The organism is Synechococcus sp. R50.1 (assembly GCF_047462115.1).
In the GTDB taxonomy this organism is placed as follows: Bacteria; Cyanobacteriota; Cyanobacteriia; order Thermostichales; family Thermostichaceae; genus Thermostichus.
In genome coordinates this window covers 1-55,622 of record NZ_JANSIN010000010.1, presented here as the reverse complement: position 1 = coordinate 55,622, position 55,622 = coordinate 1, and the positions used below count along the sequence as shown (strand labels likewise).

Here is a 55,622-nt window from a genome sequence, read left to right as displayed (position 1 = left end):
GTCGCAAGATCAACGAGGCCGGACTGCTGATCTACGCTGGGTTTATTCTAGGCTTTGATGGAGAGCGGCCAGGAGCAGGGGATCGCATCCAGGCTTTTGTCGAGCAAACCGGTATTCCTCAGCCGATGTTAGGCATTTTACAGGCTTTGCCAAACACGCAACTCTGGAATCGCTTGAAGAAGGAGGAACGTTTGCTGGAAGGGATCGGCGTTACTGAGTTCGGCGATCAAAATACGCTGATGAACTTTATTCCCACCCGTTCTCTATCGGAGATTGCCCGAGAGTATCTGGAAAGTTTTTGGAAACTGTATGATCCTGCACGATATTTGTCTCGCTGCCTGCAACAGTGCCTGAATATCGGCATCAAAGATGGCCGACGGCAAATGATGAAGCTGCCCCTCCGCAAAGGGATCCATCTGCTTCTACAACTCATCTGGCGGCAAGGGATCCTTCATCCCGAAATCCGCGCCCAATTTTGGCGGCAGCTATGGACGATTTGGCGACAGAAACCGAGCCTGCTGAACCTATATTTGGGCCTCTGCGCTGCAGGAGAACACTTTTGGGAATATCGGGAATTGGCCCGCGCCCGGCTTACCCAGCAACTGGGATACGATCCTTTGCTGGCCAGCTCATCTTGACAGTATTTCTGGGGGAATGGTCTATCGATAGAGGATGCCCGGATGGGGCCTATGCGGCGACGACAGTTGGGGGCGATGGTGCTGGGATCCCTGTGGGCTGTTTGGGGAGGCTCTCGGCAGGCCCAAACGTCCGGGCGCGGAGATTGGCTGGCCGTGGAGCTGTTCAGCCGCTGGAGTGCGGATCCCTTGGCCGAGTTGGAGCTGGTTGGCCCTTTTGTTTTGAATCAGCAGCCTTTTCCAACAGGTGCCTGGAAGTTACAGGTGCGCCGCCAAGAGCTCCTGCTGACCGGGCCGGGACAGCCTCGTCGCTACCAGGGATCCCTTTGGCTACAGGGGGGAGCCCTGCGCCCCTTCGCAGGGGAGGAGCGTCGCTATCGGGGTTGGGTACAGATTCGTCCCAAGGGTTTAGGTCGCCTGCATCTGGTGAATTGGGTGAAGTTGGAAGACTATCTGCTGGCTTTGGTGCCCAGCGAAATGCCCGCCGACTGGCCAGCTGCCGCCTTGCAGGCGCAAGCCATCTTGGCCCGTACCTTGGCCGTTCCCCATCTGTGCCCCGGCCCCAGAAGAGAATGGCCCTCTGCCCCGATAAGGCCATTGCAAGACTCCACCGCCCACCAGTTCTATGGTGGCCTGGCCTATGAAACGGCGGCGACCACTGCTGCGGTGCGGGCAACCCGAGGGCAGATCCTAACCCATGCCGGCCAGCCGATAGAGGTTCTGTTTCACTCCACCTGTGGGGGCCACACCAGCGCCAATCAGGATATTTTTGCCCCACCCGCCCGCCCCTACCTACAAGGGGTGATCTGTGACGGGTGTCGCGCCTCTCCCTTCTATGGCCCTCACAGCGTCCGACTCAGCCGACGGGAGTTGGAGCAAGCCTTGGGCAACGGCGATCTGGAGATTGTGCAGTCGGATCCCTGGGGTCGCCCCCTGCGCATCCGCGTTGGATCCCAACTGTTGACCGGCCAAGAGTTTGTGCTGCGCCTTGGCCAAACCCTGGGTTGGGGGATCCTCCCCAGCAACCGCTTCACGTGGGAACGTCTCCAGCCAAAGGCCGGCCAGCAGGAAGTGTACCTTTTTACCTATCGCGGAGCCGGGCATGGGGTGGGACTGTGTCAGTGGGGATCCCGTGGCTTGGCCGAGAAGGGCTACACGGCGCCGCAAATCCTCAATCACTACTTCCCCGGCACCCAGGTGATAACGTTGAGCTGAAGGCTGTTGGCCCCGACTCCAACTCTCATTTACTCCCGTGTCCCTTGCACACCCCCATCGTCGCCATCCTGCCTACTGCTACTGCAGTGAGCTGGAACACGCCCAGATTCCCAAGCGCCAGCAGCAGGATCCCTTGCCGTTTGCAGAAGCGATGCGGGTGCATTGCCAATCAGGAAGCCGCCGTGGCCGCTGCTTGCGGCCCTTGAAGCAGTTGTTTCGTCAGCAAAACTGTTACATGGCTAACCCCTAAGCTACCCTGAGCAGGCGACCTTGGGCCATCGCACCCCAAGAAGCTGACCTCAGGCGGGGGCTTTGGGGGTGATCTTCACAATGGTGGGACGGGATCCCACCTGGGCTGACCCATTCGCTTGGGCTTGCGGCTCTTTGGCCATCCCGCTGCCAGTGGAAGTGGTTTGCGCTTTACGCCGCTTCTGCGGCACAGCATTTCCGGCCTGCTGGGCTGTAGGGCTGCTGGAGGCAGCTTTGGCTTGGGCTTTACCTGCAGAAGCGGTCGAGCGGCTTTTCCCCTTGACCTCTGCAGAAGAGACTTCTTTTTCAGCCAGCACCTGCAGGGCCATTTCCAGGGTAACCGCTTCGGCAGGGATCCCTTTGGGCAAAGAGGCATTGACCTTGCCATGTTTGACATACAGCCCGTAGGGGCCGTCGTGCAGATTGACCGGCTCACCATCCTCAGGATGGGATCCCAGCTCCCGCAAGGGCTTGGCAGAGCCGCGCCCACGGCCTTTCTTGGGCTGGGCCAACAACTCCAGCGCCCGCTCCAGGCTGATGGTCAGCACATCCTCATCGGCGGGCAGAGAGCGGAAATCGCCATCACAGACTACGTAGGGGCCGAAGCGGCCAATACCGGCCTGCACTTTTTTCCCCGATTCCGGGTGTTCCCCCAAGGTGCGAGGCAAGCTCAGCAACCCCAAGGCAATCTCTGGCGTGACCTGATCCGGTTTCAACCCTTTGGGCAGGGAGGTGCGCTTGGGTTTTTTGTTGTCCTCAGAAACTTCTCCCAACTGCACATAGGGGCCATAGGGGCCCTGCGGGATCACATAGATTGGCTCCTGGGTTTCCGGGTGAAAGGCAATGGGCTTGGGGCCTTCTTGCTTCCGCTGGATCAGCTCCGCAATGTGTTCTGGGCTCAGATCGGCGGGGGGAATATCCTCCGGCAGGTTGGCGCGCACCTCTCCAGACTCAGTTTCAACTGCTACATAGGGGCCATAGGGGCCAATGCCGATCTTGACAGGCAGGTTCTCCAGATGGATGGAGCGGGCCAGGCCGGAATCAATTTCCAGCTCGCGCGCCTTCACCTGTCCCTCGAGACCCTGCTCGCCCAAGAAGAAATGGCGCAGATAGGGCAGCCACTCCGCCTGTCCAGAAGCAATGTCGTCCAGCGTTTGCTCCATCTCGGCAGTGAAGCGGGTATTCACCAGGTTGGGAAAGTATTTTTCCAGTAGCTCGGTGACTGCAAAAGCCGTGTAGGTGGGCACGAGGGCACTTCCCATCGGCCTGACGTAGCCACGGCTCATGATCGTATTCAAGATGGTGGCGTAGGTGCTGGGGCGGCCAATGCCCTCACTTTCCAACACCTTGACCAAGGAGGCTTCCGTATATCGGGCTGGAGGCTGGGTTTCGTGGGCAACGGGTTCCAGCTTCTGGCAGCGGAGGGGATCCCCCTGCCGCAACAGAGGCAGATGCACCTCCCGATCTTCCAAAGCCGCCTCTGGGTCGTCGGATCCCTCCACATAGGCGCGGAAAAAGCCGGGAAAATCGATGCGCTTGCCGCTGGCCCGGAACACCGCATCGTCTACGGCGATGAGTACGATGGTGTGGGTCTGCCGCGCCTCAGCCATTTGGCTGGCGACGGTGCGCTTCCAGATCAGGTCGTAGAGGGCCAGCTCCTGGCCGGAGAGGGGGGTTTGGCTGGGCAGGCGAAACTCTGATCCAGCAGGACGAATGGCCTCGTGGGCTTCTTGCGCCCCTTTGGTTTTGGTGGTGTACTGACGGGGCTCGGGGCTGAGATATTCTCTGCCGTACATCGACTCCACGCAGGCGCGGGCAGCGCGGATGGCCTGCTCCGACAGGTGGACCGAATCGGTGCGCATGTAGGTGATGTAGCCCTCTTCGTAGAGCTTTTGGGCAATGCGCATCGTCTGCTGGGCCGACAGGTGCAGCTTGCGGTTGGCCTCCTGCTGCAGGGTGGAGGTGGTAAAGGGAGGGGCAGGTTTGCGGGTGGAGGGGCGCTCTTCCACAGAGCTGACGATCCAGGCTTTTCCCAGCAAGCGATCCCGCAGGGCCTCGGCCTGGGCCTGATCCAACAACACCACATCCCGCCCGGCAATGAGCTGGCCGGTGCTGGGATCGAAGTCTTGCCCATTGGCCAGGCGTTTGCCACCCAAGCTCACCAGCTCTGCTGGAAAGACAGCCTGCTGGCCGGCGACGGTCGTTTTGGGCTGCAGCTCCGCTTTGAGATCCCAGTAGGAGGCTTTTCTGAAGGCGCGCCGCTCCCGCTCTCGATCCACCAAAAGCTTGACCGCCACCGACTGCACCCGCCCTGCCGAGAGTTTGGGGGCAATTTTTTTCCACAGCAGCGGCGACAGGGTATAGCCCACCAGGCGATCCAAGATGCGGCGGGTCTCCTGGGCACGCACCAGTTGTTCATCCACCTCACGGCAGTTTTGCAGCGCCTCCTGAATGGCCTCGCGGGTAATCTCGTGGAACACCATGCGGCGGGTGGGCACTTTGGGTTGCAGCACCTGCTGCAAGTGCCAGCTAATGCTTTCCCCTTCGCGGTCTTCGTCGGTGGCCAGGATCAGCTCGTCCGCCTTCTTGAGCGCTTCCTTCAGCTCCTTGACCACCTTTCTTTTGTCCTTGGGGATGACGTAGAGGGGCTCGAAGTCGGCGTGGACATTGACCCCCAGGCGGCTCCACTCTTCTCCTTTCAATTCTTCTGGAATTTCAGATGCCGAATCGGGAAGATCCCGCACATGTCCCATCGAGGCCTGAACCTCATACCCCGCAGGCAAGAACCCACGGATGGTACGGGCTTTGGTGGGAGATTCGACAATGACCAGCTTAGGCATAATTGAGGTTGGCAGCAATCGGCTTAGGTTGTCGCATTTCCCGCCCCAAGGATTGGGCGGGCCAGCATACACTGCAAGAGGTGCTTAAGATAGACAGCCTACTTTTCTGGAGCGTAGCAAGTCTGTCTGCGCTTGACCAGCCGTCATCGGCGATGATCCGAGCGGTCTGGCCCCATCTGGCTGCTTTACAGGACGATGAAACTACACCATTTTTCCATTCGCACCGCCGATATCTTCCGCTCCATCGCTTTTTACGAGGGGCTGGGCTTTGCGGTGGAAGAACGCTTTACTGCCGGGATCACGCTGGCCTGCTGGATGCGCGGCCCCTGGGGGCGTTTGGAGCTGATGCAAGTGCCGCAGCCCCATCCTGCCCCGGATCCCTTTGGGGATCCCCACTATGTGGGCTACTATCACCCCGCTTTTGAGGTGGGCCCCGAATGGGGATCCCTGGCCAACTACCTAGAACATTTGCGAGCGCAAGTGCCCCTTACCCTGCTGCTGCCGCCCCAGCTCCAGCAAATTGGGGGCCAGGTCTATGAAGTGGCGTTCATCGCCGATCCCGATGGCCTGCCGATCGAGCTCATTCGTCCCCAGGGATCCTCAGGAGAGAGTCTGCCCCAACGCCCAGAGGACATTAATTAATTTAATAAATAAAAAATAGTTGGATAACTAGTTGATGGGTTAGAGGATCTAATTTGGGTGGGAGCGGTCGTTCCCCCTTGTCCAGATCCTGGAGAGCCAACCCTAAAGCTAAGCTAGTAGAGCTTCTGGGGAACTTGAGAGAAGGGTTTGTTGGCCGCTTGTCAGTTCAGCCTCACCTGATATGAAAGCTCAGCTTCCGGTGACGATTTTGACAGGTTTTTTGGGCAGTGGCAAAACCACGCTGCTCAAGCGCATCTTGGAAGAGGAGCATGGGTTGCGCATTGGGGTTATCCTCAACGAGTTTGGCGAGATTTCCATCGATGGCGAGTTGGTCAACATGCCCGAGGGGGGGCTGATGCAGCTCAACAATGGTTGCCTCTGCTGCACGGTGCGAGAAGATTTTGAACAGGCAGCCCGAGAGCTGCTGCAGCGTGCCCAGGCGTTGGATTACCTGGTGGTGGAAACCAGTGGGGTAGCGGATCCCAGGCAGGTGACGGAGCTATTTGTGCAGAGGACTTTTCATGAGGAGTTGCGCCTGGATGGCGTGGTGACGTTGGTGGATGGGGCCGAATACTGGCAGAATTTCCGGCGCTCGCAAACTGCTGCCCACCAGATCAGCAGTGCCGACATTGTGTTGCTCAACAAGGTGGACTTAATCGGCGAAGCCGAACGAGAGCGGATCCTTCTGGATCTGCGCCGCTACAACCCCGATGCCCCTTGCCTGCTCACCACCCATGCCCAGGTGCCCTTGGCCCGCATCTTGGATGTGCATGCCTTTCGTCCGGAATTGTGGGATCCCAGGCTCCTCGATTCGGGGACTGAGGCCCACCCCAGCCATCACCTGGAGGAGGACGGGATCCAATCGGTGAGCTTTCAACTGCAGCAGCCGCTGGATTTGGGGGCCTTTCGCGATTGGCTACAAGACTTGTCCGAGACCGTTTTTCGCGCCAAGGGGGTGCTGTCGGTTCTGGATGAGCCGCAGCGGGTTATCTTCCATCAAGTGGGCCAGCGGCAAACCCTTTTTCTGGAACGGGACTGGGATCCCGATGAGCCCCGCCTGTCCAAAATTGTGTTGATCGGCAAGGGGCTGGAGCGGGAGCAGCTAGCTGCCGGCCTCAGCCGGGTGTGTGGGGCAACCGCCGCTGGCTAGAGATCCTCTTCACCACTGCCTATTTCTTTCAATTTCTAGATTGGGTGACCTGGGATGGCTCGCAGCAAACTTTCAGAGCAAGAACAACAGCAAATTGTTAGCGCCTACCGCGGCTCAGCAGCGACCGCCGTCGAATTGGCGGAGCAATTTCAGGTGAGCATCACCACCATCACCCGCGTGTTGAAGGAAAATATCGCCGCCGATGAGTACCAGCGGTTGATCCATCTCAAACGCTCGGCTGCCCGCCGCAAAGACATGGGGGAAAAAGTTGCTGTTGGCAGGATCCCAGCCTTGGAGCAGCAGATCTTGCCGCTGGAGCCGGAGCTGCCTTTTTCATCTCCCTCGCTGCAGCCGAACGCAAACGACGAAGGCGAGGATAACACCGCTGGAACAGAGTCTCTGCCAAAACTGCCCCCAGAAGAACTGCAGTTGGCGGCTGAGCTTCAGGAAGATGTGGAGGATGTCGGGGAAGAGGATGAGGAAGAGACCGAAGAAGACCGTGACCTCGAAGACGAGGATGAGGACGACCCTGACTATCTCCTAGAAGATGAAGATGGGCCAGAAGAGGATCCCCTCACCGATCCCAGCTATCAAATTCAGGTATTACCCCTGGAAGAGCTCACCCTACCGGAAACCTGCTATGTCGTTGTTGACCGCTACCAAGAACTGACCACCCGCCCTCTCAAAGAATTCTTTGGCTCCGGATCCCTGCCCATCGAAGGGATCGACAACGCCAATACGCTGCCGATTTTCGACAGCCACAAGGTGGCCCGCCGCTTTTCCGAAATGAGCCGTCGGGGCAGCAACACCTACCCACCCTACCGGGTAATCCAGTTTCCCGGCTACATTCTGGAGATTGTGCGCACCCAACTGCAAAAGAAAGGCATCACCCATCTGCTCATGGATGGGCAGATCTACAGTCTTTGACCGGCTCCTCAAGCTCAGGAGCGGGGGATTCCCGTTACTGGCGCAGGTTTGCAGCCCTGCGTGAGCGCCGTCGGCCTACTTCGCCACAGCAGCAGTACCCGTCTCCCTAGGAGCCTGGGCTGCCCCGCTCCCACGAGCCACCCACGCCAACGGAGCTGAAGGCTCCTAACCTCAGTCTCATCGCAGGCAGAGATGGCGCCAAGCTTGCCCTCATTCCACAGCCGTCGCCGCGTATTCCAGCTCCTCTTCCACCACTTCCGGTGGGGCCTCTGCCGCTTGTCCTTGCTTAGCGGCCAGCAGTTGCTCACGGTACTTGGCTGCCATTTCCTCAGCCTTCTCGTAAACCAGCTTGGGATCCCGAATCATGTCGCCGGGATTGGGCTCCAGTTGCTTGGTGGACAGCGAGATCCGCCCCCGCTCCGCATCTAGATCGATGATCATCACCTTCACTTCGTCGTTGACGTTGAAGACGCTGTGGGGCGTGTCAACATGATCGTGGGAGATCTCGGAAATGTGCAGCAGGCCGGAGACGCCACCAATATCGATGAAGGCACCATAGGGCTTGATGCCCCGCACCGTGCCAACCACCACCTCGCCCACTTCCAGCTTGTTCATCTTCCGCTCCACCAAGGCGCGGCGATGGCTCAACACCAAGCGGTTGCGGTCTTCGTCCACCTCCAGAAACTTCAGGGGCAGCTCTTCGCCCACCAGCTCTTCTTTTGGCTTGCGGGTGCTGATGTGGGATCCGGGGATAAAGCCCCGCAGCCCCTCAATCCGCACCAGGGCTCCACCTCGGTTGGTGGCAAAAATGGTTGAGCGAACGGTGGCATCTTCTTTCTGGAGCTGCCGTACCCGTTCCCAGGCCCGCATGTACTCGATGCGACGGATGGAAAGAGTGAGTTGTCCCTCTTCGTTTTCTTCGGTGAGGATAAAAAACTCGCGGGTTTCTCCCGGCTGCAGCATCTCGTGCGGGTCTTCCAGGCGGCTAATCGACATCTCCTGGAGCGGCAGAAAGGCAGCCGTTTTGGCCCCAATATCGATCAAAGCACCGCGTGGCTCCACCGAGAATACTGTACCCGCCACAATTTCGCCAGGGCTGAAGTGATAGTCGTACTTATCCAGAAGGGCGGCAAAGTCTTCAGTGGTAAAACCTACATCGGCAGCAGTGAATCGACTCATAGGGGTGCAGTAACAGATCAGTTGCGCGGGATAAAGGGTAGAAGGCCAATCGAGTTTGGCAGGATCCCACTTCCACTTTCCCACCTGGGGAGGATGTGGCTGGGAAATACCATCGTAGCTTAGAGGAGCGTCTTTTGTGGCAAGTTTCCCGGCATCTTGCCAAGCTGGAAGATAGAAGATTTGGGAGAAGAACGATTGCACTTTATCGACCAAGCCGAAATTGAAGTGCAAGGGGGGAATGGCGGGGATGGCATCGTTGCCTTCCGCCGTGAAAAGTATGTGCCGGCTGGGGGGCCATCCGGCGGCAATGGCGGGCGGGGCGGCTCGGTGATCTTGGTGGCCGATCCCGGCCTGCAAACTCTGTTGGATTTTCGCTTTCAACCGGTGATCAAGGCGGAACACGGGGCCAAAGGGGGGCCCAACCATCGCAGCGGGGCCAGTGGTGCGGATCGGCTGGTGCGGGTGCCCTGCGGTACTGTGGTGTTCAATGCGGAGACGGGGGAATTGTTGGGCGATCTGGTGGGCAAGGGGGATCAATTGCTGGTAGCCCGTGGGGGCAAAGGCGGCTTAGGCAATGCCCATTTTTTGAGCAACCACAATCGCGCCCCCCGCCAATTCACCAAGGGCGAAGCGGGAGAACGGGTGCGCCTGCGCCTGGAGCTGAAGTTGATTGCCGAGGTGGGCATTGTCGGCCTGCCCAATGCGGGCAAGTCCACTCTGATTTCGGTGGTCTCCTCTGCCCGCCCCAAGATTGCTGACTACCCCTTCACCACGTTGCAGCCCAATTTGGGGGTGGTGCCCCATCCATCGGGAGATGGGGTGGTGTTTGCCGATATTCCGGGGCTGATCGAGGGGGCGCACTTGGGGGTGGGGCTGGGCCATGAGTTTTTGCGCCATGTGGAGCGTACCAGGGTACTGATTCATTTGGTGGATGGCACGGCGGCGGATCCCGTCAAGGATTACCAGGTTATTCAGCAGGAGCTGCGCGCCTACGGCCACGGGTTAATCGATAAGCCACAAATCCTGGTTTTGAACAAGATCGATGTTCTGGATCCCCAGCAGGTTGCCGAGCGCGCCCAGAGGCTGTCTGCTGCTGCCGGCACTTCGGTGGTGACCATTTCTGCGATTGCCAAGCAGGGGCTGGATGCCCTCTTGCAGCGGGTGTGGCAGTGCCTGGGTCGGGGATCCCAACAGCCTGCGCAGTTGGATCTTGTGGGGGCAAAATCCATCCAGTCCTAGGGCAGAAGAATCTTAGAATGGGAAAGCCCCTGCCTTCCCAGAACCCAGAGACGAGTGGCCATGTATATCTCGGCGGAGGATCTGCCACCGGATTTGCGTCAGATTATGTTGGCCGTTGAACAGGCGGCTCAGGCGAGGGCGGGAGCGTGTGTGGAGCTGCTGATGCTCCTGCGGCTGCTGGAGGAGTTGCACCGCGCGATCCTGGAAGGTGCCTTTCGGGAGTCTTTGCCCAACACCCGTCAAGCTCTGTATCGGGTGCTTCAGGATTTGGAAGAAGCCGGCGACTGGCCCTATCTGCCCCGTCTGCACATCCAAGCCCTGATGCAACAACTGAAGGACTGGCCCGAATCTCAGGGATCCCTGCCGGTGTCGGTGCCACCGACCCCCCGCCCTCTTGTGGAAAACCCTTTGGGGGGGAGCTGCTCCGAGTCTTGACCTCTTTCCACCTGCCCGATGGCCGAGTATTTTAAGCTGCATCCTCAACAGCCCCAGGCCCGTTCCATCCGGCGGATCGCGGCGGCTTTGCGGGAGGGGGCGGTGATGCTTTACCCCACCGATACAGTCTATGCCATTGGCTGCGATGTGACCCACAAACAAGCAGTGGAGCGGGTACGCCGTATCAAGCAGCTCTCCAACGACAAGCCTCTTACCTTTTTGTGCCCTTCTCTCTCACGCATTGCCCACTATGCCCAGGTAACCGATTCGGCCTATCGGCTGATGCGGCGGCTGATCCCGGGCCCGTTTACGTTTCTGTTGCCGGCCACCAAGCTGGTGCCCAAGTTGGTGATGGAGCCCAAACGGAAAACCACCGGCATCCGCGTGCCCGACTCGGCCATTTGTCAGGCTTTGCTGGAAGAGTTGGGCAATCCAATTGTCTCCACCTCTGCCAAGCTGGGGGGGGATCCCGTCGGATCCCTGGGCTTAAGTTTTGGGCAAACCTGGGAATGGGAGAGCGATCCCTGGGATGAGGGTGGGATCTTTGCGGCTGAGGAAATGCGGCAGTTGGAAAAACAGGTGGATCTGGTGCTGGATGACGATGCCCCCCGCCGGGCCAAGGTCTCTACGGTAATCGATTTGACCGGATCCGAGCCGCTGGTGGTGCGGGCCGGGCTAGGGTATGAGCAGGTGGCAGATCTGAACCTGAAACTGGTGGGAGAAGACGGTTAAGGGCAGAGGGATCCCGCGTTCTCTAAAATAGGGTCAGTGCCTTCGGAGTGTGCCCATGTCTGAGGCCCTGGCTCAGCAAAAATCGGCTCTGCTGCACCTACTGGAGGCGACCGACCGGGGCCGGAAAGTTTCCCCTGACCAAAAAGCCCAGATTTTGTCTCAAATTGCCGTCCTAGAAGCGCTCAACCCCACCCCCAAGCCAACATCGGCTCCTGAAGGGTTGGAGGGGAACTGGCTCACCCTATTTACCACGAGCACAGCTCTGCTGCGGCTGGCACAGTTGCCTTTTTTGACCACCGGCGAGATCTACCAGTGTATTCGGGCCAAGGCTGGACGGGTCTTCAACGTGGCGGAGATCCAGGGATCCGGCTGGCTGGGGGCTTGGGTGCCACGGGGAATCTTGGCGGTATCGGCACGCTTTTACCCCGAATCGGAGCGTCGGGTGAGGGTGATTTTCGAGCGATTGGTGTTCGGATCCCAAGCTTTGATGAGCTACGAGATCGAGAGTTTTCTCTATTTGCTCGAGCGGGCTCCGGAGCGGATCCCGGCTATTCAAATCGATATTCGCCGCCGCGAGCCAACGGGCTGGCTGGATATCACCTATTTGGATGAAGATTTGCGGATGGGCCGGGGCAGCGAGGGGAGTGTATTTGTCCTGAAACGGGTGAGTTGAGACTTCGGCTAGCCGGAGGGCTTAGAGGGTTCCGTTTCGGCTATTTTGTGAGATAGGTTTTGGGTTAGGGTGAAGCCTATTTCCTGGAGAACTTGCAAGGCGCGGTAGGACTCCCGCAAAGCTTGCAGCTCTTGCTGAGTTTGCTCCAGTTGCCGGGCTTTTTGCTCCTGTAAGAAGCGCAGCCTTTGATTTTCGGACGCCGTGCGACGCAGAACGTGCTTGAGTTTCTGCTTCTGCTGCTGAAGCCGAGTCCGCCTCACCTCCAACTGCTGCAGTTGGATTTCTTGGAGTTCCAGTTCTATTTTCAGAGTGGCGACCTGCATCTGGAGTTGGCGAAGTTTTTGGTTGAGCTCTGGCTCTGGTGTGGGTTTTGCCGACTCAGGGCTTGGGGAAGAAGGTGATGACAATTCTTGTAGGGGCTGCAACTGTTGGGCCTTGGCCTGCGAAGCTTGATCCTGGTGCTGCTCGCCCTGCAGTCTTACTTGAGTGTGTTCGCTTACTTCGGTTTCAGTTTCCGTCTGCTGCTCAGCTTGATCAAGAATTTGTCGATCGCGGATCTGGGTTTGAGGATCCTCGTCAACCGACTGCAAAGGGAGAGAATCCTCCTCGGGTTGCCGAGGGTTGCCGCCATAATCGGCGGGATCAAAGGGAGACAGAGCCGCTACCAGCGAGGCCCGAAAATCAGTCCAGGAGCCCGACTGCAGACCCATCTGAACCACCCGCCAGGCCCCATAGGAGGCCCCAGCGGCAGCCAGGATCCCAGGGATCCCGGCCAAGGATAAGGAAACCCTGGGCAGGGTTGGCAGGATCTGATCCAACAGCCCCACCACCAGAGCGAAGACGAAAATCCCGCTCCCCGCAGCAGCGGCACCCGAGACCCAAGAGGAGCGGGAAAACATCGTCATTGGCTTTTCGTTATCACAATCGCTAGAGCGGGAAAACCAGGTTCAAAAATGGCCTGTCTGCACTCAGTTTATCCCGCCAGCAGCCTCTGTTTCCCTCTCAGGGCACCTGCCAAGCCCGTTGGTGGTAGCCCTCTAATTGGGCCCAGGGATCCCCAGCCGCTGCGTGGGTATGGCCGTGGTCGTGGTGAGGGTGGGAATGAGGATGGTGATGGGATCCGTGCCCGTGATGGTGGTGATGATGCTCGTGAGGATGGTGATGGGTATGCCCAGCTCTGACCTCTGCGCTCACGGCCAGGCGAAACTTGCACAGGTGGCAGTTCATTTGGGTTTGGCCCTGTAGGGCTTCCTGCTCCAGTTGCTGCAGGCTGTGCAGCACCGTGTCCACAAGGCCCAATTCCGGCAGCATGAGCCAGTCGATTTCCGACTGTCGTTGTCGTTGTTGTTCCACTGCCGCCTCAATTTTTTTCACCAGCACTCCGGTAAACAGGAAGTAGGGCAGCACGATCACCCGGCGCGGATGCCAGGACAAGGCCCGCTCCAATCCCACGGGCAGGCGGGGATGGGTAATGCCGATAAAGCAAGTTTCCACAGCGGCAAACCCAGATCCTTCCCAAAGCAACCGGGCCAGTTTACAGGCTTCGGCATTGGCCTCGGGATCGCTGGAGCCGCGACCCACAAACAGGAGCACGGTTTCTGCTTCTGGGATCCGCTGCGGTTGGGCGGCCATCAAAGCGGCCAATCGGTCTCGCAGCAGTTGCAGGATCTCGATGCGGATCCCCAGCGGCCCACCGTAACGAATGCGCAACTGGGGATAGAGGGCCTGCAGGCGATCCAGTTCCATCGTCACATCGAACTTGTTGTGGCGGGCCCCAAACAGCAACAGCGGCAGGGCCACGATCTCCTGCCACCCTTGGGCCAAGCACTGCTCTACCCCCTGGGCAATGGTTGGCTGGGTCAGCTCCAGAAAGCAGGGGATCACCGGTCGATGGGGGGTGAGAGCTTGGTAAGCCTGGGCTAGCTCCAGAAAGGCTTGCTGCCCTTGGGGGTCGCGGGATCCGTGGCCGATGAGCAACAGGGGCAGGGGGACAACAGGAGACTGCCCAACCGCAAGCGGAGGGGAAACACTGAGGGTATTCAACACAAAAAACTCCGTTCCTTGTGAATCGCAAGGGGTACAGGACAACGGCAGGTGGGTGTTCTGGCTGAGGGAGGGATCCCATCACAGTTGCGTCACAGTGGCGGACTTGCACCGCGCTTTCCCCAGTCTGCCTGAGCCTTTTAGGTTAGCTTGCCGCTTGTCGTTCACCAAGCCCCCTGGGGGGATGTCCTTGTCTGCCAGAAGATAGCCCTGAGGCATGAGCGGTACGGCAGACTCATGCTCAAAGGGCAGCAAAACTGTTGCCGCGCTAATCCCCCTTGCCCCTGGGAGAGGGCCTAACGCCGGCCCGCTGGTCTGGGGGGCTGAAAGTGTCGCAGGCGCAGGGCATTGGCGACCACCGAAACGGAACTCAGGGCCATGGCTGCCCCCGCCAGCATAGGGTTGAGCAACCAGCCTGTAAAGGGATAGAGCGCCCCAGCGGCAATCGGGATCCCCAGCGTATTGTAGATAAAGGCGAAGAAGAGGTTCTGGCGGATGTTGTTGAGGGTGGCCCGGCTGAGTTGAATGGCAGTGGCGACTCCGCGCAGATCTCCCGACATGAGGGTTATATCGCTGGCGGCCATCGCCACATCCGTACCCGTACCGATGGCGATCCCCACATCGGCTTCTGCCAGAGCCGGAGCATCGTTAATGCCATCTCCCACCATCGCCACCCGCCGTCGCGGTTGTCTTAGGCTGCGTATGTAAGCTGCCTTCTGATCCGGACGGACTTGGGCAATTACCCGCTGAATGCCTGCTTGCCGAGCAACCGCTTGGGCCGTGGTGGGGTTATCCCCGGTTAGCAGGATCACCTCTAGACCCATCTGTTGCAGCTGTTGCACTGCCTCAGGAGAGGTGGGTTTGAGCGGATCGGCAATGGCCAACAGCCCCACCAGGCTCTGGGATTGGGCTACGCCGATCACCGTTTTGCCCTGGCTTTCCCAATTCTGAACCCGCTCTGACCAAGAGGGATCCCAGGGGATCCCCATCTCCTGTAGCCAGCTCAGCCGACCGATGCGAATCCACTGATCTTCCACCCAAGCTTCTGCCCCACTGCCTACCCTTGCCTGAAAGTGCCAGGCAGGGGGGATCACAATTTTTTCGGCTTCGGCTTTCTGCACCACCGCCTGGGCCAAAGGATGTTCCGAGTGCCGCTCCACCGCCGCTGCCAGGCGCAACACCGCCAGGGGAGAGGAGCCGTGGGCCCAAATATCGGTGACGGTAGGGCGACCTTCGGTCAGGGTGCCAGTTTTGTCCAAGACCACCGTGCGCAAGTGGTGGGCCAATTCCAGGCTGTCGGCACTTTTCACCAGGATCCCCAATTCTGCCCCTCGTCCCGTGGCCACCAGGATCGAGGTGGGGGTTGCCAACCCCAGCGCACAAGGGCAGGCGATGATCAGCACCCCAATCGTGTTCACCAAGGCCAGCGTCAGGTTGTCCGCCAACACCCACCAGAGCACGAAAGTTAGAACTGCCACCCCGATCACTGCCGGCACAAACCAGGCAGTCACCCGATCCGCCACCTGTTGAATTGGGGCTTTGGATCCCTGAGCTTCCTGCACCAGGCGCACGATCTGGGCCAGAACCGTGTCTTTGCCCACCCGCCGCGCCTCCATCACAAAGCTGCCCGTCTGATTCAGCGTTGCCCCAATCACCTCATCCCCCGCCGACTTGAGTACAGGCAGGCTCTCGCCGGTCACCATGGACTCGTCGAGGCTGGAGGATCCCTCTAGAATGACCCCATCCACCGGCACCTTCTCTCCGGGGCGCACCCGGATCCAATCCCCCACCTGCACTTCCCGAATCGGAATATCCTGCTCCACCCCATGGCGAATTACCCTTGCCGTTTTCGGTTGCAGCCCGATCAGCTTGCGAATGGCTTCGGAGGTTTGCCCCTTAGCCCGTTGCTCCATCCACTTGCCCACCAGAATCAGGGTGGTGACCACCGCCGACACCTCATAATAGACATCCGGGTGCAGTCCCTGCCGATGGAAAGAGTCGGGGAAAACCGTTGGGAAAATGGAATAGAAGAAAGCCGCGCTCGTCCCTAAGGCCACCAGCGTGTTCATATCCGCTGAACGCCGTTGCCAAGCAGCCCAGGCTCCCCGGTAAAAATGCCTGCCCACCCAAAACTGCACCGGAGCCGTCAGCAGCAACTGCAACCCAGGATTGTGCAGCCACATGGGAAAGCCCGGGATTTCCATTCCCAGCATCATCGGCAGGGATCCGATCACCAGCACCGTGCTGATGCCCACCCCTATCGCCACCTTGAGCTTCAGTTCCCGTTCTGCGGCCCGTTGGGCGATCCGCTCTGGATCCGACAGATCGTCCAGTTGCCAATCCTCCTGGATAAGGCGCGCCCGATACCCCGCCCGCTCCACCGCCCGAATCAGCGCCTGCGGATCCACCAGCCGGGGATCCCCTTTGACGGTGGCCTGCTCACTGGCAAAATTCACGGATCCGGAGGATACTCCCTGCACCTGAGTGAGGGCCTGTTCGATGCTGCGGGTGCAGGAGGCACAGCTCATCCCTTGCAGGGCCAACTGCCAAGTGCCCTCAGGAGAAGGCGCAGAGGCCGATAGTGCACCCGATGACCCTTTATGGGCAGACATGGCAACACCTTGTTGATGAAACGACAGCTACTCTCCACCCTGGGCAGGGCGAAGGCAGCCATCTGTACAGAAATTCAAAACAGACGCCCGACCGTTCCCGGCCCAAAATTGACTAGGCCGGGGGATATCCCACCTGGGTGAGGGCCTGCCGCAAATCGCTCACAGACCGCCCAGAAGTAATCCGCACCTGTTTGGTTTTGGGATCCCCTTCCACCTGGGCCTGGGGATCCAGTTGCCGCACCGCTTGCGCAATGGTGTCCACGCAAGCCGCACAGGCCAGCTTGGGCACTGTCAAAACAACCTGCATCTTGGGAAACCTCCCCAACCCAATGCCACTGAAAGGATGCTAAACCTTACAGTGGACTGGAAGGTCAAGGGGGAGTCTGAGGCTCGTCCATATTCCAGCGGTAGTCCACCTGATAGCCCCGCTGTCGCCAGTCTTCTTCCAGTTGCACCTGTTGGGTGAGGGCTTTGCGCAGAGAGTTGATCAGCTCTTGTGTGCGGGCTCGGTTGCCGAAATCCTGTTCTTCCACTGCCGGAAAGGTTTGCCGCTCCAATACCCGCAGCAGAAATTCGTAGTGGATGTGAGCCGGCACAGGAATACGTTTCATCGGTCTGAGCAATCCTTAGAGATCCATTGTTCTTAACAGAGATCCATATGATGGAGGGTTCTCATTCACTGAGATGACAACAGGTGGCGCACAGCTTGGCCGGGATCCGGCTGTCTCACCAGAGCTTCCCCCACGAGCACAGAGCGCACCCCCCAGGCCCGCAACTGCTGCAAATCGGCAGGGGTATGGATGCCGGACTCGCTGACAATGGGCAGCTCGCCGAGGAGATCCGAGTGGGCGGCCAACAGGTCGCGCGTTGTGTTTAAGTCCACCGCAAAGGTTCTCAGATCGCGATTGTTGATGCCAATGAGCACCTGCCCTCTGGACTCTTGCAGTTGGGGCAAACGCAGCACCCGCTGCAACTCTTGGGAGGTGTGCACCTCCAGCAGAGCCGCCATGCCCAATTGCCGAATCAGCTTGAGAAAGTAGCCCAAATCCGCATCGGAGAGAATGGCGGCAATCAAGAGCACTGCATCCGCCCCCAAGGCGCGGGCCCAGAGGATTTGGTAGGGGTAGAGAATGAACTCCTTGCACAGGATGGGGATCCCTGCCGCTTGACGGATCTGCCGCAGATACTCGCCACTGCCCTGAAAGAACCGCTCATCCGTCAGCACCGAGAGACAACTGGCCCCACCGGCCTCATAGCTCTGGGCAATGGCCACCGGGTCAAAGGGATCCCGGAGAACGCCGCGGCTGGGGGAGGCTTTTTTGACCTCGGCAATCAAGGAAACAGGGTGAGGAGACTGGGTAAGAGCCGCCACAAAATCCCGCACCGGCGGGGCTTGATCCAGTTGCCGTTGCAATTGCTTCAGGGGAAGCTGCTCCCGTTGGCGCTCCACCTCCTGTTCTTTGTGCCAGACGATCTCTTCCAAAATGTGGCGCGGCTTGGCTTCCGGCGCTGTTGTCTGGTACACCTGAGAGGCTACGACCACCGGCGGGGCAGGAGAACGCCGACGAATAGAAAGCGGCTCACCTTGCAGCTCCATACAAACCCTGAGCAGAACCCTACACCACACCCTAGACTACCTTAGTGCTCCGCCACCGGTTTGAATAGCTACCCCGGACATCCCCAAAACTCATCTGGCGAAGGTGCTTTTTTTAGCCTATGGTTGAGTCTAGAGCGGTAAGGTATAGAGTCTGATGCCATCTTTTGCGCCTTGGGGAGCCCTACTCCGGCAGCCGTTCATTGTTCCCCAGCCAGGGGCGAGGGCTCGGTGGGGTTAGGGTTTGGGATTGGCGTTGTCCATGCTGTTTTGAAGGAGTTCAGGCGTGCTGTACCTGGCAGAGCTATCCAAGCCGATTGGGTTTGCTAAGTCGTCTCTACAATTGCTGGCCAAGCAGCAGCAGGACAATACCTGGGTGGCCGTGAACGAAGAATCGATTACCCTGGAAGGCCGCATTGCCCAGGAGGCCGGGCGTTTCAAGGATGGGTCGCTGGTGCTGGCGGAAATCTCCGGCAGCCGTCAGGTCGCCCGCATCAGCGAAGCTGCTCGCCAACTGGTGACTTACCTGCAAAACTTCAGCCAACTTCAGCTCAAAGCCCGCAGCCAGGAAGAGGAGATCGAGGTTTGGAAACAGTCCCTCACCTTTCAGGCCCATGAGCTTAAACGCCGCGAGATGGATCTGGCAGCCCAAGAAGAAGAGGTGCAGCGGCTGTACGAGCAATACAAAGCCGTAGAGGAAGATCGCAAACTCCTGGACAGCCTCAAAGAGGAGCTGGCAGCCCAGCAAGCTTACTTGGCCGAACAACAGCGGCTGATCGGAGAACAGCGGGAAGCTCTGAATCGACAGCGGCAAGAGTTGGAAGCTCAATTGCAAGAAGCTCGCTCCAGCCGATTGGGGGAAGCAGAAGCAGCGCAGCTACAGGCTTTGGTGCAGCAGCTCCAGGAGACTCTACATCCGGCTGGGGATCCCTTGGCGCTTCTGCAGAGCTTGAAAAGCCACATTCAGCAGCAGCAGGAGCACTTGAATCAACAGATTGCCCAACTGGAAGCAGAACGTCAGCAGGCCCAGATCCGGCAAGACGAGCTGGATCGGGACTACCGCGCTTGGCAAGAACGCCGCGCCGCTTGGTGGGGATCCCGACAATCCCTGGAGCACAGCCAAGCAGAATGGCAAACTCGGCAGGGATCCCTGCGAGCCTATCAAGAACAACTGCAACAGATCACCCGCCACCTGCATTTGCAGGAAACTCTCCAGCAACAGACGTATCGCCTGGTTCAAGAGTACGACTTCATCATCGCCCATCACGACGGCAGGGCAGGATCCGCGGATCCTCCCATCTCGGTGGAAGAGCTAGTCGCTTTGGTCAGCCAACTGCGCCGAGATTACGAGCAGCGGGCGGCCCAGGTCAGCCAGCAGCGGGCCGAACTGGAGCAAAATCGCCAAGCCCTACGGGAGCTGCAAGAGCGTTTGGCCACTGCCTCTCCCGAAGAGCGGTTCGATATCGAAATGGATATTGACTACGCTCAGTCTGCTTGCAGCGCCCTCGAAGAAGCTCTGCTGCCTCAGGAGAAAAACCTACAGCGGGAATACGAAGAGTTGACCCGCCAAGAGGCCCGCCTCAGCCAGCTTCAAGGGCAGGCCGCTGCCGCCCCTACCTTGGTCGATATTGGCCCGATTCTGGATCAGATCGGCAGCCAAAAACAGGATCTCCTTCAAGAAAAAGGTCGCTTGCAGAGCCTCATCCAACAATTGGATTCTTCTTTACCTTCTCAACAAGAGCAGCTTGCCCGCCAACGGCAAGAGTTGGAGCAGCAGTGGCAACACCTGGAGCAAGAGGAGGGATCCCTGCGGGCGCGCGCCCAGGCCATGGCAGAAACCTGGGGTCGCCTGAATCACCTGCAGGCCACCCTCTACCCAGAGCGGGATCGGTGGGCAGCGTTGGCAGGAGAATTGGCGCAGTTGGAGACGGAGCTGGGCCAACACCAGGCCAGAAACTCCACTGCACACGCCCACGTCCAACAGGTACGCTCTCTCTTGGCTGCCCTCACGCAGGCGTGAGGAAGTCCACGTTTCCTATGCAGGGTGGGGAAGAAGCAGCGCAAACGGATCCCTTCGGGCTCGGTGCGGAACCTACGGCCTTGATTGAGGAAAACAAATCTGTTGACATACCCCCCGCTCTAGAGGGCAAGGATTCTGGTTTCTGGTTCTACGACAGCACTTACGAGGAACTGCGTAGCGGTAGGGCGGGGCTTTAGATCCAGTTTTTTGGTACAATTCGGTAGCATCCTGCAGCCATTAAGGCTCCCAATTTTCCGGCAGGGGGACTGCAGAGGTCGCTGCGCTTTCCCTGACGCTTGACTTGCAGTTGCCGAGGATATTCCAGTGTGAGGTCAGCTTGTGCGAATTGCGGTTGATGCGATGGGGGGCGACTACGCTCCCGAAGAGATCATCAAGGGCGCCTTGCTGGCCCATCGGCATCTGCGGGTCGGGATTGCGCTGGTCGGTCGTCCAGAGTCCCTCAAGCCCTTTTTGCCTCAGCCCTTGCCTGCTGGGATCACCATCGTGCCTGCCGAGGACGATGTGGGCATGGCGGAAGAGCCGTTGATGGTACGCAAAAAGCCCAAAGCCTCCATCAACGTCTCAATGCAACAGGTGCGCTCCAACCAAGCCGATGCTGTGGTGGCCGCCGGGAATACCGGAGCAGCGATGGCTGCGGCCTACCTTCATTTGGGCCGGCTGGCAGGGATCGATCGCCCGGCCATTGGTGCTCTTCTGCCCACTTTAAGAGGCAAGCCGGTGTTGCTTTTGGATGTGGGAGCCAATGTAGATTGCCGGCCCCGCTTTTTGGAGCAGTTTGCCCGTATGGGATCCCTCTACTGCCAGTGTGTACTGGGGGTCGAGCGTCCGCGGGTGGGCCTGCTCAACATCGGCGAGGAGCCCAACAAGGGAAACGATTTGGCTCTGGCCACCCACCAGCGCCTGGCCCAATTGCCAGGGATCCATTTTGCCGGCAATGCCGAGGGGCGGGATGTGCTGACCGGGGAGTTTGATGTGGTGGTGTGCGACGGCTTTGTGGGCAATGCCCTCCTCAAGTTTGCCGAGAGCGTCGGACAGGTGATCACCCAGGTGCTGCGGGAGGAGCTGCCCCGCGGTTGGCGCGGCAAGTTGGGCTGCTGGCTGCTCCGACCCAACCTAAAACAGGTGAAGCGGCGGATGGACTACGTGGAGTATGGCGGCGCTTTGCTGCTCGGAGTCAACGGCATCTGCGTGATTACCCACGGCAGCTCCAAGGCGGCGATGGTTTACCATGCCATTCGTTTGGCCAAAGAAGCGGCGGAGCAAAAAATCCTGCAGCGACTGCAGGCGGAGATGGCCGATCCTCGCGAGTCTAATCCCAGCTCTGAACGGCCTTTAAGGACTCCGTCCCGCTGTCGCGAACAGTCCGCCTCTGACTCCGTCCCGCTGTCGCGATCAGAGGTGCTGCCTCTGCGGCCCTTGGATTGCGTGGAAGGGTAGTGTCCATGCCCAGCAATGGCCTCCCGACCGTGCGGCTGGTGGGGGTGGGGGCTGCCCTGCCGGATCCCTGCTTGAGCAACGACGACCTCAGCCAGATCGTCGAAACTTCCGACGAATGGATCTGGCCCCGCACCGGCATTCGTCAGCGGCGCATTCTCCCCCCCCATCTGAGTTTGGTGGACTTGGCGGCTCAAGCGGCGAAGGCTGCTCTGGATCGGGCTGGGATCCCGCCACAAGATCTGGATTTGATCCTGCTGGCCACTTCCACCGGCGTCGATCGGTTTGGCTCGGCCCCTCAGGTGCAGGCAGCTCTGGGAGCAACGCGGGCGGTGGCCTTTGATCTGACGGCAGCCTGCACAGGCTTTGTCTTTGCGGTGGCCACGGCAGCACAGTTTTTGCAAACCGGGCTGTATCGGCGGGCCTTGGTGGTGGCGGCGGATGTGCTCTCCCGCACGGTGGACTGGGCGGATCGCACCACCTGTGTCTTGTTTGGAGATGGGGCTGGGGCAGTGGTTCTGGAGGCGGGGGAAACCGGCGGGATCCTCAGCATTGAGCTGCGCAGCGATGGCAGTGGCAGCCAGCTACTCAGCTTGTCCATGGCTACAGAGGCCAAGCCCCTGGTGGGATCCCTGCAGGTGGGGCAATACCGCTGCTGCCCCATCGCCATGAATGGCCGCGAGGTCTACAAGTTCGCCGTCCAGGCGGTGCCGGAGGTTATCGAGAAGGCTCTCTTCCGGGCCGGGATCCCGGCGGAGGCGGTGCAGGGGTATTTTATTCATCAGGCCAACCAGCGCATTCTCGATGCGGTAGCCAAGCGTTTGCAACTGGATCCGCAGCGGGTGGCCAGCGTCCTAGAGTATTACGGCAACACCTCGGGCGCTTCGGTGCCAATTGCCTTGGCCACTTGGATCGAGCAGGGACGCTTTGGCGCCGGCGATCTGGGGGTAATGGCAGGCTTTGGTGCCGGCCTCACCTGGGGGGCGATTGTGTTTCGTTGGGGGAAGTGAATTGATGACCGTTGCCTGGATCTATCCCGGCCAGGGATCCCAAGCGGTGGGCATGGGAAGGGACTTGCGGAACTGGCAGGGAGCAGCCCAGAAGTTGGCTTTGGCCCGTGAGATGTTGGGATGGGATCCCTTAGCTCTGTCGGAAGACCAGATCCACCAGACCGGCTACACGCAACCGGCTTTGTTCACCGTATCGGCCCTGTTGACAGACTATCTCTACGCCCAGGGTCAGGCTCCTGCCTGCACTGCCGGCCACAGCCTGGGAGAATACAGCGCCCTCTATGCTGCCGGCGTGTTTGATTTCGAGACCGGCCTGCGGCTGGTGGCGCTGCGGGGCCAACTGATGGAAGCTGCAGGGGATCCTCCAGGCCACATGGCAGCGGTGATGGGGTTTGACCGCGACAAGCTAGAGCATCTGTGCCAGATGATCCCCGATGTCACCCTTGCCAACGACAACAGCCCGGATCAGGTGGTGATCAGCGGCTCAGTGGAGGGGGTGCAAGCCGTCTGTGAGCAGTTGCAGGCCAAGCGCACCGTTCCCCTCAAGGTAAGTGGCGCCTTTCACTCGCCCTTTATGAAGGCTGCTGCCGAGGAGTTTGCCCACACCTTGCGCGCTGTTGACTTTCAGCCGCCGCGAGTGCCCGTCTACAGCAACTGCACTGCCACCGCCAGCCGGGATCCGCAAGCCCTTAAGCAGGCGCTGCTGGCCCAGATGACTGCCCCTGTCCGCTGGCGAGAGACGGTGCTGCACATGGCTGCCGACGGCATCCAAGAGGTGTGGGAAATCGGCCCCGGAAATGTTCTGACGGGCTTGGTGAAGCGAACGGTGCCGGCCCTGGCGCGGCGCACTGTCAGCAGCCTCAGCAGTTAGTGGATCTGTTTTTAACGGGAAAGAGCTCTGTCCCGCTAACGCGACCGGGATCCCTCCGGGTGGGATCCAACCGGCAGGCGACCCCGGGCCGGAATCTGTCCCAACAACACCTGCAGCAACGCCTGTAGAGAGACGGGGGTAGTGCCGTAGCAGGCCAAGTAAACCGGGATCTGGGGCAGGGCAAAGGCATCGTAGGGGGATCCCAAGGCCAACCCAATCACCTTTTCCGGCGGAAGGGATCCCAGCAGCAACCTCTGCGCCGGATGCCGCCACGTCTCCAGGGATCCCACCAGCACCTGCGCAGCCCTTTGAGCCCCTTCTTGGGCAATCCGCTGCTGTTCGGGGGTGGGATCCAGAGGGATGGAGAACACTTGGGCAGCGGGACAGGCTTTTTGCAGCAGCTCCCCCAACAAAGGTACAGGGGTGATAAGCAGCGGGTCAGGGGCCAAGGGAGGCAGGGATCCCCGTACCAGGGTGATGCTGTCTTGGGCGATTTGGCGGGCCAGCGCCTGGTGGCTTTCCAGGGTGGAAGGGGGGAAAGGGGGGCAGGGGGATCCCAGCCTGTAGCGCCGCTTCAAGGCCAAAATCCGCTCCACCGACTGATCCAACTGTTCAACCGACAAGCGCCCGGCGCGAAACTCCCGCAGCAGATGGGCATAAGCTTCTTTTTGGATGGCCGGGGTAAAGCCGGGATCTGCCCCAAACAGCAGCACATCGGCCCCTGCCCTAAAGGCCAGTTCTGCCGCTTCGGGAATGCCGTAGGTGCGGGCAATGGCCCCCATGGTCAGGGAATCTGTCAGGACGAGACCCTGGAAACCCAGCCTCTGCCGCAGCCAGCCCGACACCACCTCAGGGGCCAGCGTTGCCGGTCGCACGGATCCCAGAGCCGGCATCACCACATGCGCCGTCATCATCGCCTCTGCCCCTGCCCGGATCAAAGCCTGAAACGGGCGCAATTCCGTGGTTTGTAGCGCCTCCAGGGGGCGATCCACCCGCGGCAACCCCAGGTGGGAATCCATATCGGTGTCCCCATGGCCGGGAAAATGTTTGGGCGTACAGAGGATCCCGGCTTGCCGATAGCCGCGCCACAGGGCGAGGCCGTAATCTGTCACCTGTTTCGGGTCTGACCCAAAGGCTCGGATGCCGATGATGGGGTTGTGGGGGTTGCTGTTCACGTCCACAACAGGGGCGAAGTTGAGGTTAAACCCCAAACTTTTCAGCTCCGTTCCCACCGCACGGGCCATAGCTTCTGCCTTTGCCAGGGATCCCGCTGCTGCCACTGCCATGGCGCTGGGGAACACCGTCACCCCCTCGGTAAGGCGCACCACCGGCCCCCCCTCTTGATCAATGGCTATCCACAGGGGGACAAGGGCTTGTGCCTGAGCCGCGGCAATGAGCTGGGCCACCTGAGGCAACGTTTGAATGTTGCCGGCAATCGAATAGAAGATCAGCCCGCCCACGTGGTAGTCCCGGATCATCTCCTCGAGAGCGGAGGAAAACTCAGCTCCCTCAAAATAAACCAGAAACAGTTGCCCCACTTTCTCCTCAAGGCTCCAAGCCCTGGGATCCACTGCGGCAGCGGGACGGGGTCCTATCGAGCATGTCAAAGCAGATGTCCTTGGGCGTCGCTGCCAAGAAAGCCGGTCAGGATGAGCCTGAGGCTAGCATACCCTGAAGTGGCTCTTGCAGGTTTAGAGTGGCGATTGACTTGTAGTTGTGGCCATACTGGAGGGATGGCGTAAAGAACTGTAACCTCAGCAGTACACCAGAGTCATCTTGAAGTGCAGTGATGAAGTGCAGTGAAATAGTGCAGTAAAATTGTCTCTAAGGCGTTCTTTGTTCTTTGTGTTGGTTCTAGCTCCCCTTTCTCCTTAAAAAAAGAGGAGTTGTGAGTGAGAGAAAACCTACCCAAACATTACCTATGGTCAAAACAATCTTCAAGACAATCTCCTCTTCCACCCTGGGGTCGATGATGTTGCCTTTCTCCTGCCGCCAGCTTTGGATAACTGCCTTTCCCGCGTTGGCTGGAGTTACGGTGGCTATTGGCGGCCTTGGGGCGGGAGGATCCCTGTGGCAGGCGGGAGCAGCAGGTTTGGCCACGGGGATGACGGGCTATGTGGCTTCTGCTCTATCTGGAAGCGAGGCCAAAGCCAAAATCCAGCTTCTAGAGCACCTCAAAAATCAGCAGAAGCAAAACGAAATCACTCCTTCAGACCTACAGCAATTGCAAAACGAGTTGGCCAGTCTGCGTGCTGCCCTTGAAGATTGGGCAAAAGTCCAGCAGAATGGAAAAGCTGCTGCCAAAACTCATGAGAATGCTCATTCGCAAGCTCAAACTGCTCAGCTCCATTTTGAGGAGATAGAGACCCAGATCCAATCTCAAAAAGAACGGCTTTCTCAGTTACGCGCAGAAGAGCAAAGTCTGAAAGCCTCGATTGGAGATTTACAAGCCAAGAAACAGAAACTCATTCAGTCCCTTAAGGAGGGCATAGCCAAGGTAGAACAACTCCAATCAAAACAGAATCTCCTGAAGCAGGATATTGCCCGCTTAACCCAGGCTTGTCGGTCAACAGGCTCTAGTAACTCCATTAAACGGTCACCTATGCCCGCGAAAGGATCTTCAGACGTATCTCTTGGCTCGGCCCGCACGACCAAAGCTGCCGCCGACATTGCATGGGCCGACAAATATAACGAAGTCTTTGCAACTCTCGAGGAGAAAATTAGCAACCTGGAAGATGGCGCCAGAGCAATGGCAGAACTGGCATCGATGGAAGGCAACGGTAGCCGGTAGGGGTAGACATCCCATCCCAATAGCACCGAAACGGTTCACAGCTCTGGCTCGCCAAAGCCCCGCAGAGGATGAGCATATTCTGAGGGGGTCAGGCCCTTAGCCTGCACCAATACTCCAAAGCCCCCCAACCCCATGGGATCCAGCAGCGCGTGAAGAGCATGTCGCCGCCGCAAAACCTGGCCCACATCCACAGCTTCGCCATCAACCGGGTTCCCCATTTGGCTGAGGGCAGCCAGCCGCTCGGTCAATCCCAGGTTCACCAAAAAGTTGCTCTGCCGGGTGAACCCCAGGCATCTTAGCCCCAGAGATTCTCCCACTTGCTCTAGGGTCGTAAAGTCCACATGAGCGGTGAGATCCTGGGATCCCACCCGAACATAGGGATCCGTGTAGCTGCCGTGCTGTCGGTAGGCCAAGAGCGTACCTTGGGCGCGGTGGGGGCTGTAGTAGCTCTGGGCGGTGTGGCCGTAATCGATGGTGAGCACGTAGCCTCGCCGCAGCTTACGGGCCAGCAGCTGCAGCCACTCCAAGGCTTTCAGGTTCACCTCGGTTTGGTAACCGGACGGATAAGTTTCTACAGGGATCCCCAAGCGGGCAAAATACTCCCTCAGCTCAGGAGTGGACAGATCCCCCAGCACTTCCCGGAAGTTGGCCTCTGCAGCCTCGCTGCAATCGACATAGATTTCCCGCAAAGCCTCATCCTGTACCTGCACCCGATGCACCGGAAAAGCATCCACCAGCTCATTGGAGAAGAAACAGCCTGTGACCGACTCATCCGGGATCCCATCCCAATCCAACCAGCGCACCTTCTCCCCAAAAGGAGCCAATCGCTCCTGTTGGAGCCGCCGCAGGTGGGCAGAACGCTCCAGGATCCCATATTCCAGTGCCTGCCAAAAAGGGGGGTTAGCGGAGCGCACGTAGGTCAGCCAATCCTGGGCCAGGCGACCGCTGCCCGCCCCCATCTCGATCACCTTGAAGTCAGGGGGGGATCCCAAAATGTGCCAGAACTGGTGGATTTGCTCCGCCAACAGTTGGGCAAAGTCCGCCGCCAGGTGGGGAGAGGTGAGGTAGTCGGGGCCAATCGGGGATCCCTGCTCGTAATAGCCCAACCCTGGCTCGTAGAGAGCCCACTCCATAAACTGGGCAAAGGTCACCGGCCCTTGAGCGCGAATGCGGCTGCCGATCAACTCCTGCAACTTCTGCGTGGCCTGGGGTGATGACAAAGGAAAGCTTGGGTCGCGCGGGTGTTGCTCAGGAGCGAGCACAGGCGAGGATTCCAGGGATCCAGACTCACTCAACTTACTTGTTCAGGGGACGACGCCAATTTTGGCGAAACTGACGGTTTGAGAGCAGCAGCACCGGCCAGAGGGCCGATACCAGCCACTTCCCAGATCCCGAATAGATGCGATCCGCCTTGCGGGCCGAGTACCAAACTCCACCTGCATAGATTGCCAAGAGCAAAAAAGGCCACATCTCAACCCATCCTGTTCAACGCTGCTCACCAGGTCAGGGATCCCCAATCAGTAGGCATCCTGCAGCTCATAGAAGTCAGGCGTGATGTAGTCCTTGCGCAGGGGCCACCCTATCCAGTCTTCCGGCATTAAAATCCGCTTCAGGTTCGGGTGTCCCTCGAAAACAATGCCGTACATGTCGTAGGTTTCCCGTTCCTGCCAATCCGCCGACTTCCAAATCCAGTATACGGAAGGCAGCCGTGGATCGTGGCGAGGCAACTTTACCTGGAGCCGCACCTCCTGAGGGCGATCCGCCCCGTCTGACAGCTTGATCAGGTGGTAAAGGCTGACCAGTGGCTGCCCTGCCCCCAGGTCATACCCGCACTGGCACTCCAGGTAGTTAAAGCCGTAGGCATAGAGGGCGGTACACAGGGGCAGAAGAAAGTCCCGCTCCACCTCCAACAGCTCTACCCCCGCTGCGTCTCTCCCCAAATACTGGTGCTCGAAGCCGTTGTCGGCCAGAAACTGGGAAACCGGGCCCCGCTCCAACGTCACCAAGGGTTCCGACTGCTCGCCTACCGCTGGCGGCGCTTGCTTTTCTCGGGCATTTTCCTCTGCCATCTCACATCCCTCCTCGCAAGGCTTTGAGCTGCTGTTCCGCCTGCTTAAAGTCGGCAGTTTGCAAAGCCGGGGGCACCGGCAGGCCGATGGCAGCAGCCAGTTCCGGCGGGGGAGCTTGGCGGGTCTCGCTCTCCAGATACTTGCCGGTGATGATCTCCGGCACAGGCTTAAGGTTATGCTTAACCGTGTAGTAGCGGTGGGTTTGTTGCAGACGGCCCCGCTCCCGCATGTCTTCTGCAGCGATCTTCTTGCGCAGCTTGACAATGGCATCCATGATCGCCTCTGGACGAGGGGGGCAGCCAGGAATGTACACATCCACCGGGATCAGCTTGTCCACCCCCCGCACTGCCGTGTAGGAATCGGAGCTGAACATGCCACCGCTGATGGTGCAAGCCCCCATGGCAATCACGTACTTCGGCTCAGCCATTTGCTGGTAGAGCTTGACCAACGCCGGAGCCATCTTCATGGTGACCGTGCCCGCCGTGATGATCAAATCAGCCGTGCGCGGCGAAGAACGAGGCAACAGGCCAAACCGGTCGAAGTCAAAGCGGGATCCCAGCATGGCAGCAAACTCGATGAAGCAACAGGCAGTGCCGTAGAGCAGCGGCCAGAGGCTGGACATCTTGGCCCAGTTGTACAGGTCGTTCACCGTCGTCAGAACGACGTTGTTGGAGAGGTCGGTAGTCACCTGGGGGGCAGCCCCCGGAAACAGAACCTGCGATTTCTCAGACATCATGACCATTCCAGCGCTCCTTTTCTCCAGGCGTACACAAGACCCACCACGAGGATGGCGATGAAAATCAGGGCCTCCACAAAGGCCAACAGCCCCAAGCGGTGGAACGCCACTGCCCAGGGATAGAGGAACACAGTCTCTACATCGAAAATGACGAAGACCAGCGCGAACATGTAGTAGCGAATGTTGAACTGGATCCAGGCTTGCCCAAACGGCTCCATGCCCGACTCGTAAGTGCTGCGCCGCAGGGATCCCCGCCGCTTTGGCGCCAAGAGTGCAGAAGCCCCCAGAGCCAAAACTGGCAGCAGAGAGCAGAGGATCAGGAAAACCAGCAAATACTCGTAGCCGGACAGAACAAACACGACGCCAGACCGCCTCAGTTGCTCAACATTTAGATACGTTTCCAGTATAGAGCCAGTCTGTGGCTCCCCTGCGCCACCGGATCTTCAGTTCTGGTGATGATCACGATTATTGGGAGCGGCGTTTCTCCAGCCAACCCCACACTCCGCTCACCACCGCCCCGGCTATCAGGATCCCCAAAGCTGGCTGAAACAAAGGCAGCCAGAGCCGCATCCAAAGCTTGTACCCCAGTGGGATCCCGACAAAAGCTCCCGTTACGGAAAAGACAAACCAGACAAACCCGGCGAACACCAGAAAGACAACAGCAATCAGGAAGTTATCCAGCCAGCGCTTAAAGTCAGAGGAAGTCATGGGGATTGAGGTAGAGCAGCTTGAAGGAGACCTAGAGGCAATATGAGAACCGAACTTTTTGGCTACCCAATGCCAATCATCTCAGCAGCACTTGGGAAGATCCCACGTGCGCCTTTTGTGAGGGTGAGCCATGCCGACTCGGTTCTTGCCCGCTGTGAGCACAACTCAAAACCACGGTAGCGCCAGTAGGATTCCACGGCCAGCCTACCAGCAACATTAAGCGCGAGTCCCATTCTGCCGTTTGAGCCGCTCAGCTTGGAGATGACTCCCAAGTTGGCTGGCTGCCGTTGGCCCTTCACCAGTTGTTGACTTGTCAAGATATAGTGGTGAAAAATCTGCCTATACACAACCTGTAGCGTTAAGCCGATGTCCATCTCCTCTGGTTCTTCTTTTGCAGACCGCTTACGACAGGTGATCGGCGATGAAGCCGTTTATGCGTTTGGGCGACGGGCCGGAATTAGCGATACTGCCTTGCGCAGCTACCTGAAGGGATCCGTGCCCGGCATTGATAAGGCCGTGAAAATTGCCCAAGTGGGCCAGGTCAACCTCAATTGGCTGATTACAGGGGAGGGATCCCCGCAGTTGCATCCCGACTCGAAAGCAGAGTATGTGTATGTGCCTTTTGTCGATGTGGCCGCCTCTGCCGGAGCGGGGGCGTTGGTGCGGGAAGAATCGATCGAATCGGTGATTGCTTTTGAGCGAAACTGGCTGCGGACGCACTTGAAGGGAAACCCTGCCGATCTAAGTCTGATTCGGGTGCAGGGGGATAGCATGTCTCCCACGTTGGAGGATGGCGACTGGATCTTTGTGGAACGGCAAGAGGGCGGGGATCTAAGCTGTGAAGGCATTTACGTCTTTCAGATGGATGGGGATCTGTTGGTCAAACGACTGCAGCGCCTGCCCGGATCCCAGGTGAAGGTGATCAGCGACAACCCCCGCTTTCCCCCCTTTGTGGCGGATTTGGCGGATCCCGTCAACGGCTTAACCCTCATAGGACGTTATCGAGGTCGCATCAGTTTTGATTAGCCTCTGGCAGCAGATGGCGGAAAGTGGCAGCTTGACCGACCGAGAATCCCCTTGGCGAGATTGGGTCGCCGGTTAGGATTGGTTTTAAGGGTTGAGTTGAGAGGAGTTCCCGCTCCTTACCTGCGCCCACCCAGCCGAAGGTTTGCCAGCGATGCCTCGTTCCTCCCAACGCTCAACAGTTGCTCTCCATTTCCTGAGTGGGATCCTCTTGGTCAGCAGCGGGATCTGGGTTGGGATGGTGCTTCCCCAGCAGGCTCAGCCTCAGCCCCAGCCGGAGACCAACATCTCTCCCACTCAACCCGTTTCTCCCACACCACCGATCCTGCCCACCTTGGCTCCACCCCAGACCAATCTTCCGGTGGCAAGCCCAACAGCCAATGCAGATCCAAATGCAGATCCAGAGGAAAATCACGAGAGCCCCACGGATCTGGAAGGGGAGATCCGGGAAATCCGCCAGCAGGTGATCCAGCTCTTGATCAGAATTGAGGAATTGGAGTTGCGGCTGCAACGGCTGCGTTCTCAAACAGGCCCTGAGCCTATCAGGGAATCTTCCACTGCTGCCGAGATCGTCCCAGGAGAAGAAAGCACCCCAGCCCCGACCAAAACGCCGACCTCTTTTCAGGTGGGAACCCAAACCATCAGCCTGCCGGGCGATTTGCTGTTCGATTTTGACAAAGCCGAGATTCGACCTGAAGCAGCGGCGCTGTTGGCCCAGGTGGCAAAATCCTTGGAGGCCATGCCCGGCGCTCGCGTTCAAGTCAACGGCCACACCGATAACATCGGGCCCTTAAACTACAACTTGGCTCTTTCCCTGCGCCGCGCCAATGCGGTTAAGGACTATTTGATAAAACTGTTGCCGGAAGGCCATCCCATCAGTTGGACAACCTCTGGCTTTGGCCCCACCTTGCCGGTGGCCGATAACGACACAGAAGCCGGACGGCAGCGGAACCGCCGCGTGGATTTGGTCATCGCTCCCTAGCTACCCCCCCAAATGGGGGATGACACGTCCCAGCAGGGCTCTGGTCTAGAATCTGGTAGGGTCAATCCGGCCAGGATTGATGGGTGCAGGTTAAATCCTTATCGTTGGGGTTCGGTTTTGAACGCAGCAGGGATCCCTTCGGGCGAGAGGCAGACATTTGCGCTGAGGGTTGACACAACCCTGGATGCTCTCGGGGAGGTGTTGACGTGGTTTGAAGCCTTTCGCAATGCCGGCATCCCGGATCCCATTTGGGCGGAATGTCAGTTGGCTTTGGTAGAGGGGTTTACCAACGCCGTTCGCCACGCCCACCGCGCTCTGCCGGAAAGTACGCCCATCGACATTGAGCTGCTGCTGATGCCGCAAGGGCTGGAGTTGCGCATCTGGGATCAGGGGCAGGAGTTTGATCTGGAGGGATTTGCTCGGAACTTGTCGGATCCCACATCGCCCAACGCCAATCTTGAGTCCGAGGGGGGACGGGGTATTTTGCTGATGAAAGCTCTCTCTACTCACCTCAGCTACAGCCGCCAAGCGGATGGTCGCAACTGCCTGTTGATCGGCAAGCGCTTCGACGATCCTGGATCTCGCCCGCGTCTGTCGGTGCCGGGCTTAGGCGAGCAGACCACCGCTTAACTTGCGAATAGCTGAGCTGGCCACATCGCTGTAGCGCAGTTCACCGGCCAAGATCTGGCCCATGCGCCGAGTGGCTCCCGGTCGTTTGACGCCCACCCTGTAGCCCACGCCCGGAAAGCGATAGAACAACGCCGCAATCCGCTTAGCCCAGCGCATTTCTGAGCCCCATTCCTGCTGCACGCGGGCAGAGTAGTTCGCCAGAGCTTCTGTATCCCCGCCTAGAGCTTGATCGATGGCCTGGGCCGCCAACATGCCGGTGAGAAGGGAAGGGCGGATTCCTTCAGCGGTAAACGGATCGATAACGCAGGCGGCATCTCCCACCAAGAGGGCATTTTGGGTGTGAAGCGGTTGATCTTCGTCCCAGAGGCAGATGGGATGGCCAAATGGCTTGACCGACTTCAAGTCTACGCCAAAGCTTTGGGCATATTGGGCGGCAATTTCCCGCAGGTTTTGTTTTTCTCCACCCCGAAAGGTGCCGGCTCCAATCGAGTAGCCATCAGCCTTGGGGAAGTTCCAAATGTAGCCATTGCTGACGGCGCCGAAGTCAAAATGGGCGGCTGCAGTTTGCGGCTGCGAGAGGGGCACTTCTGCTTCCAAGGCGGCAGCCAAGCGACGGCGGCGTTCCTGAAAGCCCAGCCACTTGGCCATCGAGCCTTTTGCCCCATCGGCCCCGATCACGTACCGACCCCAGACCGGGCCGGCGGTTGTCATCACTTGCCAGCGGTCGCTTTGCCACTCGAGGCCAGAGACAGGGCATTCTGCCTGGAGCGCTGCCCCTTGCTTTTGCGCTTGCTGAATTAGGTAGTGGTCGAAAACATCCCGCCGCACCATCCAAACGGGCTCTTTCAAATCCAAATCGACCACCACCGGATCGCCGCCGCGCCAGGTGTAGCGGATTTGCCGGATCTTGAGGGAAATGGCGGGGCCAAAGTCGAAGTCAAACCAAGCCGCCACCATAGGAGAAACGCCGCCCCCACAGGGTTTGTAGCGGGGCAAGGGATCCTTTTCCAGAACCAGCACCGAGCGTCCCCGCTTGGCCAGATGGTAGGCGGCAGATCCTCCAGCAGGGCCGGCGCCGACGATGACACAGTCGTAGAGTTGCGGCATGGTTTTCGATACTCCAGGCCCCCCCATCCTGGGTTCTGCTCACCAGCTTCTAGCCTATTATGGCTACAGCGAATTGCCTGCACGTTGCTTGCCTTTTTGTCGGGAAGACCATGCGAATTCGCTGGCAGCGCCTTGCCAACCAGCCCTCAGCTTGCTACTGTGCCGCCTGCGGAAAGCGTTTTGCGGGCGGGAAGCGAGTTCGTTGCCTTTTCAACGATAGGGGTCTGAATCTCGGCCCCCTTTGCCCAGCGTGCTTTGCCCTTCCCCCAGAGCAGTTGCGAGAACAAATCCGCCGCTACGCCTATTTGATTCGCCTAAATCGTCTGCGGCATCCCGGCAGCCAAGACCACGCCCATCATCTGGAACAAGCGGCCCGGGAGCGCTCCATTCGTTATCCGGGCCTGTGGGGCTGGCTGCGGCAGTGGTGGTAGCGTTGGCAAGGGGATTGGGCATTCTGGAAAAGATGCAGGAAAATCAGGAGAGGTTGCCTTCGGGATCCCAGACCCGTTGGCTTGTTTGCTCTCGTTGGTTGAGGAGCCCCCATGCACGACCTGGACAGTTTGCCAGAACCAGTAGCCGATGCCTTGATCAAAAGCCTGCTTACGGACGTGGAGCGGCTGATCAACCAGCACGGACTGTCAGAGGTTCTGGTGGGGTTGGCCATGTATTGCAACGTGCAGTTCAAGGCCAAGTTCAATAAGCCCAACCGCACGGAGAAGGATGAGGAGTTGGGGTTTTATTTCCGCGACGCCGCCAAAGCTCTAGAGGTGGCTGCCAGCCTCACCTATCGCACCATCGACCGCTCTCAATCTGCCCGGCCCAGCACCTAGCCGCCGGGATCCCTTTTTAGCTCTCACCCCCAACCTCTCTCAGGAAGAAAAAAGGGAGCCGGCGATCCATTGAGGATCTTAAGGATCTTGGGGTGGCAAGGGATCCCCCTGGGTTTTTATGCTGGTGGGCAACAAGTTGCATTGAGGCTGAGCGTGAGAATCGTCTGGGAACGCAGCATTTACGGGGGCAATGGCCGAGTGCCCTGCATTATCTGTGGGGGATGGGCCAACCCCATCCAGAAAAAAGGGCACCAAGTGTTGCTGGCGGTGGTCTATAACGACCGCGGGCAAATCTACGGGGAAGTCTGCCGCAGTTGTCTCAGTTTGGGGGCCAAAGGCATCAAGGAGTGCCTGCAAGAGCGGATTGCCCGCCTGCGCAAACAACTGGAAGACTTGGAAGAGCTGGAGCAGGGAGAGGTGCAACTGCCCACACTGGAGCAGGAGTTGAGTGCCTATTTGGATTGACAACTACACCTTTTGCCGTTCAACTGGGATCTTCAGCCAACGGCTTAGTTCCGAGGCCAACCACTCCAGCTCTGGCTCCTGCAAAGGGATCCCCGCTCCCAACTCGTATTTGCGGTTGCCCGCCCAGATGTTCAACTGTGGGCTTTGGCGTGGGATCAGCTCTAGCCGGTCAATATCCCATCGCCGACTGGGGGGAACATTGCCAAACCTCAGGCCAAACACCTCGTGAGCCAGGCGAATGTATTTTGTGTCGATCCGTAGGTGGACTTTGCCGAATAGACCGTAGAGGATCACGCCCACCATCCCCAACCCCACCGTCCAGAAGGGCAGGATGAATAGGCCAAACAACAGATTGGCCGGAAAAGGCGCATGCCCAACCGATATGATCGTGAAAAAGGTGGTGAAGGAGTTCCAAGCGATGGCGAAAGGCAGCAACACCAAAACACCGATTTGCCGGGCCGGGATCACCACCTGAAAGGTCTGTTCGGACTTGTGCAGTTGAATCCGGCTGCCTGCTGGCTGTCGAGTAGGGACTGCTGCTGCGTCTGAGGGAATCAAGGCGGGACGACGATCCAAATGCTCCAGCGCCTCCAGGGCCTGCCGGGCGGAAGCAGGACGATCCGCCACCACAGGTTCCGTCATCCACCGCAGCCAGTCGCGAAAGGGCGGGCTCAGGTGCACCGCTTGCTCGAACGCAATCCGGGCTCCCTCCTGGGGCAGATCCGCCGGGTGTTGGCCGGTGAGCAGGTGGATTAGGGTGGCACCTAAGCTGTAGAGATCGGAAGCGGGCACGGTTCTGCCGCCAAATTGCTCTAGGGGCATGTAGCCGTAGCTCCCCACCACGGTGTAGGATCCCTGCTCCCGGGGGGCAGCCGCCTGAACCGAGCCAAAATCCACTAGGTACACCTGCTGGTCGGATCCCAAGAGAATGTTGCTGGGCTTGAGATCTCGGTGAATGACGGGGGGATGGAGTTCGTGCAGGTAGACGAGAATGCGCAGCAACTTTTGCGCCAGATCCCGCACCTCCGGCTCGGCAAAGCGCCGCCCTTGCTCCATCCACTCTTGCAAAGAGGGGGCGTCGATGTAGGTTTGCACCAGGGCCAGGCCCCGTCCTCCCTCAAAGCTAACCTCGAAGTGGTCGCGGTATTGGGGAATGGCCGGATGGGAGAGGGTCTGCAGGATCTGGGCTTCCCGCTCGAACAGCTTCAGGTCGGCCCAATCAAAGTCTGGCCCAAAGAGTAGCAGCTTGATCACCACCTGTTCCGAGGTGAGCAAATCCTGAGCCAGGTAGGTGTGTCTGCCGCTGCGCTTGCTCAATCGCCGCTCTGGTCGATAGCGCTGGTGCCAAATTGGGCCCTCTGGAGCCATACCCCCTCCTCAGGTCTGCCCCTGCCGGTTGCTTCAGCTTTAGCTTATCCTTGTCCCTTTTGGATCCCTGCCGCCGCGCCTCTCAAAAAGCGATTAGAGTGAGTGAAGAGATGTAAAGTAAGCTCTCAGGTTATATGGCCTCGAACCTGAAGATTCAAAAAATCCTCTATGTGCGGCTGCCCTGCAACCCCATTTTTCCCATTGGGGTGGTTTATTTGGCCGATCATGTCCACAAGCTGTTCCCCCAAGTTGAGCAGCGCATCTTCGATATGGGCACCTTCCCGCCCTTGGATTTTCGCCGCCGCATGCTGGAGCAAATCGATCAGTTTCAGCCGGATTTGCTGGTTTTCTCTTGGCGGGATATTCAAGTCTATGCGCCGGTGAACGGGCGGGCCGGCAATCTACTGCAACACTCTTTTGAGTTTTTCTACGCCCGCAACCCCCTGAAAAAATTGCGGGGATCCCTGAATAGCCTCAGGCTGGTGCTGGCCTACTATGGCGAGATTTGGCGCAACACACGGCTGGTCTGGCAGGGGATCCGCAGAGCCAGGCGCTACAAACCTCACGCTGAAGCGGTGTTGGGGGGTGGGGCAGTCAGCGTCTTCTACGAACAATTGGGCCGCTACCTGCCCCAAGGCACCATCATCTCGGTGGGGGAAGGAGAAACGCTGCTGGAAAAAGTCATCCAAGGGCAAAGCCTAGCCACAGAGCGCTGCTATCGGGCCAAGCTGGAGCAACCTCGCCCAGGTTTGATCCACGAGCCGCCTCAACCTCTGCAAAAAACCGCCTGTGATTACACCTACATCACCGCCATTTGGCCGGAAATTGACTACTACTTAGAAGGGGGCGACTTTTACATTGGGGTACAAACCAAGCGCGGCTGCCCCCACAACTGCTGCTACTGCATCTACACCGTCATCGAAGGCAAGCAGGTGCGCCTCAACCCTGTGGATGAGGTGATCCGAGAAATGATGCAGTTGTACGAGCGAGGAGTGCGAAACTTTTGGTTTACTGACGCCCAGTTTATCCCTGCCCGCCGCTACATTGAGGATGCGGAGGAATTGCTGCAGAAAATCCTTGATGCCGGCATGACCGATATTCGTTGGGCTGCCTATATTCGGGCCGACAACCTCACCCCAAAGCTGGCCGAGCTCATGGTGAAAACTGGCATGAGCTACTTCGAGATCGGCATCACCAGCGGATCCCAGGAGCTGGTGCGCAAAATGCGCATGGGCTATAACCTGCGCACGGTACTGGAGAGTTGCCGCTACCTCAAACAGGCAGGATTTAACGACCTGGTTTCGGTCAATTACTCCTTTAATGTTATCGACGAGCGACCGGAAACCATTCGGCAAACAGTACGGTACCATCGCGAGCTGGAAGCCATCTTTGGTCGCGACAAAGTTGAGCCGGCCATCTTCTTCATCGGCCTGCAACCCCACACTCATCTAGAAGATTTTGCTCGCAAAATCGGTGTTATCGACGACCGCTTTAACCCCATGCACATGACTCCTTGGACGGCGCGCAAACTGCTCTGGAACCCAGAACCCCTGGGATCCTTTTTTGGGGAAGTGTGTCTGGAAGCCTGGGATCGCAACCCCCATGATTTTGGCCGCGAGGTGATGGATATCCTGGAGCGTCGTCTTGGCCTGGCAGAGTTGGAAGAAGCCCTGAGCGCGCCTCTAACAGGGGTTTACGTGTCTTAGCTCTTGGGCCAGCAGCCTCGCTGAACCGGGCAGGATATGCTGGTCCGAAAGGAGGGATCCCTGTTGGGGTAAGGTGGCTGGCCTTCGAAGGCAGCCGGTTCTCCCTCTGTTCTGCAACCAACTGCTCCCATGCCTACTCTGCCTGCTTCCCCCACCTACTACCAACAGCTGGGGCTTTCTCCCCAAGCCAGCCTGGAGGAGATCAAAGCTGCCTACCGCCAGCGGGCACGCGAACTGCACCCGGATCGGTTGCCTGCCGATATCCCCGCAGGGTTGCGGCAGTTGGCCCAGCGGGAGTTCCTCCAGCTACAACACGCCTACCGAGTTCTCAGCGATAGCCAGCAGCGTCGGGCTTACGATCTCAGCCTCATGTCCAAACCCTTGCCTCCTCATGCGCCGGTGCAGGTGGTGCTTGAGCCGACTGCGACCTCTGTCAGTTGGCTCGCCCTCTTGAGTGCTGGACTGATAGGGGCTGCTCTGTGTTTGGCGGGCTTGGCCCTTTGGAATGCCCTCAACCCGGCCCAAGACTTGGACGCAGCCGGCAGAGTGGCCCTCCAGGCTCCTGCCAACCCGGATCCCTCTCCCTCGCCCAGGCCAGACTCCGGATGGGATGGGGATCTGCCCGCAACCTCTTCAGAGACGATGACCTCGGCCCCGGCTAGTCTTTCTGAAGCCACCTCTCCACCTTCTTCTGAGCAGATTGACCGCTTTGCCCGCACCCTCCTGGCGGTGCAACCTCTTCTGGAGAGCACCCAAAATCGCCTCCAACAGGCCAACAGCAGCGAGGAACGTCGGCAAATCGAACAACAGTTTGAGGCTGCTGCTGCCGAGATCATCGTCGCCCATCAACTGACCCCAGAGGACTATCAGCGCATCTCCGCCAGCGCCCAATTGGATCCGCAGGTGGCAGCCGCCATCACCGCAGCCGTGCGCCGTTGGAGGTCTCCGTCGCGCTAGCGGGACAGGGCCCTTGCGGCCAGCCGTGGAGAAAACACCTCGTAGATGACGGTCAAAGGCTGGCCCCTGTGCAACAAAAGATAATGCCTAGCCCAGAAGGGACCGGGACACTGCAGCAGCCGGGCAACCGGGTCTGCCTCGCCGTGGTAAAGGCCGCGCAGCTCGCGAAAGGTCTCCAGTTTTTCTTGGATCAGATTTTGGCCAATGGGCCGATCGGGATGGGGCAAGTATTGAACCAGATGTTCGGAGTTCCACCAAGAGGTGGCATAGAGCAAGGGCTGTTGAGAGGTTACTCCGCACAGCCAAACCCGCCGCCGCATCAAAGGGGATCCCAGCCGCCCCAAATCTCTGGCCAGCTGTTGCATGGACTTGGGGGCAGTGCCCTGCTCTGCCTGTAAATCAACCCGGCCCGTGTCCAGCAGATGAGCCTGAATCGGCTCTTGGATCAAGGCAGCAAGATTACGGGTGGTAAAGCCATCCCCCAAAAGCAGCAAGCGCAGCACGGGATCCACCTGCACCAGCTCAGGCTGTACCGGGTCTGGCTCCCCCTGCCAATGCAGCTGTAGAGGCCACCAATCGCCTTGGCCAGAGGAGACATTGCCCAAAGAGCCATCTGCAGAACGGAGAGCAGCGCTCCAAGGGGATCCGGCAGCGTCGGCATGGCAGGTGAGGGGAGAAGGGGAAAGTTCCAAGGCAGCGGTTCAGTTGTTAAGTTCTGTATCGCCCTTAGTCTAACCCACCCACCATCTCTGCTCTGAGGAGTTTCCTAGCTCGTGCCCGGCTGAACCAACAGCCGCACCACCCAGGGGACGACCACGACGACACTGATCAGGCGTGCCAAGTGCATGACCACCACTGTGCTGGTTTGGGCTCCCATGTCCAGGGCTATCAGGCTCATGTCGGAAATGCCTCCTGGAGCTGTGCCCAAGATGGCAGTCAAGCGCTCGATCCCCAGCCAACGGGAGATCAGGTACCCCGACAAGACCCCCGTGCCCACCGCAATCACTGTACAGAGCAGGGCTGGTCGCCACAGATCTTTTAGGGCCAAAAGCGTATCGGCAGTGAGCTTGGTACCCAAGAGGATGCCCAATACCACCTGCATGGCAAAGCGAATCCCGGCTGGGGGAGCGGGAATCGGGATCGCCCCCCAGACATTCACCAAACCCACCGCCACCATGGAGCCCACCAGCGCTCCCGCCGGAAGCCTCAGCTTGACCCCGATCAGGGCGCCGGCCAGCCCGATCAACACCGTCCAGAGATAGCTCATCATTTGGGCTTAGCTTTGAGAAAAGAGGAACGCTGTGAGTCCGGGCTTGGCCCAACCCCTCTACGGCACTGGGCACAGACGCCGTAGAAGTCAAGCACATGGTACTCGATCGCAAATTGGTATCGGCTGGAAAGCTGTGCCTCCAAATCTTCCACCGGACAATCGGGCAAAGGCACCACCCGCCGACATTCGGTGCAGATCAGGTGGTGGCGGTTGTGGCCATTGCTGGGCAGAACCTGGTAGTAGGTCTGCTGGTCTCCCAAGTTGACCGCTTGCAGCTTGCCCTCATTGCGCAGAGCATCCAAAACTCGATAAACCGTGGCCAGACCGACGGTGTGGTTGGCATTGCGCAACTCCAGAAAGATCTCTTGCGCCGAAAGGGGCTGCGACTGCTGCTCTAGCACCTCCAGAATCAATTTCTGGTTGCGGGTCTGGCGGGAAGAAGACATGATCCCTTCGTGTAGGTCGTTCTTGGGGGTCAACGCTCAGCGTCTGCCTCAGCTTTCATGCGCTCTAGGGTCTGGTGCATCTGGTCAAACATTTGGGTCAGGGAGAGCCCAAACCCCCCAAGCTGAGTTTGCAGTTGTTTGATGGTCATTTGAGCCATAAAGTCGTCGGAGAGTTCCAGCCGCTTCATGAAAATGCGCTGGCGCTCCAGCAACTCCTCCATCTGTTCGATGAAGATTTTTTTGCCTTCCCGGTCGAATTGGCCGTACCGTTGACCAAGCTGCATCAGGTTTTGGAAATCCTGAAACAGTTGCTTGGCTTCCTCTTGGACGATCTCAGAGTCGAAGAAGCTCATGGCCTTCCGTTTGCCCTGAATAAACTGCATTGGGTATACCCATCCTATCCGAATCCGATTGCCTCAGCAGGAGGCAACCCCTCCTGCGAGTACGGGATCCCGCCCTTCTGGCTCAGGATAGACTCTGGCTTGTTTGCCTCGGTGTCCGGTATGCTTCCGTTTCCTTGCGTTAAGGCTTACACTCAGCCGGCTGTGGCCCGGCGGTGGTGCGAACGGGTGCAGGGATCCCGACCTCTGTTTCTGGCCTGCTTGGGGTTTACCGAAACGGCTCTTGTTCCGGGCATTTCGGCTGCCGGCGCTACCCCCTCCTTGCGTCGCTACACAGCTCTTGCCGATGGGGAAGTGTTGCTGGCGGGCCATTCTCACCGCTTGCCCACCTCTCCGGATGGCTATCCTTCCCCGGTGGTGATCAGCTGCGCCATCCTGAGGGAGTTGGGGATCCCGTGCCGAGTGTTCGATTGTGGCTTGCCGGAACCTTTGCCGGGGGCAGAAATGGTGAGCTCTGGGGGAGTGGCCCGCTGCTTGAGCACAGGACAGGCTCTGTCTTTGGAGCAGGTGGGATCCCTTTGGCAAGAAGGGTACGACCGCGGATCCCGGCTGGAGCAAGGCTACTGTGTGATTGGGGAGTGTGTGGCAGGGGGCACCACCACGGCGCTGGCGGTGTTGTTGGGACTGGGGTGGGCAGCAGAGGGCATGGTAAACAGCAGCCACCCGGTCTGCAACCACGCCCAAAAGCTGGCCTTGGCCCGGCAGGGATTGGCCCGTCTGCCAAGGGGAGCTTCTGCTGCTGAGGTGGTGGCGGCAGTGGGGGATCCCATGCAGCCCTTTGTGGCCGGGTTGGCGATGGGCGCAGCGCAACGGGGAGCGGTGCTGCTGGCAGGGGGAACCCAAATGTTGGCGGTGCTGGCCTTGATGCAGCGCTGGGGGGAAGAGCAGGGGATCCCTTGGCCCCCAGAGAACGTGGTTGTGGGAACCACCCGCTGGGTGGCAGAGGATCCCTCGGGCAATACGGTGGCCTTGGCAGAGTTGTTGGGGGTTGCTCCCCTTTTGGCCACCCAACTGAGCTTTGCCAATAGCCGCTATCTGCCTCTACAGGCTTACGAGCGGGGCTATGTCAAGGAAGGGGTGGGGGCGGGTGGGCTGGCCATTGCCAGCAGCCTTTACGCCGGTTGGGGCCAAGCGGAGCTGTTGGCAGCAGTTGAGCGCAGCTACGAACGCCTGGTGCTTCAGGCCGGCTCCAAGGGGGCCATGGTCAACCCCTCCCGCAGCAATTGCTGATGGTAGAGCTCCGCCTGTTCTTGAGGGCCGACCCAAACAACTGCTTGCCCTTCGGCATCCACCTGCACGGTCAGTTGCCGCGCTAGGGGCAAAGTCATGCCGGGGATGTATTTCAGCAGACATTCCGTAACGTGCTGAAAGGTATTGAAATCGTCATCCAAGACGATCACCTTGAAGTGGGGGTAGGGCTGGCGAACCTGGGTTCTCGAGGGCGAGAACTGCTGAGCAGGTCGAGTTGGAGCTTCCGTAGTCATAGCAGAAGAGATCGACACAACTACCGAGTAACTTGGGTCTCTCAGGGGTGAGAAACCGGTCGCTTCTGATGATCTATCTCTATCTAGTTTCTAGTCTAATTGGCATCTTGTTGGCAGCTTGTGTCTGTATTCGGATCCCTTGTCGGTCGTTGGCGTCAGCGATAGAGCATGGTTCCTCTAAAGCTCTTCCCGCAGCGGGCGGCGGGGCTTTTGCCCGCCGAAGTGGCGCTCGAAATACAGGGCAGTGGCCCGGCGTAGAATCCCGGCTTGGGCAAGGGCCTGACACAGGGATCCCCCTGGCGGCAGGTGCTTCTGGATCTGTTCGATTTGGGTGGCACTGACCAATCCAGAAGCCTTGAGGTAGTCGGCCACGTGGCGTCCCCCTGCCAGTTGAACAGAGTAGCCCCCTTCGCTGAAAAATTTGACGGTCTCCGGCTTGAGGCCGCTGTGGTGGGCCAGCACATCCGTGAAGGTGCCCCCTTCCTTTTCCCAAGCGTGAATGACGGTTTCGATGCCGGCATTGTCGATTAGGCCAGCCGCCCGCAATTGGGTCAACACCCGCTGTACCCAGGGGGTAGCCCGCTGTAGAGCTTCCAAGTCCTCTTCCCCCAAATATTGCTGCGGGGGCAATTCGCTTTCTGGGGCACTCAGCTCGGCTGCCCAGTCGGCTACGGTCAGGGTCTTGAGATCCTCTGCCTCTGGCCGGGCTTTCTCCGAAGCTGGGGTCGGTGCAGCTGCAGGTGGGGAAGTTCGTCGGGCTTCGGCTAGCGCTGCAGCTAGGGCACGGTTTTCCACTTGAGCCGCTTGCAGTTGGGCCTGGAGCTGGCTCACTTGGGCTTGGGCTTGCTGCAAGCGATCTTGAGTTTCTCGCAGTTGGGCTTGGGTTTCTTGGAGCTGCACTTGCAGGCGGTGGGTGGCCTCGGCAGCTTCTTGGCGAACGTGGGCCAGGTCGGCAGTTAAGCGCTGTTTCGTGGACTGGGCCAGTTGGAGTTGATGTTGGTGCTCCTGCAGCGATTGGTTCAGGGCGGCCACTTGGGCTTCCATTTGCTGCAGAGTATGACGCAGGTGGGTTTGCTCTTGGAGCTGCTGTGCCTGAGCCTGCTGTATCTTCTGCTGCTCCTGCAATCGGGATCCCAGCTTTTGCAGCTGGTGTTTGGCCTGAGATTGCCATTCTGTCAACTCGTGGCAGCGGCGCCGCAGGGTCTCCAGCTCTGCTTGGGCGGCTTGCAATTGCGCGGATCCCTGAGTTTGCTGGGCTTGGAGTTGCTCCTCCAGTTCCCGAATGCGCTGTTGGGCAGCCTTTTGTTGTTCTGTCTCCTGTTGAATTTGGGCTTCCAATTGGGCAATGCGCTGCTGCTGTTCCTGCTGGCGGGCTTGATGGTCGGCAACCTGCTGCAGCGATTGTTCGACCAGGAGCTGTTGCTGCTGCCGCTGCTGCTCCAGTTGCGCTTCTAAGATGGCAATTTGCTCTTGGTAGCGCTCCAGCTGGGCTTTGTACTGCTGGGTGGCTTTGTAAGTCTCTTGGGCTACCTGTAGAGGGGAGACATAAAGAGGGGGCTGATCGGGAATGGTGGACCACTGCTCCACCATCACCTCCCAACTGTTGGCAGCTCCTTTCTGGCGCCGCAGCCGCTGCTGCTTGTCCAAGGCCCATTCCAACCAGTGGGGTTGTACCCAGCCCTGCTGCACCAAGATCTCCCCCAGCTTGCGCTCCGGGTGCTGCCGCTGCTGAATCAGAGCCTGATGGATGTGCTCCAGCTCCAGATACCCATGCAGCATCAAGATCTCGCCGATACGCACCAGTTCGACCGGGATCAACGGATAGAGATCTTGGGGGGCAATCCAGCCGTGCTGCATACACAGCTCCCCCAACATCAAGGGGGTATCGGCCTTTTCCCACATGGCCTGAGCCAGTTGGGCGGGGGTGAGCAGTCCTGCTCGGTTGAGGGCTTCTCCCAAGCGGATCTCAAACTTTTCCTGCTCGATGGCGGTTGGGGTGGGGCTGGTCGGCGGATTCATTGGGCCTCTCGGACGGGAAGAGTAAGCTCTGCTACAACTATCGTAGTGGAAAATCCTTAGAGAAGTAGCATGCTGCAACCGAAACGCATTTTGTCAAGCCGAGGATCCACGGATTTTGCCGGAAGGTCGCTTTTTAAGTCCTAAGAGGGGCGCTGTTCTTGGCTTTGGGCAAACTGTTGCAGCCGCCGCAGCATCAGCAATTGTCCCAAGCCCAAGGGCAGGAGAGAGACGGCCTCTACCCGCAACTGCACCCAGCCGTTCCCCCACAGCCAGTCACAGTAGCCATCGGCTCCTCCCCACATCAGCAGGCGCAGCCGTTCCGGCAGCAGGGTTTCCACCTGGTGCATGATCGAGAGGGGGCCCCATTGGGCCGCAAAGGTGCTGCCCAGCTCCAGCCTTTCGGGAAGGGATCCCTGCAGTTGCTGGGGCCAGATCCACTGCTGCAGCAACCCCACTTCTGTCAGACAGCGCTGCATCGTCGATGCACTGGCCTCGACTTCAACCCGGATGGTGGAGGATTGAAATGTCCCTAGCATATCCATTCCGCGTGGGCGCTCTGGTGACCGGTGCCACGGTTCTCCCGGCGATGCCTGACTCTATTCTGGTCAATTTGTGGGGTTTGCCCACCCTTTCCCAGCGATCTTGTCTTTGAATCGTCCCCATTTGGTTGCCATCTTCGCCCAGAGCTTGGATGGAAAGATCGCAGCCCACCGAGCGCAGAGGCCCTCCTTCAGCAGCCCTGAGGACTATCGGCACTTGGAAACCCAAGCTGCCCAGCAACAGGCTTTGATCATGGGGGCCGCCACTCTGCGGGCCTACGGCACCAGTCTGCGTATTCGGGATCCCGAGTTGATCCAACGCAGAACCGCTCAGGGCCTCTCTCCCCAGCCCCTGACGATCATCTGCTCTGGCAGCGGAGATATTCCTGAGGATTTGCCGTTTTTTCGCCAGCCCCTCACCCGTTGGCTGTGGACAACTCCCAAGGGATCCCGGATTTGGCGGAACCGAACCGGCTTTGAGGACATCTGGGTGGCTGCCGATTGGGATCTGCCGGCACGGCTGGCCCGCCTGCGCAGCTTGGGCATTGAACGGGTGGGGTTGTTGGGCGGGGGGCGGCTTTTGGGGGCATTTCTCCAGGCAGGAGCCTTGGATGAGCTGTGGGTTACCCTCGCTCCGGTGCTGCTGAGTGGATACGCCGATGCCCCTGCCAGCATTGAGGGTTGGCAAGTGCAGGGATCCCTGCCCCAGTTGGAGCTGCTGGAATGCCGCCGCGGTTCCAAGGAGCTGTTTTTGCGCTACGGAGTTGAGTGGCCCTGAGAAATGCTCGACACAAACACAAAAATTTTTGGACAAATTCAGATTTCCCGGAAATCCACAGGTTTTCCCCAGACTTTCCACAGGCGGGTGGGCTGTTTTCCACAGGGCCTTTCCCTCAGGGGGCGGCATCGGGGGTTTCTGTGGAAAAGTGGAGGTGGGTAAGGTTCAGGCGACTACACCCTGAGAAACGTAACGGGATCGTGCCGTTTTTTCCGATCCCATCAAGGCCAATGGAGAGCTTTTGTCCTGTTGGATCCCTGGCTTGGGATTGACATCCCCCATAGGGCAGAGGGCAGAATAGCCCCACCTGAGGGCGAGTGGTGTGGAGGTGTTCCCAACCGCTCTCCTCAGAAAAGACTTCATCTGTTCTACAGCCCACGACAGGCTTAGGAACAGTTGTGCATGCCCTCCCTCCCATCCGCTGGGATAGGGGCAAGCTATGAACCTATATTGCTTGCTTTTCTGCTTGCGAGCCTGCTGAGGCTCTTGGCCTATCTAGGTTGGGTTTTGATGTTGCGGGTTCGCTCTGTTCGAGCTGCCCAAGTTTTGGCTGTGGCCGCAGGTTTTGCGGGATACCGTTTTCTCCCCTCTTAAGCCCGAGTGAGTAGTTGGACTATGAGTTCTCACAGCGTCAGCATTTTGAGCGAAATTCCTGAGGAGCTGCATGACACCCTCCAAAACTACCTCTCCCGCCATCCCGACTGGGATCAGGATCGGGTGGTGACGGCAGCGCTCTCGTTATTCCTGCTCCAAAGTGGGGAGAGCGACCGGCGGGCGGCGCGCATCTACTTGGACAGCCTGTTTCGCCGCAACTGAGCCCCAGGGATGGCCTGTGAAAAGTGGGGCAGTGGGAACCTTTTGTTAGCCTGAGTAGGGATCCTGTCCCACTGCTGTCATTTGGACACTGGGGGGAGGGGGCTAAGAAGTGAAAGGGATCTCAAAAGAGGCAAAAAAGAGGCAAAGACGTGCCACGGGGCTTTGGGCGAGGAAAAGACAACCGGCAAGCGGCTGAGTCACAGGATCCAGAGCGGGGATCCGAGATCCCATCCCCAGAGGCGGCTCTGACGTGGGTTCAACGCTACCGACAGGCGGGGGATCTGAAAGCTGCTCTGCACCTCTGCCGGCAGCTTACCCGCGCCCATCCCCATCTGTTCGCCGCTCAGGCGTTGCTGGGATCCCTTTATCTCCAGATGGGGGATCCCCGCCAAGCTTTGACCCCCTTGCAACTGGCTCTGCACCTGCGGGGGGATTGGGTGCCGGCCTGGCAGGATCTGGGCGATGCCTGGATGCAGCTTGGCAACCCAGAGGAAGCGGCGCGAGCCTACGAACAGGGCCTGGCCTTTGCCCCCGGTGATGGGCAATTGCTTTTCCGATTGGGCAGTTGTTGGCTTACCTTGGGGAAATTGGCCCAGGCAATTGAGGTGTTGCAACAGGCAGCAGCAGCCCAGCCTCCCCAGGTCTATGCCTTGGCAGCTTTGGGGAATGCCCTGATGCTCGATGGCCAAGCTGAGGAAGCGGAAGGCTGGTTTCGCCAAGCTCTCGCCCTTGCACCCCAGGAGGGGCGAATTCTCGTTAACCTCGGCCACTGCCTGCACCTGCAAGATCGCTTGGAGGAGGCCGCCGATTGTCTGCAACGGGCCATCTCGCTGTTGCCGAGGGATGCCCAGCCCCACAACAACTTGGGCACCATCCTGCAAGAACAAAACCGGTTGGAAGCGGCCATTGAAGCCTATCGGCGCAGCTTGCAGTTGGCCCCCCACTGGCCGGAGATCCACTACAACCTGGGCACGGCTTTGCTGACCCTGGGCCGCTACGAGGAGGGGTGGCGAGAATACGAATGGCGGCTGCAGCGACAAGGGGCGACCTACCCGCGCTTTCTTTCCCCTCTGTGGACGGGATCCCCTCTGGGCCGCCAGACCCTGCTGATCTACGCCGAACAAGGGTTGGGGGACACGCTTCAGTTTGTGCGCTACCTGCCGCTGCTGGCCGAGGCCCATCCCCAAGCGCAAATCTGCCTTCGCTGTCAGGGATCCCTTGTCGAGCTGTTCAGAGGGTGCTTCCCCCTTCCCCAGGTGCAGGTGATCTCGGAAACGGATCCCTTGCCCTCTTTCGATTGCCATCTGCCCTTGCTCAGCTTGCCGCAGCGGTTGGGCACCACTCTGGAGACGATCCCGGCCCGCATCCCCTATCTTGTCTATCCCGTTCATGCCGGCGGGCCGCAGATCCCTTTGAGCCTCTCCTGGCGGGAAGACTGGCCGGAGCTTTCCCAGGAGCGGATGAAGGTGGGGCTGGTGTGGGCCAGCGGTCGGCGTGCCCATCCTGAGCTCAACCGCGTACAAAGGCTGAAAAGTTGCCCTCTGGATCTGCTGCTCCAGCACTTGCATGGGCCTTCCATCCAGTGGGTTAGCCTGCAGGTGGGGGAAGATCTAAGGCCGCTGGGATCCCTATTGGAGCAGCACCAAGTGTTGGAGCTGGGATCCCGTTTCCGCAGTTTTGTCGATACAGCCGCAGCCGTTGCCCAGTTGGATCTGGTGATCAGCGTTGATACAGCCGTTGCTCATTTGGCCGGGGCGATGGGCAAGCCGGTATGGGTGCTGCTCCCCTTTGCCGCCGATTGGCGCTGGCTGCTCCATCGAGAAGATAGCCCCTGGTACCCCGGGGTAATGCGACTGTTTCGACAAGACACACCGGGAGACTGGGTTGGCGTGCTGAGGCGAGTCCAGGTTGCCCTCGAAGAGAAGTTGCGAGGGATCCCCTCTCAAGACCGTGCCTGTTCCTCTCCCTGAACGATGCGCTGAAACAGATAGCCGGTGCCTCGGGCCGTCAGGATCAGCTCTGGGTTGCTGGGGTCATCTTCCAGCTTGGCCCGCAGCCGCGAGATGTGGACATCCACCACCCGCGTATCCACATGGCGCTCCGGGGTATAGCCCCACACCTCTTGCAAAATCTCGGAGCGGGAAAAAGGCTCCCCCGACCGACTGACCAACAACTCCAGCAGACTAAACTCCATCCCCGTCAGGCGAATGCGCTCGTCCCGTTTGTAGACCTGCCGCTTGTTGGTATCGATGCGGATGTCCCCCACTTGAATCACCCCGGAACTGGGGATCCCATCGTGGGCCGACCGCGCCACCCGGCGCAACACCGACCGAATGCGAGCTTCCAGCTCCTTGGGCGAAAAGGGCTTGACCACATAGTCGTCTGCCCCCAGCTCCAGCCCTGTGATACGGTCGGCTACATCTCCCAGCGCCGTCAGCATGATGATGGGGATGTCCGATTCTTTGCGCAGCTCCTGGCAGACCCCATAGCCATCCAGCTTCGGCATCATCACATCCAGCACCACCAGGTCGGGATCCTGCTTGTGGAAAACCTCCAGCGCCTCCTCGCCGTCCGAAGCTGTGACCACGTCGTATCCGATCATGGACAGACGGGTTTCCAAGATGCGTCGAATGCTGGCCTCATCATCGACCACCAGAATCCGTTCCTTACGCTGTGCTTCCACGGTGCTGCAACTCCTGAACTTCTAACGGTACTCGGTAAAAGAGAGATCTGAAAAAGAACTGAGGTGGGCGCTAACTTGAGTTGGGCGGATACAGGAACCTCAGGGGCTGCTCCTCAGTTGGGCAGACTCACCGAGTGAAATTGAACACTCACAAGCAATCATCTGCAATTAACCAAAGCCGCACCCCAGGGATGCAGCTCCGGGAAACAAGCACAAAACAGAAGGCCCTCTCAGCAGTCGATTCAATCTTGTTAAAAGCTCCAACTTCAATCCCACCTGATGATGCTGTCCAGTACCTGGTGCAAGGCACTCCTCCCCCCAAACCATTGCTCAAACCTGAGAGGCCTTCGTAAGAAGTTACTTTCCATAACCTAATTTATCATCCAAAATCGGCTGCCAACCCGCCTCGATGCTCTATTTTGCGGCTATTGGGCCGGACTTGATACATACCTTCACAACTTTTTCAGACCGATGCCCATTTTTCGGGATGTCCCTCAGGAAAAGCTGGGGATCCCTGGCCGTTTGCGGTGGGAACAGCGTAGCAACTGGCCAATAGCTCGGCGGAACGGATTTCTCGATCCGTATGATGCTCCAAAACGCGCCGCAACAGACGTTCTGCCTCCAGCCAAGCAGCCAAAGGCAGCGAATCCTCAGGCAGAGGCAATGTCGAGTTGGGCAGGGATCCCAAGGCACGCAAGGCAGAGGCTGAGACCCAGGCAATCGGGCTGGGCCGCTGGGCCACCCGGCAGGGATCACAGATCAAGCCACCCCATTGGGGGCTGAAAAAAACGCCGTCGACCAACTCCCCTTGACAGAAGTAACAAGCCTGCACCTGAGGGGCGAACCCCGCCAACGCCAGGAGGTGATACAACCCGTGGGTGAGCAAGGGCAGAACGGCCTGTTCCGAAGCAGCCCGCTCGATGCGTTCCAAGTGTTCGACCAACACCACAAACAGCTCTTCCTGGGCTTGATCGGGCAAGGCCAACTGCAGAGCCACCTCCGCCAAGTACTGCGCTGCCGTGAGATGGGCTAAGCTGCGGCTGAGGCGGGGAAAAGTCTGCAGGGTTTCCGCTTGGACGATGCGCTGTAGACGCTGGGAAGTCTCTGTTTGGGCAGACCAACGCCCCCGCACCATCAGCAAGTCGTTGATGACAAAAGGCTCCATCCGCCCGCCCAGCTTGGAAGGCTGCTTACGGGATCCCTTGGCCACCGCCCGGATCAACCCTTGCTCGCGGGTCAAGATGGTTACAATCCGATCCGCCTCTCCCAGGGGGATCCCTTTCAGGTTGATGCCCGTAACCCGGTAGGTGCGCCCACTCATGGGGTTCCTCTGGCTCGCAGCTCTTGCATCAGCTCCAGCCCCCAAGAGGTGCCAATACGGCTGGCCCCCGCCTGGATCATGGCCTCTGCTTGAGCCACTGTGCGAATGCCGCCCGACGCTTTCACCCCCACTTTACCGCGGCTGAGTTGCCACAACAGTTGCACATCTGCCAGCGTCGCCCCCCCCATCCAGCCGGTGGAAGTCATCAGAAAAGCCGCCCCCGCATCGATACAAATCTCCCCGGCCAGCTTTTTCTCCTCCTCGGTCAGCAGAGCCGTTTCCAAAATGGCCTTGATGCAGACCCCCGTTTCTTCCACCAGTTGGGCAATCTCAGCATGGAGGCGATCCAGCTCTCCCGCCTTGAGCCAAGCCAAGTTGATGCGGACATCCAGCTCCCGGCACCCCTGCTCCACCGCCAGTTGGGCCTCGTAGAGCTTAGCCTCTGCAGTGGTTGTGCCCAGGGGAAACCCCACCACCGTGCTCACCTTGACCGGGGATCCATGCAGCCGCTCCACCACCCGCGGCACGTAGCAAGGAGGAACACAAAAAGTGGGGAAGCCATAGCGCAGGGCGATCTCACACCCCTGGTCGATCTGTTCTGGAGTAACCATCGGCAACAGCAGCGTGTGGTCGATGTACTCCGCCAAGTTGATCGAGCTATCCGCTATGCCCTTGCGCTCCAGAGAGAGCATTGGTGGATCCCCCAGCACCCATCTTTACTCTAGCTTCAGTTTTCACCTGCAGGGATCCGCAAAGAGGGCTGAGCCTTGCCAACTCAGCAGGGCGACACCTCGACCCCTCCATTCCCCAGGCACAGCTCACCCATGCTGCTGCCCACTTGCGAGCCTCGATTGACTCGCGGCTAGGTTAAGGGAACGGGGGAGGATGATTGGGTTGCCCTCAGGCACAAATGCGGGGCAAAGGGGCGGGCGCCGAGGTCACCTGCAGCAATCGGGGGATGCGGCTGCTGTCGTAGATGCGAAATTCTTTTTCCAAGATGGCTTTTTCGTCGCGCACCGCCTGGTTCAACACAATGGATCCCTCTGGATCGGAGACGGAACGGTGAAAAGTGCCGGGAGGAATGCGCAAAATACCTCGATTCGCTTCCAGGCGCACAATATGGAAGGGATCCCGCCAGCTAAAATTCACCAGGTAAAACGTCCGTCCGCCCCATAGAGCCAGTAGGTTGTCCTCTTGGTGTGGATGCATATAAAACTGCCAATAGCCCTGCGGATTGTTGGGGGGACTGATGGCCGGCCCATCGTGGTAAACCAAATCGCGGGCGTTGGATCGCGCAACCGTGATGTCGAAAAAGCGCACGCCGGGAGTATCTCGAAATTGATGGAATGGCAGCAGGGCAAACATGGATCTCGACATAGGGACACTTGACCAACGACAGGAAGATAAAGAGGTTTTCACACTGTTTCCCGCTGTTTCGCAGTGTGAAGGAGAAGTTATGTCGTAGTTTAGTCAGGTGCGGCGGAGGGTTCAAACCTGAGATAGCATCACATCTATGCGCAGATCGAATAGATGGGATCCATGAACATCTCGCAACTGCAAACCCTGGTGGCTGTGGTGGAGCGGGGAAATTTCAGCGATGCTGCCCTGCAATTGCACATTTCCCAGTCGGCGGTGAGCCGGGCCATTGCCAGCCTGGAGGAAGAACTGGGGGTGACCCTGTTGGTGCGCGGTCGCTTTGGGGCGCGCCTAACCCCGGTGGGGGAGCGACTGCTGCGCCATGTTCGCAAAATGCTGCAACTGCGGGAACAAATGGATTATGAGGCCAACCTGGAAAAAGGGTTGCGGGGGGGAAGTGTGCGGGTTGCCGCTTTTCGCAGTGCTGCAACTCATTTGTTGCCACCGGTGATCGCCCGCTTCCGCCAACAATTTCCGCAGATTACCCTTACCCTCACAGAAGAAGATCCGGCCACTGTCGAACATCTGTTGCGATCAGGCCAGGTGGATATTGGCCTGTTGCCCCTGCCGCGGGCTGCTGAGGATCTCCAGACGTGGGAGATCGCCCGTGATGAATTCATTGTGTTGGTTCCGCTGAGTTTTGGGCCCCTGCCGGAAACCTTGACCTGGGAGGATCTTTCCCGTTTTTCCTACATTCTCTACAACTACGCCGAATGTACCACGGCGGTGCGGAACCACTGGGAAGCTGCCCACCAAACCCTCAAGGTGGCCTACTTGGTGAAGGAAGACTCCACCATTGTGAACATGGTGGCGCAGGGTCTGGGGGCTGCCATTTTGCCTCGCTTGGCCGCCATCCCCATTCCCGAAGGGATCCAGATCCGTCGGCTGCCGATCCCACTGGAGCGGGTGATCGGGGCTGCCGTTCTGGCCTCTGCGCTGCATCCGCCCGCAGTATTTGCCTTCCTGGAAGCCTTGCGGGGAAACCCATCCCAGTTGCCAAGTCAAGTTCGGAACTGACCGCATTCGGGATTGTCTTAAACTCCTCTTAAATACTGTTTTATGGATAACTGCTAGCATGAGGCCAACTTCACTCCCACCCCCCGGAAAGGAAGGCCTCTATGAACTGGCTGACGCTGCTTGGGCTACTTTGTCTTCCCGGCTCTCTGTTTTCATGTGTTGAGTATTTGCGCTCCCAAAGGTTGGTTCAACAGCTCTCCACCACTCGGTTGCTCAAGGTAGCCGAGCTTCGCAATCTCGGTCAGACAAGTCCACAGGCAAAAGGAGCAAACTTGGCCCAAGTTTATGGCAGGATTTTGTGCAATCGGCCTTTGGTATCGGAATTTTCGCGACAGCCTTGCGTCTACTACAAGTCCGAGATCTCTTGGGAGTATGACGAAGTCGAATGCTATCGAAAGTATTTGAACAGCGAAGGCGACGTAACCTACAGCGAACGGATCAGCGAAGGCGAATACCAGAACGCTCTGCGCTTGGGATCCCGGGCAAAATCCTATCCGGGGAGAATGACCGCAAAGAAGTCCGGATTGGGCTATTCTGCCCCCAGTTCTTTCCAGAAAAGGGTTGATCCCGGCTACTCCGATTCTTTCCCACAAAAGTCCAACCCTGGCTACTTCGGCGCGGCATCCTTTCCGCAAAAACCCGGCTCTGGCTACCCCGGTTCGGATGCTTTCCAGAAGAAGCCTGGTTACCCCGATTACCCACAAAAGCTCGGCTCTCCAGCCTATCCCGAAAAATTGCCGTTTTCTGAAGCAGGCTCTCCCCAAAAGTACTACAACAATGTGTACTCCGATCCGAGCACAGGCCGGGAATATCTCCTGGAGAGAGAGACGAGAACGAGAGATGAAACCCTTCACTCAGTGGTTCGCCAGATCCCTTTTTTCATCGAAGACGAAACCGGAAGGGTGAGGGTGGATCCCACGGGTGCGGAGGTAGAGGCTATGGCGGTTGTGGATGAGCGTGTCTTTCCCGGAAAAGGCCCCAGCCGCTTCAACTTCGATCTCAAGCGCTACCTTTCCCAAGTGAGAACAGAAAACCGCTCCACTCGCTCTTTCATCTATAAGGAATGGGTGATTCCGGTGGATGCGATGGCCTTTGCCATGGGGCAGGTGCGCTTCGAGGCAGGGGATCCCGTGATCCGAAAACCTCTTTCTGGGGGACGGTTCATGATCGCGCCCAAATCCCCTGAAGCCCTCTTGGAAGAGCAGCGCTCCAATGCCAGCAGCTACCTGGTGTTGTCCATCGTCCTGCTGGGCATCGGCGTTTTCACCGTGCTCTACCTGCTGCAATCCCTGCAACCTTATCGCTGATAGGCTCCCGGCCTTCCTGTCCAGGGAGAGGGAAACCTCGGGTTACCAAAAAACTGGGTCTAAAGCCCCGCCCTAAGGCCTACGGCCCGCTGACGCGACTAGGGCGGCTTTGTGCTATGCTGCCCGCAGCGGCAGGGTAGTCAACCGCTCTAAAAACCCAACAGTCTCACGACTGGATACAGCCTCAGCAGGCTTTGTAGTTGTTGTTTGCAACGGTACCTAAGGGCATTAGGGAACCGCTCTGGGTGCTAGGGCTTGCGTAGCGCTTGGGGAGACGAGCACCGCTGCCGTGGAGGGGCAACCCAACACGATAAGTGCTGTCGCAGAACCAGGAACCAGAATCCCCTGCCTTTAGGCAGGGGAGCATGTCAATGCCACTCACAGCGACAAGCCCAGCTTGAGCCCGAACAAGGCATGGGCAAACAGTATGCACAGGATGAGGCTGCCCACATAGGCATGGGTGGTGCGCAGAGCAGCGCGGTTGCCCCCAAAGCCGCTGAGAGACAAAGCTCCATTCACCGCCAACAACAGCAGCACCAGGGATCCCGTCCAAAAATGGGGACTGCTCAATAGGGGCTTCCCTTGCATCACCAGGGAGAGAATGCCGCCGGTGTAGCCCAGAGCGATGAAGGTGGCCATCCAGGGAGCCAATTTGCGGTGATCCAGCAGAGGCTTTTGGGCCGATTCCGGCAGGGATCCCTCTGAGGTTGGGGAGGCGGCTGCCAGACGCAAGGTTCGCCCTCGCCACCCGGTCAGGCCGACAAAGCTGCCCATCACCACCACCACGATTCCCATCATCAAAGGGTGACCCCATTGCACAATGGGTTGGGGCAAGTTGAGGCCGGCAAAAAACTGGGCTACGGGCTGCAAGGCGGCGGTTAACCGATCCGAAGCTGCCGACAGATCCGGCAAGGCCAAGCTCAACAGGTTCATGGCGATCCCTCTACCTCTGCGACGAATCTACAACTGCATGAACTACCCCACCGCATAGGCGGATGGGGTTTCTGATGCCCCATCCCCTTGACGGCAGGATTTTAGTCTCTTCCTCTGCCCCAGTTGCTTCATAGACCCGCAGGACTTTGAAGTAGAGCTGGAGCATCCAAGACTCACGAGGCCGGTTCCCAACCCCGGTTGCCGATTAGTGGCAACGTTGTACATCACCATCACCGAGCCCCGATCCCTGGGGATTTCAAACCCACAACCAGAGCAGACATGATAGCGGTTGCTCAAGT

The 55,622-nt window shown here is 58.9% G+C and carries 58 protein-coding genes and 1 riboswitch (1 of these 59 running past the window's edge); of the genes, 29 read left to right on the top strand and 29 right to left on the bottom strand.

Features of this window, described 5'->3' with window-relative positions:
- The 3 genes in view from NW870_RS04620 to NW870_RS04610 are tightly spaced (at most 42 nt apart) and all read left to right on the top strand, a layout consistent with a single transcriptional unit that may run on beyond the window.
- Positions 1-638: the end of a B12-binding domain-containing radical SAM protein gene (locus NW870_RS04620; protein ID WP_414374137.1), read on the top strand. Its footprint begins 919 nt before the window's first position; the window shows 638 of its 1,557 coding nt (coding positions 920-1,557); the start codon falls outside the window, past its left edge; the stop codon is at positions 636-638.
- A 42-nt stretch (positions 639-680) separates the two neighbouring features.
- A complete protein-coding gene (locus NW870_RS04615) occupies positions 681-1,850 on the top strand; it encodes a SpoIID/LytB domain-containing protein (protein WP_414374135.1) in 1,170 nt (389 codons plus the stop codon).
- A 37-nt stretch (positions 1,851-1,887) separates the two neighbouring features.
- On the top strand, positions 1,888-2,100 hold the full coding sequence (locus tag NW870_RS04610) for a hypothetical protein (protein WP_414374134.1): 213 nt from the start codon (positions 1,888-1,890) through the stop codon (positions 2,098-2,100).
- A gap of 49 nt (positions 2,101-2,149) precedes the next feature.
- Here the strand turns inward: NW870_RS04610 and topA are convergent, their stop codons facing one another.
- On the bottom strand, positions 2,150-4,939 hold the full coding sequence (gene topA, locus NW870_RS04605) for a type I DNA topoisomerase (RefSeq protein ID WP_414374133.1): 2,790 nt from the start codon (positions 4,937-4,939) through the stop codon (positions 2,150-2,152).
- Between the two features lie 195 nt (positions 4,940-5,134).
- Between topA and NW870_RS04600 the strand changes: the two genes are divergently transcribed.
- From NW870_RS04600 to NW870_RS04590, 3 genes are all read left to right on the top strand, one after another.
- Positions 5,135-5,581, top strand: a complete 447-nt coding sequence (locus tag NW870_RS04600; protein WP_414329315.1) for a VOC family protein — start codon at positions 5,135-5,137, stop codon at positions 5,579-5,581.
- Between the two features lie 181 nt (positions 5,582-5,762).
- On the top strand, positions 5,763-6,731 hold the full coding sequence (locus NW870_RS04595; RefSeq protein ID WP_414374132.1) for a CobW family GTP-binding protein: 969 nt from the start codon (positions 5,763-5,765) through the stop codon (positions 6,729-6,731).
- Between the two features lie 54 nt (positions 6,732-6,785).
- Positions 6,786-7,658 (top strand): hypothetical protein, encoded by an 873-nt coding sequence (locus NW870_RS04590; protein WP_414374130.1) that lies wholly within the window; start codon positions 6,786-6,788, stop codon positions 7,656-7,658.
- Positions 7,659-7,868: 210 nt separating this feature from the next.
- Here the strand turns inward: NW870_RS04590 and NW870_RS04585 are convergent, their stop codons facing one another.
- Positions 7,869-8,837 carry a 30S ribosomal protein S1 gene (locus NW870_RS04585; protein ID WP_011433921.1) on the bottom strand — a complete coding sequence of 323 codons (969 nt, stop codon included), beginning with the start codon at positions 8,835-8,837 and terminating at the stop codon, positions 7,869-7,871.
- A gap of 195 nt (positions 8,838-9,032) precedes the next feature.
- Between NW870_RS04585 and obgE the strand changes: the two genes are divergently transcribed.
- The 4 genes from obgE to NW870_RS04565 are packed head-to-tail and all read left to right on the top strand — an operon-like array spanning position 9,033 to position 11,916.
- The gene (gene obgE / locus NW870_RS04580) at positions 9,033-10,076 is read left to right on the top strand and encodes a GTPase ObgE (protein ID WP_414342608.1); all 1,044 of its coding nucleotides are present in this window, start codon (positions 9,033-9,035) and stop codon (positions 10,074-10,076) included.
- 60 nt (positions 10,077-10,136) lie between these two features.
- Positions 10,137-10,511, top strand: coding sequence for a hypothetical protein (locus NW870_RS04575; protein ID WP_414357583.1), 375 nt, complete (start codon positions 10,137-10,139; stop codon positions 10,509-10,511).
- 18 nt (positions 10,512-10,529) lie between these two features.
- On the top strand, positions 10,530-11,243 hold the full coding sequence (locus NW870_RS04570) for an L-threonylcarbamoyladenylate synthase (RefSeq protein WP_414374128.1): 714 nt from the start codon (positions 10,530-10,532) through the stop codon (positions 11,241-11,243).
- A 55-nt stretch (positions 11,244-11,298) separates the two neighbouring features.
- A complete protein-coding gene (locus tag NW870_RS04565; protein WP_414357585.1) occupies positions 11,299-11,916 on the top strand; it encodes a PAP/fibrillin family protein in 618 nt (205 codons plus the stop codon).
- An 8-nt stretch (positions 11,917-11,924) separates the two neighbouring features.
- On the opposite strand, the gene NW870_RS04560 is transcribed toward NW870_RS04565, so the two are convergent.
- The 6 genes from NW870_RS04560 to trpC all read right to left on the bottom strand — a co-directional run bounded on the left by NW870_RS04560 (position 11,925) and on the right by trpC (position 18,168).
- Positions 11,925-12,821 carry a hypothetical protein gene (locus NW870_RS04560; RefSeq protein ID WP_414374126.1) on the bottom strand — a complete coding sequence of 299 codons (897 nt, stop codon included), beginning with the start codon at positions 12,819-12,821 and terminating at the stop codon, positions 11,925-11,927.
- 97 nt (positions 12,822-12,918) lie between these two features.
- Entirely contained in the window at positions 12,919-13,959 is a 1,041-nt protein-coding gene (locus NW870_RS04555; RefSeq protein ID WP_414374148.1) for a sirohydrochlorin chelatase, read from the bottom strand.
- 32 nt (positions 13,960-13,991) lie between these two features.
- A riboswitch (cobalamin riboswitch) is annotated at positions 13,992-14,128 on the bottom strand.
- Between the two features lie 127 nt (positions 14,129-14,255).
- Positions 14,256-16,571 (bottom strand): heavy metal translocating P-type ATPase, encoded by a 2,316-nt coding sequence (locus tag NW870_RS04550; RefSeq protein WP_414374124.1) that lies wholly within the window; start codon positions 16,569-16,571, stop codon positions 14,256-14,258.
- Between the two features lie 112 nt (positions 16,572-16,683).
- Positions 16,684-16,878, bottom strand: a complete 195-nt coding sequence (locus NW870_RS04545; protein WP_414357588.1) for a heavy-metal-associated domain-containing protein — start codon at positions 16,876-16,878, stop codon at positions 16,684-16,686.
- Between the two features lie 64 nt (positions 16,879-16,942).
- Positions 16,943-17,182 carry a DUF5340 domain-containing protein gene (locus tag NW870_RS04540; RefSeq protein WP_414357589.1) on the bottom strand — a complete coding sequence of 80 codons (240 nt, stop codon included), beginning with the start codon at positions 17,180-17,182 and terminating at the stop codon, positions 16,943-16,945.
- A gap of 65 nt (positions 17,183-17,247) precedes the next feature.
- Complete coding sequence (gene trpC / locus NW870_RS04535; RefSeq protein ID WP_414357590.1) at positions 17,248-18,168, bottom strand: indole-3-glycerol phosphate synthase TrpC; 921 nt, start codon at positions 18,166-18,168, stop codon at positions 17,248-17,250.
- A gap of 283 nt (positions 18,169-18,451) precedes the next feature.
- Here trpC and hmpF point away from each other — a divergent pair, with 283 nt between their 5' ends.
- From hmpF to fabD, 4 genes are all read left to right on the top strand, one after another.
- The gene (gene hmpF, locus NW870_RS04530) at positions 18,452-20,185 is read left to right on the top strand and encodes a pilus motility taxis protein HmpF (protein ID WP_414374122.1); all 1,734 of its coding nucleotides are present in this window, start codon (positions 18,452-18,454) and stop codon (positions 20,183-20,185) included.
- A gap of 360 nt (positions 20,186-20,545) precedes the next feature.
- Positions 20,546-21,643: a phosphate acyltransferase PlsX gene (gene plsX / locus NW870_RS04525; protein WP_414357597.1), complete on the top strand. Its 1,098-nt coding sequence runs from the start codon at positions 20,546-20,548 to the stop codon at positions 21,641-21,643.
- Positions 21,643-22,650, top strand: a complete 1,008-nt coding sequence (locus tag NW870_RS04520; RefSeq protein WP_414374120.1) for a beta-ketoacyl-ACP synthase III — start codon at positions 21,643-21,645, stop codon at positions 22,648-22,650. Before plsX ends, NW870_RS04520 begins: the two co-directional genes overlap by 1 nt.
- 4 nt (positions 22,651-22,654) lie before the next feature.
- Positions 22,655-23,521 (top strand): ACP S-malonyltransferase, encoded by an 867-nt coding sequence (gene fabD / locus NW870_RS04515; protein WP_414357593.1) that lies wholly within the window; start codon positions 22,655-22,657, stop codon positions 23,519-23,521.
- A 35-nt stretch (positions 23,522-23,556) separates the two neighbouring features.
- On the opposite strand, the gene NW870_RS04510 is transcribed toward fabD, so the two are convergent.
- Positions 23,557-25,059, bottom strand: coding sequence for a glycoside hydrolase family 3 protein (locus NW870_RS04510; protein WP_414357594.1), 1,503 nt, complete (start codon positions 25,057-25,059; stop codon positions 23,557-23,559).
- Between the two features lie 383 nt (positions 25,060-25,442).
- On the opposite strand from NW870_RS04510, the gene NW870_RS04505 reads away from it, so the two are divergent.
- Positions 25,443-26,312, top strand: a complete 870-nt coding sequence (locus NW870_RS04505) for a hypothetical protein (RefSeq protein WP_414374119.1) — start codon at positions 25,443-25,445, stop codon at positions 26,310-26,312.
- Between the two features lie 35 nt (positions 26,313-26,347).
- Here NW870_RS04505 and NW870_RS04500 read toward each other — a convergent pair whose 3' ends face one another.
- The 6 genes from NW870_RS04500 to NW870_RS04475 all read right to left on the bottom strand — a co-directional run bounded on the left by NW870_RS04500 (position 26,348) and on the right by NW870_RS04475 (position 29,825).
- Positions 26,348-27,532, bottom strand: coding sequence for a class I SAM-dependent methyltransferase (locus NW870_RS04500; protein ID WP_414374117.1), 1,185 nt, complete (start codon positions 27,530-27,532; stop codon positions 26,348-26,350).
- Between the two features lie 76 nt (positions 27,533-27,608).
- A complete protein-coding gene (locus NW870_RS04495) occupies positions 27,609-27,782 on the bottom strand; it encodes a hypothetical protein (RefSeq protein ID WP_011433903.1) in 174 nt (57 codons plus the stop codon).
- A gap of 47 nt (positions 27,783-27,829) precedes the next feature.
- Positions 27,830-28,381 carry an NAD(P)H-quinone oxidoreductase subunit J gene (locus NW870_RS04490; RefSeq protein ID WP_414358109.1) on the bottom strand — a complete coding sequence of 184 codons (552 nt, stop codon included), beginning with the start codon at positions 28,379-28,381 and terminating at the stop codon, positions 27,830-27,832.
- A 1-nt stretch (position 28,382) separates the two neighbouring features.
- Positions 28,383-29,123, bottom strand: coding sequence for an NADH dehydrogenase subunit K (locus tag NW870_RS04485; protein WP_414374115.1), 741 nt, complete (start codon positions 29,121-29,123; stop codon positions 28,383-28,385).
- Positions 29,114-29,476, bottom strand: a complete 363-nt coding sequence (gene ndhC / locus NW870_RS04480) for a photosynthetic/respiratory NAD(P)H-quinone oxidoreductase subunit C (protein WP_414331498.1) — start codon at positions 29,474-29,476, stop codon at positions 29,114-29,116. The genes NW870_RS04485 and ndhC overlap by 10 nt, the downstream gene beginning before the upstream one ends.
- Positions 29,477-29,582: 106 nt before the next feature.
- Positions 29,583-29,825, bottom strand: a complete 243-nt coding sequence (locus NW870_RS04475; RefSeq protein ID WP_414374113.1) for a hypothetical protein — start codon at positions 29,823-29,825, stop codon at positions 29,583-29,585.
- 366 nt (positions 29,826-30,191) lie between these two features.
- On the opposite strand from NW870_RS04475, the gene NW870_RS04470 reads away from it, so the two are divergent.
- From NW870_RS04470 to NW870_RS04460, 3 genes are all read left to right on the top strand, one after another.
- Positions 30,192-30,851 (top strand): LexA family transcriptional regulator, encoded by a 660-nt coding sequence (locus tag NW870_RS04470; RefSeq protein ID WP_414374111.1) that lies wholly within the window; start codon positions 30,192-30,194, stop codon positions 30,849-30,851.
- 151 nt (positions 30,852-31,002) lie between these two features.
- Positions 31,003-31,830, top strand: a complete 828-nt coding sequence (locus NW870_RS04465) for an OmpA family protein (RefSeq protein WP_414374109.1) — start codon at positions 31,003-31,005, stop codon at positions 31,828-31,830.
- A 117-nt stretch (positions 31,831-31,947) separates the two neighbouring features.
- A complete protein-coding gene (locus NW870_RS04460; protein ID WP_414374107.1) occupies positions 31,948-32,460 on the top strand; it encodes an ATP-binding protein in 513 nt (170 codons plus the stop codon).
- Here the strand turns inward: NW870_RS04460 and NW870_RS04455 are convergent.
- Entirely contained in the window at positions 32,437-33,567 is a 1,131-nt protein-coding gene (locus NW870_RS04455) for a geranylgeranyl reductase family protein (protein WP_414342010.1), read from the bottom strand. The genes NW870_RS04460 and NW870_RS04455 overlap by 24 nt on opposite strands.
- A gap of 110 nt (positions 33,568-33,677) precedes the next feature.
- On the opposite strand from NW870_RS04455, the gene NW870_RS04450 reads away from it, so the two are divergent.
- The 3 genes from NW870_RS04450 to NW870_RS04440 all read left to right on the top strand — a co-directional run bounded on the left by NW870_RS04450 (position 33,678) and on the right by NW870_RS04440 (position 34,862).
- Positions 33,678-33,998: a hypothetical protein gene (locus NW870_RS04450; protein WP_414374106.1), complete on the top strand. Its 321-nt coding sequence runs from the start codon at positions 33,678-33,680 to the stop codon at positions 33,996-33,998.
- 111 nt (positions 33,999-34,109) lie between these two features.
- Positions 34,110-34,397 (top strand): hypothetical protein, encoded by a 288-nt coding sequence (locus NW870_RS04445; RefSeq protein WP_011433893.1) that lies wholly within the window; start codon positions 34,110-34,112, stop codon positions 34,395-34,397.
- Positions 34,398-34,550: 153 nt separating this feature from the next.
- Complete coding sequence (locus tag NW870_RS04440; protein ID WP_414331199.1) at positions 34,551-34,862, top strand: hypothetical protein; 312 nt, start codon at positions 34,551-34,553, stop codon at positions 34,860-34,862.
- Between the two features lie 3 nt (positions 34,863-34,865).
- Here the strand turns inward: NW870_RS04440 and NW870_RS04435 are convergent, their stop codons facing one another.
- Complete coding sequence (locus NW870_RS04435) at positions 34,866-36,230, bottom strand: serine/threonine protein kinase (protein ID WP_414374104.1); 1,365 nt, start codon at positions 36,228-36,230, stop codon at positions 34,866-34,868.
- Between the two features lie 134 nt (positions 36,231-36,364).
- On the opposite strand from NW870_RS04435, the gene NW870_RS04430 reads away from it, so the two are divergent.
- Together NW870_RS04430 and NW870_RS04425 are read left to right on the top strand one after the other, a co-directional pair.
- Positions 36,365-37,936: a photosystem II high light acclimation radical SAM protein gene (locus NW870_RS04430; protein ID WP_414343837.1), complete on the top strand. Its 1,572-nt coding sequence runs from the start codon at positions 36,365-36,367 to the stop codon at positions 37,934-37,936.
- A 129-nt stretch (positions 37,937-38,065) separates the two neighbouring features.
- Complete coding sequence (locus NW870_RS04425; protein ID WP_011434132.1) at positions 38,066-38,893, top strand: DnaJ domain-containing protein; 828 nt, start codon at positions 38,066-38,068, stop codon at positions 38,891-38,893.
- Here NW870_RS04425 and NW870_RS04420 read toward each other — a convergent pair.
- The 4 genes from NW870_RS04420 to NW870_RS04405 form a co-directional block, all read right to left on the bottom strand.
- A complete protein-coding gene (locus tag NW870_RS04420) occupies positions 38,890-39,585 on the bottom strand; it encodes a chorismate pyruvate-lyase family protein (protein ID WP_414330733.1) in 696 nt (231 codons plus the stop codon). The genes NW870_RS04425 and NW870_RS04420 overlap by 4 nt on opposite strands.
- Positions 39,586-39,659: 74 nt before the next feature.
- Positions 39,660-40,163 carry an AbrB family transcriptional regulator gene (locus tag NW870_RS04415; protein ID WP_414330730.1) on the bottom strand — a complete coding sequence of 168 codons (504 nt, stop codon included), beginning with the start codon at positions 40,161-40,163 and terminating at the stop codon, positions 39,660-39,662.
- On the bottom strand, positions 40,160-40,609 hold the full coding sequence (locus tag NW870_RS04410) for a Fur family transcriptional regulator (protein WP_414343835.1): 450 nt from the start codon (positions 40,607-40,609) through the stop codon (positions 40,160-40,162). Before NW870_RS04410 ends, NW870_RS04415 begins: the two co-directional genes overlap by 4 nt.
- Before the next feature lie 29 nt (positions 40,610-40,638).
- The gene (locus tag NW870_RS04405) at positions 40,639-40,962 is read right to left on the bottom strand and encodes a DUF1825 family protein (RefSeq protein ID WP_011434128.1); all 324 of its coding nucleotides are present in this window, start codon (positions 40,960-40,962) and stop codon (positions 40,639-40,641) included.
- A 150-nt stretch (positions 40,963-41,112) separates the two neighbouring features.
- Between NW870_RS04405 and cobT the strand changes: the two genes are divergently transcribed.
- Entirely contained in the window at positions 41,113-42,240 is a 1,128-nt protein-coding gene (cobT, locus tag NW870_RS04400; RefSeq protein WP_041436788.1) for a nicotinate mononucleotide-dependent phosphoribosyltransferase CobT, read from the top strand.
- Here the strand turns inward: cobT and clpS are convergent.
- The 3 genes from clpS to NW870_RS04385 all read right to left on the bottom strand — a co-directional run bounded on the left by clpS (position 42,189) and on the right by NW870_RS04385 (position 45,049).
- Positions 42,189-42,494: an ATP-dependent Clp protease adapter ClpS gene (clpS, locus tag NW870_RS04395; protein WP_011434126.1), complete on the bottom strand. Its 306-nt coding sequence runs from the start codon at positions 42,492-42,494 to the stop codon at positions 42,189-42,191. The genes cobT and clpS overlap by 52 nt on opposite strands.
- 177 nt (positions 42,495-42,671) lie before the next feature.
- On the bottom strand, positions 42,672-44,513 hold the full coding sequence (locus NW870_RS04390; RefSeq protein ID WP_414374103.1) for a hypothetical protein: 1,842 nt from the start codon (positions 44,511-44,513) through the stop codon (positions 42,672-42,674).
- Between the two features lie 140 nt (positions 44,514-44,653).
- Positions 44,654-45,049: a hypothetical protein gene (locus NW870_RS04385; protein WP_011434124.1), complete on the bottom strand. Its 396-nt coding sequence runs from the start codon at positions 45,047-45,049 to the stop codon at positions 44,654-44,656.
- Between the two features lie 112 nt (positions 45,050-45,161).
- On the opposite strand from NW870_RS04385, the gene NW870_RS04380 reads away from it, so the two are divergent.
- From NW870_RS04380 to NW870_RS04370, 3 genes are all read left to right on the top strand, one after another.
- Positions 45,162-45,830 carry a RibD family protein gene (locus tag NW870_RS04380; protein WP_414374101.1) on the top strand — a complete coding sequence of 223 codons (669 nt, stop codon included), beginning with the start codon at positions 45,162-45,164 and terminating at the stop codon, positions 45,828-45,830.
- A gap of 615 nt (positions 45,831-46,445) precedes the next feature.
- Entirely contained in the window at positions 46,446-46,646 is a 201-nt protein-coding gene (locus NW870_RS04375; protein WP_041436785.1) for a DUF2811 domain-containing protein, read from the top strand.
- A 149-nt stretch (positions 46,647-46,795) separates the two neighbouring features.
- Complete coding sequence (locus NW870_RS04370; RefSeq protein ID WP_414374099.1) at positions 46,796-48,616, top strand: tetratricopeptide repeat protein; 1,821 nt, start codon at positions 46,796-46,798, stop codon at positions 48,614-48,616.
- Here NW870_RS04370 and rpaB read toward each other — a convergent pair.
- The 4 genes from rpaB to NW870_RS04350 form a co-directional block, all read right to left on the bottom strand.
- Positions 48,589-49,329 carry a response regulator transcription factor RpaB gene (gene rpaB / locus NW870_RS04365; RefSeq protein WP_011434119.1) on the bottom strand — a complete coding sequence of 247 codons (741 nt, stop codon included), beginning with the start codon at positions 49,327-49,329 and terminating at the stop codon, positions 48,589-48,591. The genes NW870_RS04370 and rpaB overlap by 28 nt on opposite strands.
- A 463-nt stretch (positions 49,330-49,792) precedes the next feature.
- Complete coding sequence (gene recO, locus NW870_RS04360) at positions 49,793-50,650, bottom strand: DNA repair protein RecO (RefSeq protein ID WP_414374098.1); 858 nt, start codon at positions 50,648-50,650, stop codon at positions 49,793-49,795.
- The gene (deoC, locus tag NW870_RS04355) at positions 50,647-51,342 is read right to left on the bottom strand and encodes a deoxyribose-phosphate aldolase (RefSeq protein WP_414357543.1); all 696 of its coding nucleotides are present in this window, start codon (positions 51,340-51,342) and stop codon (positions 50,647-50,649) included. The genes recO and deoC overlap by 4 nt, the downstream gene beginning before the upstream one ends.
- Before the next feature lie 208 nt (positions 51,343-51,550).
- Positions 51,551-52,015, bottom strand: a complete 465-nt coding sequence (locus NW870_RS04350; RefSeq protein ID WP_414343843.1) for a redox protein — start codon at positions 52,013-52,015, stop codon at positions 51,551-51,553.
- 174 nt (positions 52,016-52,189) lie between these two features.
- On the opposite strand from NW870_RS04350, the gene NW870_RS04345 reads away from it, so the two are divergent.
- Together NW870_RS04345 and NW870_RS04340 are read left to right on the top strand one after the other, a co-directional pair.
- Positions 52,190-53,083 carry a LysR family transcriptional regulator gene (locus NW870_RS04345; RefSeq protein WP_414374097.1) on the top strand — a complete coding sequence of 298 codons (894 nt, stop codon included), beginning with the start codon at positions 52,190-52,192 and terminating at the stop codon, positions 53,081-53,083.
- A 272-nt stretch (positions 53,084-53,355) separates the two neighbouring features.
- Positions 53,356-54,390: an E3 ubiquitin ligase family protein gene (locus tag NW870_RS04340; protein ID WP_414374096.1), complete on the top strand. Its 1,035-nt coding sequence runs from the start codon at positions 53,356-53,358 to the stop codon at positions 54,388-54,390.
- A gap of 378 nt (positions 54,391-54,768) precedes the next feature.
- On the opposite strand, the gene NW870_RS04335 is transcribed toward NW870_RS04340, so the two are convergent.
- Positions 54,769-55,323 (bottom strand): DUF4079 domain-containing protein, encoded by a 555-nt coding sequence (locus NW870_RS04335; protein ID WP_414358456.1) that lies wholly within the window; start codon positions 55,321-55,323, stop codon positions 54,769-54,771.
- Positions 55,324-55,622 lie beyond the last annotated feature (299 nt).

Bases quoted from the DNA above. Each gene is read 5' to 3' on its own strand.
- NW870_RS04615 (WP_414374135.1), top strand. From the start codon at position 681: ATGGGGCCTATGCGGCGACGACAGTTGGGGGCGATGGTGCTGGGATCC.
- topA (WP_414374133.1), bottom strand. From the start codon at position 4,939: ATGCCTAAGCTGGTCATTGTCGAATCTCCCACCAAAGCCCGTACCATC.
- NW870_RS04600 (WP_414329315.1), top strand. From the start codon at position 5,135: ATGAAACTACACCATTTTTCCATTCGCACCGCCGATATCTTCCGCTCC.
- NW870_RS04595 (WP_414374132.1), top strand. From the start codon at position 5,763: ATGAAAGCTCAGCTTCCGGTGACGATTTTGACAGGTTTTTTGGGCAGT.
- NW870_RS04590 (WP_414374130.1), top strand. From the start codon at position 6,786: ATGGCTCGCAGCAAACTTTCAGAGCAAGAACAACAGCAAATTGTTAGC.
- NW870_RS04585 (WP_011433921.1), bottom strand. From the start codon at position 8,837: ATGAGTCGATTCACTGCTGCCGATGTAGGTTTTACCACTGAAGACTTT.
- NW870_RS04575 (WP_414357583.1), top strand. From the start codon at position 10,137: ATGTATATCTCGGCGGAGGATCTGCCACCGGATTTGCGTCAGATTATG.
- NW870_RS04570 (WP_414374128.1), top strand. From the start codon at position 10,530: ATGGCCGAGTATTTTAAGCTGCATCCTCAACAGCCCCAGGCCCGTTCC.
- NW870_RS04565 (WP_414357585.1), top strand. From the start codon at position 11,299: ATGTCTGAGGCCCTGGCTCAGCAAAAATCGGCTCTGCTGCACCTACTG.
- NW870_RS04560 (WP_414374126.1), bottom strand. From the start codon at position 12,821: ATGACGATGTTTTCCCGCTCCTCTTGGGTCTCGGGTGCCGCTGCTGCG.
- NW870_RS04550 (WP_414374124.1), bottom strand. From the start codon at position 16,571: ATGTCTGCCCATAAAGGGTCATCGGGTGCACTATCGGCCTCTGCGCCT.
- NW870_RS04545 (WP_414357588.1), bottom strand. From the start codon at position 16,878: ATGCAGGTTGTTTTGACAGTGCCCAAGCTGGCCTGTGCGGCTTGCGTG.
- NW870_RS04540 (WP_414357589.1), bottom strand. From the start codon at position 17,182: ATGAAACGTATTCCTGTGCCGGCTCACATCCACTACGAATTTCTGCTG.
- trpC (WP_414357590.1), bottom strand. From the start codon at position 18,168: ATGGAGCTGCAAGGTGAGCCGCTTTCTATTCGTCGGCGTTCTCCTGCC.
- plsX (WP_414357597.1), top strand. From the start codon at position 20,546: ATGGGGGGCGACTACGCTCCCGAAGAGATCATCAAGGGCGCCTTGCTG.
- fabD (WP_414357593.1), top strand. From the start codon at position 22,655: ATGACCGTTGCCTGGATCTATCCCGGCCAGGGATCCCAAGCGGTGGGC.
- NW870_RS04505 (WP_414374119.1), top strand. From the start codon at position 25,443: ATGGTCAAAACAATCTTCAAGACAATCTCCTCTTCCACCCTGGGGTCG.
- NW870_RS04495 (WP_011433903.1), bottom strand. From the start codon at position 27,782: ATGTGGCCTTTTTTGCTCTTGGCAATCTATGCAGGTGGAGTTTGGTAC.
- NW870_RS04490 (WP_414358109.1), bottom strand. From the start codon at position 28,381: ATGGCAGAGGAAAATGCCCGAGAAAAGCAAGCGCCGCCAGCGGTAGGC.
- NW870_RS04485 (WP_414374115.1), bottom strand. From the start codon at position 29,123: ATGGTCATGATGTCTGAGAAATCGCAGGTTCTGTTTCCGGGGGCTGCC.
- NW870_RS04475 (WP_414374113.1), bottom strand. From the start codon at position 29,825: ATGACTTCCTCTGACTTTAAGCGCTGGCTGGATAACTTCCTGATTGCT.
- NW870_RS04470 (WP_414374111.1), top strand. From the start codon at position 30,192: ATGTCCATCTCCTCTGGTTCTTCTTTTGCAGACCGCTTACGACAGGTG.
- NW870_RS04465 (WP_414374109.1), top strand. From the start codon at position 31,003: ATGCCTCGTTCCTCCCAACGCTCAACAGTTGCTCTCCATTTCCTGAGT.
- NW870_RS04455 (WP_414342010.1), bottom strand. From the start codon at position 33,567: ATGCCGCAACTCTACGACTGTGTCATCGTCGGCGCCGGCCCTGCTGGA.
- NW870_RS04450 (WP_414374106.1), top strand. From the start codon at position 33,678: ATGCGAATTCGCTGGCAGCGCCTTGCCAACCAGCCCTCAGCTTGCTAC.
- NW870_RS04445 (WP_011433893.1), top strand. From the start codon at position 34,110: ATGCACGACCTGGACAGTTTGCCAGAACCAGTAGCCGATGCCTTGATC.
- NW870_RS04435 (WP_414374104.1), bottom strand. From the start codon at position 36,230: ATGGCTCCAGAGGGCCCAATTTGGCACCAGCGCTATCGACCAGAGCGG.
- NW870_RS04430 (WP_414343837.1), top strand. From the start codon at position 36,365: ATGGCCTCGAACCTGAAGATTCAAAAAATCCTCTATGTGCGGCTGCCC.
- NW870_RS04425 (WP_011434132.1), top strand. From the start codon at position 38,066: ATGCCTACTCTGCCTGCTTCCCCCACCTACTACCAACAGCTGGGGCTT.
- NW870_RS04415 (WP_414330730.1), bottom strand. From the start codon at position 40,163: ATGATGAGCTATCTCTGGACGGTGTTGATCGGGCTGGCCGGCGCCCTG.
- NW870_RS04410 (WP_414343835.1), bottom strand. From the start codon at position 40,609: ATGTCTTCTTCCCGCCAGACCCGCAACCAGAAATTGATTCTGGAGGTG.
- NW870_RS04405 (WP_011434128.1), bottom strand. From the start codon at position 40,962: ATGAGCTTCTTCGACTCTGAGATCGTCCAAGAGGAAGCCAAGCAACTG.
- cobT (WP_041436788.1), top strand. From the start codon at position 41,113: ATGCTTCCGTTTCCTTGCGTTAAGGCTTACACTCAGCCGGCTGTGGCC.
- clpS (WP_011434126.1), bottom strand. From the start codon at position 42,494: ATGACTACGGAAGCTCCAACTCGACCTGCTCAGCAGTTCTCGCCCTCG.
- NW870_RS04390 (WP_414374103.1), bottom strand. From the start codon at position 44,513: ATGAATCCGCCGACCAGCCCCACCCCAACCGCCATCGAGCAGGAAAAG.
- NW870_RS04385 (WP_011434124.1), bottom strand. From the start codon at position 45,049: ATGCTAGGGACATTTCAATCCTCCACCATCCGGGTTGAAGTCGAGGCC.
- NW870_RS04375 (WP_041436785.1), top strand. From the start codon at position 46,446: ATGAGTTCTCACAGCGTCAGCATTTTGAGCGAAATTCCTGAGGAGCTG.
- recO (WP_414374098.1), bottom strand. From the start codon at position 50,650: ATGAGTGGGCGCACCTACCGGGTTACGGGCATCAACCTGAAAGGGATC.
- deoC (WP_414357543.1), bottom strand. From the start codon at position 51,342: ATGCTCTCTCTGGAGCGCAAGGGCATAGCGGATAGCTCGATCAACTTG.
- NW870_RS04350 (WP_414343843.1), bottom strand. From the start codon at position 52,015: ATGTTTGCCCTGCTGCCATTCCATCAATTTCGAGATACTCCCGGCGTG.
- NW870_RS04345 (WP_414374097.1), top strand. From the start codon at position 52,190: ATGAACATCTCGCAACTGCAAACCCTGGTGGCTGTGGTGGAGCGGGGA.
- NW870_RS04335 (WP_414358456.1), bottom strand. From the start codon at position 55,323: ATGAACCTGTTGAGCTTGGCCTTGCCGGATCTGTCGGCAGCTTCGGAT.